48 protein-coding genes, 2 rRNA genes and 1 riboswitch (2 of these 51 cut by a window edge) are annotated in these 57,671 nt (G+C 52.0%); of the genes, 44 read left to right on the forward strand and 6 right to left on the reverse strand.

What is annotated here, in order from left to right; translation table 11 throughout:
* From NST84_RS02940 to NST84_RS02950, 3 genes are all read left to right on the forward strand, one after another.
* Nucleotides 1-1,610 (forward strand): 23S ribosomal RNA (locus tag NST84_RS02940); it begins 1,316 nt to the left of the window's first position.
* Between the two features lie 136 nt (nucleotides 1,611-1,746).
* Nucleotides 1,747-1,863 (forward strand): 5S ribosomal RNA (gene rrf / locus NST84_RS02945).
* A gap of 239 nt (nucleotides 1,864-2,102) precedes the next feature.
* A complete protein-coding gene (locus NST84_RS02950) occupies nucleotides 2,103-2,849 on the forward strand; it encodes an acyl-ACP thioesterase domain-containing protein (RefSeq protein WP_342564173.1) in 747 nt (248 codons plus the stop codon).
* Between the two features lie 70 nt (nucleotides 2,850-2,919).
* Here NST84_RS02950 and NST84_RS02955 read toward each other — a convergent pair whose 3' ends face one another.
* Together NST84_RS02955 and tsaA are read right to left on the reverse strand one after the other, a co-directional pair.
* A complete protein-coding gene (locus tag NST84_RS02955) occupies nucleotides 2,920-3,825 on the reverse strand; it encodes an AraC family transcriptional regulator (protein WP_342564174.1) in 906 nt (301 codons plus the stop codon).
* A 22-nt stretch (nucleotides 3,826-3,847) separates the two neighbouring features.
* A complete protein-coding gene (gene tsaA, locus NST84_RS02960; RefSeq protein WP_342564175.1) occupies nucleotides 3,848-4,291 on the reverse strand; it encodes a tRNA (N6-threonylcarbamoyladenosine(37)-N6)-methyltransferase TrmO in 444 nt (147 codons plus the stop codon).
* Between the two features lie 128 nt (nucleotides 4,292-4,419).
* On the opposite strand from tsaA, the gene NST84_RS02965 reads away from it, so the two are divergent.
* The 22 genes from NST84_RS02965 (at nucleotide 4,420) to ilvA (ending at nucleotide 31,353) form a co-directional block, all read left to right on the forward strand.
* Nucleotides 4,420-6,558, forward strand: a complete 2,139-nt coding sequence (locus tag NST84_RS02965) for a DNA topoisomerase 3 (RefSeq protein WP_342564176.1) — start codon at nucleotides 4,420-4,422, stop codon at nucleotides 6,556-6,558.
* A gap of 265 nt (nucleotides 6,559-6,823) precedes the next feature.
* Nucleotides 6,824-8,074 carry an MFS transporter gene (locus NST84_RS02970; protein ID WP_342564177.1) on the forward strand — a complete coding sequence of 417 codons (1,251 nt, stop codon included), beginning with the start codon at nucleotides 6,824-6,826 and terminating at the stop codon, nucleotides 8,072-8,074.
* A 93-nt stretch (nucleotides 8,075-8,167) separates the two neighbouring features.
* Nucleotides 8,168-8,431, forward strand: coding sequence for a DUF1294 domain-containing protein (locus NST84_RS02975; protein WP_039869616.1), 264 nt, complete (start codon nucleotides 8,168-8,170; stop codon nucleotides 8,429-8,431).
* A gap of 51 nt (nucleotides 8,432-8,482) precedes the next feature.
* Nucleotides 8,483-8,917 carry a universal stress protein gene (locus tag NST84_RS02980; protein ID WP_342564178.1) on the forward strand — a complete coding sequence of 145 codons (435 nt, stop codon included), beginning with the start codon at nucleotides 8,483-8,485 and terminating at the stop codon, nucleotides 8,915-8,917.
* Nucleotides 8,918-9,038: 121 nt separating this feature from the next.
* Nucleotides 9,039-9,140: riboswitch (purine riboswitch) on the forward strand.
* Nucleotides 9,141-9,384: 244 nt separating this feature from the next.
* Nucleotides 9,385-9,870 carry a 5-(carboxyamino)imidazole ribonucleotide mutase gene (purE, locus tag NST84_RS02985; RefSeq protein WP_342564179.1) on the forward strand — a complete coding sequence of 162 codons (486 nt, stop codon included), beginning with the start codon at nucleotides 9,385-9,387 and terminating at the stop codon, nucleotides 9,868-9,870.
* A gap of 20 nt (nucleotides 9,871-9,890) precedes the next feature.
* Complete coding sequence (purK, locus tag NST84_RS02990) at nucleotides 9,891-11,111, forward strand: 5-(carboxyamino)imidazole ribonucleotide synthase (protein ID WP_342566336.1); 1,221 nt, start codon at nucleotides 9,891-9,893, stop codon at nucleotides 11,109-11,111.
* 5 nt (nucleotides 11,112-11,116) lie between these two features.
* A complete protein-coding gene (gene purB / locus NST84_RS02995; RefSeq protein ID WP_342564180.1) occupies nucleotides 11,117-12,412 on the forward strand; it encodes an adenylosuccinate lyase in 1,296 nt (431 codons plus the stop codon).
* A 38-nt stretch (nucleotides 12,413-12,450) separates the two neighbouring features.
* Complete coding sequence (locus tag NST84_RS03000) at nucleotides 12,451-13,341, forward strand: phosphoribosylaminoimidazolesuccinocarboxamide synthase (RefSeq protein WP_342564181.1); 891 nt, start codon at nucleotides 12,451-12,453, stop codon at nucleotides 13,339-13,341.
* A 109-nt stretch (nucleotides 13,342-13,450) separates the two neighbouring features.
* Nucleotides 13,451-13,696 (forward strand): phosphoribosylformylglycinamidine synthase subunit PurS, encoded by a 246-nt coding sequence (gene purS, locus NST84_RS03005; protein ID WP_019913657.1) that lies wholly within the window; start codon nucleotides 13,451-13,453, stop codon nucleotides 13,694-13,696.
* 3 nt (nucleotides 13,697-13,699) lie between these two features.
* On the forward strand, nucleotides 13,700-14,389 hold the full coding sequence (purQ, locus tag NST84_RS03010; protein ID WP_342564182.1) for a phosphoribosylformylglycinamidine synthase subunit PurQ: 690 nt from the start codon (nucleotides 13,700-13,702) through the stop codon (nucleotides 14,387-14,389).
* Nucleotides 14,367-16,613 carry a phosphoribosylformylglycinamidine synthase subunit PurL gene (gene purL, locus NST84_RS03015; protein ID WP_342564183.1) on the forward strand — a complete coding sequence of 749 codons (2,247 nt, stop codon included), beginning with the start codon at nucleotides 14,367-14,369 and terminating at the stop codon, nucleotides 16,611-16,613. Before purQ ends, purL begins: the two co-directional genes overlap by 23 nt.
* Entirely contained in the window at nucleotides 16,598-18,094 is a 1,497-nt protein-coding gene (gene purF, locus NST84_RS03020) for an amidophosphoribosyltransferase (protein ID WP_342564184.1), read from the forward strand. The genes purL and purF overlap by 16 nt, the downstream gene beginning before the upstream one ends.
* 850 nt (nucleotides 18,095-18,944) lie before the next feature.
* Nucleotides 18,945-19,985 carry a phosphoribosylformylglycinamidine cyclo-ligase gene (gene purM / locus NST84_RS03025; RefSeq protein ID WP_342564185.1) on the forward strand — a complete coding sequence of 347 codons (1,041 nt, stop codon included), beginning with the start codon at nucleotides 18,945-18,947 and terminating at the stop codon, nucleotides 19,983-19,985.
* A complete protein-coding gene (purN, locus tag NST84_RS03030) occupies nucleotides 19,985-20,599 on the forward strand; it encodes a phosphoribosylglycinamide formyltransferase (protein ID WP_342564186.1) in 615 nt (204 codons plus the stop codon). The genes purM and purN overlap by 1 nt, the downstream gene beginning before the upstream one ends.
* A gap of 239 nt (nucleotides 20,600-20,838) precedes the next feature.
* Entirely contained in the window at nucleotides 20,839-22,386 is a 1,548-nt protein-coding gene (gene purH, locus NST84_RS03035) for a bifunctional phosphoribosylaminoimidazolecarboxamide formyltransferase/IMP cyclohydrolase (protein WP_342564187.1), read from the forward strand.
* Nucleotides 22,387-22,411: 25 nt separating this feature from the next.
* The gene (purD, locus tag NST84_RS03040) at nucleotides 22,412-23,677 is read left to right on the forward strand and encodes a phosphoribosylamine--glycine ligase (protein ID WP_342564188.1); all 1,266 of its coding nucleotides are present in this window, start codon (nucleotides 22,412-22,414) and stop codon (nucleotides 23,675-23,677) included.
* 279 nt (nucleotides 23,678-23,956) lie between these two features.
* Nucleotides 23,957-25,270, forward strand: a complete 1,314-nt coding sequence (locus NST84_RS03045; protein ID WP_342564189.1) for an SEC-C metal-binding domain-containing protein — start codon at nucleotides 23,957-23,959, stop codon at nucleotides 25,268-25,270.
* Complete coding sequence (locus tag NST84_RS03050) at nucleotides 25,249-25,596, forward strand: hypothetical protein (protein ID WP_342564190.1); 348 nt, start codon at nucleotides 25,249-25,251, stop codon at nucleotides 25,594-25,596. Before NST84_RS03045 ends, NST84_RS03050 begins: the two co-directional genes overlap by 22 nt.
* A gap of 10 nt (nucleotides 25,597-25,606) precedes the next feature.
* A complete protein-coding gene (locus NST84_RS03055) occupies nucleotides 25,607-26,956 on the forward strand; it encodes a transcriptional regulator (protein WP_342564191.1) in 1,350 nt (449 codons plus the stop codon).
* A gap of 222 nt (nucleotides 26,957-27,178) precedes the next feature.
* Nucleotides 27,179-27,418: an aspartyl-phosphate phosphatase Spo0E family protein gene (locus NST84_RS03060; RefSeq protein ID WP_342564192.1), complete on the forward strand. Its 240-nt coding sequence runs from the start codon at nucleotides 27,179-27,181 to the stop codon at nucleotides 27,416-27,418.
* A 444-nt stretch (nucleotides 27,419-27,862) separates the two neighbouring features.
* Complete coding sequence (locus tag NST84_RS03065; protein WP_342564193.1) at nucleotides 27,863-29,920, forward strand: methyl-accepting chemotaxis protein; 2,058 nt, start codon at nucleotides 27,863-27,865, stop codon at nucleotides 29,918-29,920.
* Nucleotides 29,921-30,090: 170 nt separating this feature from the next.
* Nucleotides 30,091-31,353: a threonine ammonia-lyase IlvA gene (gene ilvA, locus NST84_RS03070; RefSeq protein ID WP_342564194.1), complete on the forward strand. Its 1,263-nt coding sequence runs from the start codon at nucleotides 30,091-30,093 to the stop codon at nucleotides 31,351-31,353.
* Nucleotides 31,354-31,441: 88 nt separating this feature from the next.
* Here the strand turns inward: ilvA and NST84_RS03075 are convergent, their stop codons facing one another.
* From NST84_RS03075 to NST84_RS03085, 3 genes are all read right to left on the reverse strand, one after another.
* Entirely contained in the window at nucleotides 31,442-32,986 is a 1,545-nt protein-coding gene (locus NST84_RS03075) for a transposase (protein WP_342564195.1), read from the reverse strand.
* A 380-nt stretch (nucleotides 32,987-33,366) separates the two neighbouring features.
* Nucleotides 33,367-34,290, reverse strand: a complete 924-nt coding sequence (locus NST84_RS03080; protein ID WP_342564196.1) for a hypothetical protein — start codon at nucleotides 34,288-34,290, stop codon at nucleotides 33,367-33,369.
* Between the two features lie 45 nt (nucleotides 34,291-34,335).
* Nucleotides 34,336-34,998: a DUF1129 family protein gene (locus NST84_RS03085; protein WP_342564197.1), complete on the reverse strand. Its 663-nt coding sequence runs from the start codon at nucleotides 34,996-34,998 to the stop codon at nucleotides 34,336-34,338.
* A 185-nt stretch (nucleotides 34,999-35,183) separates the two neighbouring features.
* Between NST84_RS03085 and NST84_RS03090 the strand changes: the two genes are divergently transcribed.
* The 13 genes from NST84_RS03090 to corA all read left to right on the forward strand — a co-directional run bounded on the left by NST84_RS03090 (nucleotide 35,184) and on the right by corA (nucleotide 47,773).
* Nucleotides 35,184-35,384, forward strand: coding sequence for a hypothetical protein (locus NST84_RS03090; RefSeq protein ID WP_342564198.1), 201 nt, complete (start codon nucleotides 35,184-35,186; stop codon nucleotides 35,382-35,384).
* 324 nt (nucleotides 35,385-35,708) lie between these two features.
* Nucleotides 35,709-36,539 (forward strand): alpha/beta fold hydrolase, encoded by an 831-nt coding sequence (locus NST84_RS03095; RefSeq protein WP_342564199.1) that lies wholly within the window; start codon nucleotides 35,709-35,711, stop codon nucleotides 36,537-36,539.
* A 78-nt stretch (nucleotides 36,540-36,617) separates the two neighbouring features.
* Nucleotides 36,618-37,394 (forward strand): class III extradiol ring-cleavage dioxygenase, encoded by a 777-nt coding sequence (locus tag NST84_RS03100; protein ID WP_342564200.1) that lies wholly within the window; start codon nucleotides 36,618-36,620, stop codon nucleotides 37,392-37,394.
* Between the two features lie 194 nt (nucleotides 37,395-37,588).
* Nucleotides 37,589-38,689: a DUF3048 domain-containing protein gene (locus tag NST84_RS03105; protein WP_342564201.1), complete on the forward strand. Its 1,101-nt coding sequence runs from the start codon at nucleotides 37,589-37,591 to the stop codon at nucleotides 38,687-38,689.
* Between the two features lie 204 nt (nucleotides 38,690-38,893).
* On the forward strand, nucleotides 38,894-39,511 hold the full coding sequence (locus tag NST84_RS03110) for a DUF47 family protein (RefSeq protein WP_342564202.1): 618 nt from the start codon (nucleotides 38,894-38,896) through the stop codon (nucleotides 39,509-39,511).
* A 13-nt stretch (nucleotides 39,512-39,524) separates the two neighbouring features.
* Nucleotides 39,525-40,514, forward strand: a complete 990-nt coding sequence (locus tag NST84_RS03115; protein ID WP_342564203.1) for an inorganic phosphate transporter — start codon at nucleotides 39,525-39,527, stop codon at nucleotides 40,512-40,514.
* A gap of 462 nt (nucleotides 40,515-40,976) precedes the next feature.
* Nucleotides 40,977-41,705, forward strand: a complete 729-nt coding sequence (locus NST84_RS03120; protein ID WP_342564204.1) for an amino acid ABC transporter ATP-binding protein — start codon at nucleotides 40,977-40,979, stop codon at nucleotides 41,703-41,705.
* A 31-nt stretch (nucleotides 41,706-41,736) separates the two neighbouring features.
* Nucleotides 41,737-42,591, forward strand: coding sequence for a glutamate ABC transporter substrate-binding protein (locus tag NST84_RS03125; protein ID WP_342564205.1), 855 nt, complete (start codon nucleotides 41,737-41,739; stop codon nucleotides 42,589-42,591).
* Between the two features lie 151 nt (nucleotides 42,592-42,742).
* Nucleotides 42,743-43,396: an amino acid ABC transporter permease gene (locus tag NST84_RS03130; RefSeq protein ID WP_342564206.1), complete on the forward strand. Its 654-nt coding sequence runs from the start codon at nucleotides 42,743-42,745 to the stop codon at nucleotides 43,394-43,396.
* A 26-nt stretch (nucleotides 43,397-43,422) separates the two neighbouring features.
* Nucleotides 43,423-44,073 (forward strand): amino acid ABC transporter permease, encoded by a 651-nt coding sequence (locus NST84_RS03135; RefSeq protein ID WP_342564207.1) that lies wholly within the window; start codon nucleotides 43,423-43,425, stop codon nucleotides 44,071-44,073.
* Between the two features lie 129 nt (nucleotides 44,074-44,202).
* Nucleotides 44,203-45,450: a sensor histidine kinase gene (locus tag NST84_RS03140; RefSeq protein ID WP_342564208.1), complete on the forward strand. Its 1,248-nt coding sequence runs from the start codon at nucleotides 44,203-44,205 to the stop codon at nucleotides 45,448-45,450.
* Nucleotides 45,451-45,453: 3 nt separating this feature from the next.
* A complete protein-coding gene (locus NST84_RS03145; protein WP_342564209.1) occupies nucleotides 45,454-46,356 on the forward strand; it encodes a response regulator in 903 nt (300 codons plus the stop codon).
* 457 nt (nucleotides 46,357-46,813) lie between these two features.
* Nucleotides 46,814-47,773 (forward strand): magnesium/cobalt transporter CorA, encoded by a 960-nt coding sequence (corA, locus tag NST84_RS03150; RefSeq protein WP_342564210.1) that lies wholly within the window; start codon nucleotides 46,814-46,816, stop codon nucleotides 47,771-47,773.
* Nucleotides 47,774-47,802: 29 nt separating this feature from the next.
* Here the strand turns inward: corA and NST84_RS03155 are convergent, their stop codons facing one another.
* Nucleotides 47,803-48,360 carry a tyrosine protein kinase gene (locus tag NST84_RS03155; protein ID WP_342564211.1) on the reverse strand — a complete coding sequence of 186 codons (558 nt, stop codon included), beginning with the start codon at nucleotides 48,358-48,360 and terminating at the stop codon, nucleotides 47,803-47,805.
* Nucleotides 48,361-48,798: 438 nt separating this feature from the next.
* Between NST84_RS03155 and NST84_RS03160 the strand changes: the two genes are divergently transcribed.
* The 6 genes from NST84_RS03160 to NST84_RS03185 all read left to right on the forward strand — a co-directional run.
* Nucleotides 48,799-49,089, forward strand: a complete 291-nt coding sequence (locus NST84_RS03160; protein ID WP_039869680.1) for a YerC/YecD family TrpR-related protein — start codon at nucleotides 48,799-48,801, stop codon at nucleotides 49,087-49,089.
* Between the two features lies 1 nt (nucleotide 49,090).
* Nucleotides 49,091-49,861 (forward strand): CbiX/SirB N-terminal domain-containing protein, encoded by a 771-nt coding sequence (locus tag NST84_RS03165; protein WP_342566337.1) that lies wholly within the window; start codon nucleotides 49,091-49,093, stop codon nucleotides 49,859-49,861.
* A 184-nt stretch (nucleotides 49,862-50,045) separates the two neighbouring features.
* The gene (locus NST84_RS03170; RefSeq protein WP_277472424.1) at nucleotides 50,046-50,939 is read left to right on the forward strand and encodes a diacylglycerol kinase; all 894 of its coding nucleotides are present in this window, start codon (nucleotides 50,046-50,048) and stop codon (nucleotides 50,937-50,939) included.
* Nucleotides 50,940-51,137: 198 nt separating this feature from the next.
* Nucleotides 51,138-52,604 carry a 23S rRNA (uracil(1939)-C(5))-methyltransferase RlmD gene (gene rlmD, locus NST84_RS03175; RefSeq protein WP_342564212.1) on the forward strand — a complete coding sequence of 489 codons (1,467 nt, stop codon included), beginning with the start codon at nucleotides 51,138-51,140 and terminating at the stop codon, nucleotides 52,602-52,604.
* 930 nt (nucleotides 52,605-53,534) lie between these two features.
* A complete protein-coding gene (locus NST84_RS03180) occupies nucleotides 53,535-54,083 on the forward strand; it encodes a cupin domain-containing protein (protein WP_036677840.1) in 549 nt (182 codons plus the stop codon).
* Between the two features lie 152 nt (nucleotides 54,084-54,235).
* On the forward strand, nucleotides 54,236-57,671 hold the 5' portion of the coding sequence (locus NST84_RS03185) for a stalk domain-containing protein (protein ID WP_342564213.1). Its footprint extends 230 nt past the window's final position; only the first 3,436 of its 3,666 coding nucleotides appear in the window; the start codon lies at nucleotides 54,236-54,238; its stop codon lies beyond the right edge, outside the window.

Genomic DNA, 57,671 nt, shown 5'->3' on the forward strand with positions numbered 1-57,671 from the left:
AAAGATCAGTGAGAATCTGATCCGCCGAAAGCCCAAGGTTTCCTGAGGAAGGCTCGTCCGCTCAGGGTAAGTCGGGACCTAAGGCGAGGCCGACAGGCGTAGTCGAAGGACAACAGTTTGAAATTACTGTACCACCGTAATCCGCTATGAGCGATGGGGTGACGCAGGAGGGTAGTGACGCGGACTGATGGATGTCCGTCTAAGCAGTGAGGCTGGTGTGTAGGCAAATCCGCACATCGTAAGGCTGGGCTGTGATGGGGAGCGAAAATTATAGTAGCGAAGGTCATGATCTCACACTGCCAAGAAAAGCCTCTAGCCAGGAGAAGGTGCCCGTACCGCAAACCGACACAGGTAGGCGAGAAGAGAATTCTAAGGCGCGCGGAAGAACTCTCGTTAAGGAACTCGGCAAAATGACCCCGTAACTTCGGGAGAAGGGGTGCCTCGGTAGGGTGAATAGCCCGAGGGGGCCGCAGTGAAAAGGCCCAAGCGACTGTTTAGCAAAAACACAGGTCTGTGCGAAGCCGCAAGGCGAAGTATACGGGCTGACGCCTGCCCGGTGCTGGAAGGTTAAGGGGAGTGGTTAGGGGCAACCCGAAGCTATGAACCGAAGCCCCAGTAAACGGCGGCCGTAACTATAACGGTCCTAAGGTAGCGAAATTCCTTGTCAGGTAAATTCTGACCCGCACGAATGGCGTAACGACTTGGGCGCTGTCTCAACGAGAGATCCGGTGAAATTTTAATACCTGTGAAGATGCAGGTTACCCGCGACAAGACGGAAAGACCCCATGGAGCTTTACTGCAGCTTGATATTGAATTTGGGTACGATCTGTACAGGATAGGTGGGAGCCGTAGAAACAGGAGCGCAAGCTTCTGTGGAGGCGCCGTTGGGATACCACCCTGATCGTATCTAGGTTCTAACCTGGTACCCTAAGCGGGTACGGGGACCGTGTCAGGCGGGCAGTTTGACTGGGGCGGTCGCCTCCTAAAGAGTAACGGAGGCGTTCAAAGGTTCCCTCAGAATGGTTGGAAATCATTCGAAGAGTGCAAAGGCATAAGGGAGCTTGACTGCGAGACCTACAAGTCGAGCAGGGACGAAAGTCGGACTTAGTGATCCGGTGGTACCGCATGGAAGGGCCATCGCTCAACGGATAAAAGCTACCCTGGGGATAACAGGCTTATCTCCCCCAAGAGTCCACATCGACGGGGAGGTTTGGCACCTCGATGTCGGCTCATCGCATCCTGGGGCTGAAGTAGGTCCCAAGGGTTGGGCTGTTCGCCCATTAAAGCGGTACGCGAGCTGGGTTCAGAACGTCGTGAGACAGTTCGGTCCCTATCTGTCGTGGGCGCAGGAAATTTGAGAGGAGCTGTCCTTAGTACGAGAGGACCGGGATGGACGTACCGCTGGTGCACCAGTTGTTCCGCCAGGAGCATGGCTGGGTAGCTACGTACGGACGGGATAAGCGCTGAAAGCATCTAAGCGTGAAGCCCCCCTCAAGATGAGATTTCCCAGTATGTAAGACCCCTTGAAGACGACGAGGTAGATAGGTTGGAGGTGGAAGTGCAGCAATGCATGGAGCTGACCAATACTAATCGGTCGAGGGCTTATCCAATATCTATAAACGCAGATTCGTTTCGGATTCAGTTTTCAGGAATCAAGTTCCTGAACAACCTTAAGCTGCATGTCCTTTCTGAGGACTGATCTTTTCTCGCAGCGATTTCGAGAAGCGGAAGCTTCGAAAAATCATGTTTGGTGGCGATAGCGGAGGGGTTCCACGCGTACCCATCCCGAACACGACCGTTAAGCCCTCCAGCGCCGATGGTACTTGGACCGAAGGGTCCTGGGAGAGTAGGACGCCGCCAAGCACACAAAGCCATTGTTGAGCAATCGACAATGGCTTTTTTGTTGTCTGATGTTATTATGGGATAAGAATGTGGATAGACGGTTAAAACCTATCCAAAAAATAAAACTTATACACATGTGGATAGCTGTGTTATAGGTATGCAGGGTGAGAGAATACTCCCCAGTTTATGTGGATATAGTGTTAACTTTTGTGGATACAGCAGTGAGTAATGTGTATAAAATTGCAAAGGGGCGCGGAAATATGAACGAAATAGGCAATTTATTGTGGATAGAGGATTTTTCTGTACAGGCAAGTGATACAGATTTCCGTTCCAAAGGTAAATCGTCCTTTATTCTTGATATCATGCAGCGGGCTGCGGACACAGCTGTTAATAATTTGGGGTTAAGTATGGATAAAATGCTGGAAGCGGGAATGGGCTGGATGGTCATTACGATGGATCTGGACATCAATCGTTTACCTTTGCCGAATGAGACTCTTACTGTACATACTTGGAGTAAAGGGACTAAAGGGGCCCTCTGGCAGCGGGACTACAGAATTTTTGATCAGAACAAGCTGGAACTCGCCTCAGCACGCTCCATTTGGGCCTTAGTAGATATCGAGAAACGCAGAATTCTCCGCCCGTCGGCGTTACCGGTTGCTGTAGAGCCTTATCTTGAAGATTCAGTAGGGCCCATACCGCAGAAGGTAATGATACCTGCCGACCTGATTTTACAGGAAGCTTATCGTTATCAGGTGAAGTACAGCGGGCTGGATAATAACGGCCATTTGAACAATGCACGCTATGTGGATATCTGCTGTGATGCATTGACACTGGAGGAGTGGACAGAACTAGAGCTCACCGGTCTGCAGATTACTTATGCACAAGAAGCCAAGTATGGTGAGGAGTTCAGTATTTTGAGATCCTCTCACACCGATGAGGGGATTTATGTGCGGGGTCAGGGTGAAGATAAAATATTTTTTGAAGCCTGCCTAAAGTTTGCAAAGTAAATGGTTAGCGTATAGCTATAAGGCCTGAGTCTGCTGTGCAGATGCGGGCTTTTTTTTTATTCTCCATAAATTAGAGCAAGGATATAGGAATATAGACCTCGCTAATGGATAGGGGATTGTCTGGTCCCAGATAGTCTTTTCCGTAATGCTCGAATTCATAGGGGAGTGTAAGCAGGTAATCCGTCTTTGGCAGAAACACACCGTAAATATATTTGTATGTAGCTGAGATTTCAGCAGAGCGCCCCTTGTGCAGAAACTTTAGATAACTTGCAGGAGGCAAGCTATGAATAGGCATGTTCAGAAGTGATTGCGAAGAGCTTGTCAGAAAAGGGGAAACAATGGGCTTTAAAATAGAATCCTTAAGCTCACAACCGCATAAAAAGACGATTCTGTTATCCTCGTAATCATCAGGCCAGTAGGCCAGCTGATAGAATTTCTCCGGAAGCACCCGATCAGGAATAGACATCACGCTACCTTCCAACTGCCTCCAGGCCGTGCTGATAATGGATGGATCATCAATAAGAGTGACTTGTATTCCCTGCAGCTTAATTTCGCCGAGCTCAACTGTCTGCGGCGGGCTGGTATACTGAGTTGTCCATTGCTGCAGGTCATGACTGCACAGACGGTGAAGCAGCAGCGGCAGCTCGGGATTCTTTTTCCGGCGAATCCGGGAGGGTGTGGTGTGCAGCAGTCTTTTGAAGGTGCGGACAAAGGTTTCATAGTCTTTGAATGCGTAATCGAGCGAAATATCGAGCAAGGATCGGCAGGGCTTGCCGAGGATATCCCGCACTGCCTCAGTAAGCTTGCGTCTGGCGATATAGTCGCCTGGTGTAAGGCCGGTAACTCCTTGAAACAACCGGATAAAATGATACATGGAATAGCCTGTGAACAGGGAGAGTGAGCGGACGGATAGCGGCTGATGGAGATTATCCTCGATATGATCAATCGCTGTCATAATTAGCTGACGGTTATCCATTCATTCTCCCCCGGGCCTAATTTTATTCCTTTACCCACTCGCCCCATGAAGATGCCCAAGCTGGAACCTTCACATGACGGACACGGTCTGTAGTTGGAAAATAAGCTTTAATGTCTAATACTGGCGTCCCCGGATAAGCATCCAGCCCATTAACCTCAATAATGCCTTCTGCCACATTAACCGAGATAATCTCTGCTACACTAAGTCCTATGGGATTAGGACGGACGGGGGAACGGGAGGCGAATACACCTGTTACCGGAGCATCGTAAGGTGGCTCGATCTGTGTGGTTGCCCGGAAAACATCATCGGCAAACTCATGAATCCACCAGAGAATCTGACCGTGGCTGAACTCCTCTAATCCCTTGAGTGCTGCTCTGTACTGGGGCTTTATCTCAATCTGCAGGTTACCCTGAGTTCCGGAGACTACACCTACGGGAACTATATTATACATTTCTGAAACAGACATTGGCTGTGACTCCTTTCGGCTGACGGTTATTTTTTAGTTTATATTAGATGAAGGGATTTTAGCCTGACGATATTTGCGGTCTTTTGAATAATGGTATAATGAGTTGTTGAAAGGGAAAGGAGAGAAATATGAAGACACTGGTGCTTGCAGAAAAGCCCTCGGTGGCGCGTGAGATTGCACGTGTACTGGGCTGCGGAAATAAACAGAAGAGCTATATTGAAGGTCCTAAATATGTCGTAACCTGGGCGCTCGGGCATTTGGTCGGCCTGGCGGAGCCGGAGGATTATAATAGCAAGTTTGCGAATTGGGCTTTGGAGGATTTGCCGATTCTGCCGGAGAAGGCAAAACTCAAGGTGCTGCGGGAGACCAGCCAGCAGTATAAGGCGGTACAGCAGCTAATGAAACGCCAGGATATTGATGAGCTGATTGTCGCTACGGATGCTGCGCGTGAGGGGGAGCTTTTGGCACGCTGGATTATGAATATGGCCGGCTGGAAGAAGCCGTTTAAACGGCTGTGGATCTCCTCGCAGACGGATAAAGCAATTAAAGAGGGGTTCGCCTCCCTGCGTCCCGGTCGGGATTTCGACCGGCTCTATGAATCGGCGCGCTGCCGTGCCGAGGCAGACTGGATGATCGGGCTGAATGTGACCCGCGCGCTGACCTGTAAATTCGGTGCGCCGCTGTCGGCGGGACGTGTACAGACACCATCACTTGGTATGATCATGGACCGGGAGAATGAGATCACCGGGTTCCGTTCCCAGGAGTATGAGCTGCTGACGGCTGATTTTGGAAGTTTTCAGGCGGGCTGGCGTGCCCCGGGCGGGGATGGACGGATTTTTGATAAGGAGAAGACGGCTGGACTTAAGGATAAGCTGACCGGACGTTCGGGCCGGATTGCGAAAGTCCAGAAAAGCGAAAAAAGTGAGCCGCATCCGCTGGCCTATGATCTTACAGAGCTGCAGCGGGATGCAAACCGCAAGTTCGGCTTCTCGGCTAAGCAGACCTCAAGTGTGCTGCAGAAGCTGTATGAGCAGCATAAGCTAGTTACTTATCCGCGTACGGACAGCCGTTATCTGACATCTGATATGACGGGTACGTTGAAGGAACGTCTGGACAGTGTTGCTGTGGGACCTTATGCTACTCTGGCACGTCCACTTCTGCGTAAGCCGCTGCCGATCACCAAACGGATTGTGGATGACAGTAAGGTCAGTGATCACCATGCCATTATTCCAACGGAACAGACCGTACTGTTGAACCAGCTTAGTGCGGAGGAGCGGAAGCTCTATGATCTGATTGTCCGCCGGTTCATCAGCCTGTTCTACCCGCCGGCGCGTTATGATGCAGTAGCAGTGACGGTAAGTGTTGAAGGCGAGAGCTTCCATGTCAAAGGCACGACAGTAAAGGATGCCGGCTGGCGTGAGGTTTATGGCGGAGACATGAGTAATGAGGACGAGGAAGAAACGGTTTCAGATGAACCTGCAGCAGGCAGTGTAAAACTGCCGGAGCTGCGTGAAGGGGAAACCGTTAAGATCCAGCGCTGCATTATACGCCCCGGACGGACACAGCCGCCTAAACGTTATAATGAAGCATCCCTGCTGACCCAGATGGAGAAGCATGGGCTCGGTACGCCGGCAACCCGCGCGGATATCATTGAGAAGCTGGTCAGCTCTGATACAATTGAGCGTCAAGGTAATTTACTTCATCCGACAGGTAAAGGCAAGCAATTGATAGAACTGGTATCGGCACAGCTGCGCACGCCAGAGCTGACCGCACGCTGGGAAGGCGAGCTTGAGCGGATCGCCCGCGGCCAGGGCAAGCCGGAGCCGTTCCTGCAAGGGATACGCACCATGGCGCAAGAGCTGGTCTCCGGCGTCAAGAGCAGCGGAGCGGAATACAAGCCGCATAATGTGTCTGCCAGCCATTGTCCGGATTGCGGAACCAGAATGCTGGAGAAAAAGACGAAGCGCGGCAAGCTGCTGGTCTGTCCGGCAGATGACTGCGGCTATACCCGGGCAGGCGAGAAAAGATTGTCGGGCCGCCGCTGTCCGCAGTGCCATAAGAAAATGGAGCTTAAAGAGGGCAAAGCGGGCTTGTATGTGCAGTGTCTGGGCTGCGGGATAACAGAAACGATGGACAAAGACCATAAGCATATCAACAAGCGCGAGCAGCAGAAGCTTGTACAGCAGTACAGCAAGCAGGAAAGTGCAGGTTCAAACCTCGGCGATTTGCTGAAAGCGGCTATGGAGGCTAAGGCGAAGGGGAAATAATATTGTGCGCTGATTATCTGTGTTAGCAGGAGAATTATGACGGAATTGAACAGGACTGCGGAGCTTCTCTGCAGTCCTGTTTTCATTCGGATGAGCATATTTTCATAGCTGCGGGATAATCCTGCTATTTTAGCTTACTTGAGAGCAGAAAAGATTGCATAATGGGACTGTTACACATTCACCAGTTATGTTTTACTGTAAGAATTGAGATTGAATTGTGGGCTGGGGACAGGAAGAAAAGAACAGCTTTCAATATGTGAATGGAGTGGATGATGGAGTGTCATTGACAGAACGACAGCAGGATCGGGTACAAGAAGCAGCACAGTCCTCCGGCGGGAGGGGGAGCAGCCGGTTTTTCTTTTTGGTCATCGTCTTCATGTTCTGGTTCTCATCTTACATCTATGTGCCGGTGCTTTCGCCGTATGTGGAGCATCTCGGTGCATCGTATGTTATGGTCGGCGCAGTACTCGGGGTGTACGGGCTGATGCAGATTCTGTTCCGGCTGCCGATTGGCATCGGGTCGGATTATCTGAACCGGCGGCGGCCGTTCATTTATCTGGGGCTGATCGCCAGCGGAGCGAGCTGCCTGATCTTTATGGCCGGGGCAGAGCCGGTGTGGGCACTGGTGGCGCGCGCGGTTTCGGGAATAGCGGCATCTGCGTGGGTCGTATACTCGGTGATGTTCGCGGGCTATTTTCCTAAAGAGGAAGCCGGAAAAGCGATGGGCATGCTGCAGTTCACTACGGTCATTGCCCAGCTGTCGAGCATGATGATCAGCGGTTATATGGTGGAGCACTGGGGCTGGAATATGCCTTTTATCGTGGGCAGTATTGTAGCGGTACTGGCTATGCTGCTCGTACTGCGTTTGCCGGAACAGCGGCAGGAGAAACGCGAAGGCGGAATCCGGCTGAAAGACCTTGCAGGTGTAATGAAGGAGCCGCTGCTGGTCAAAGTCTCGCTTTTATCGGTGCTGGCGCATTGTGTGCTGTTCATTACGATGTTTGGATACACGCCGAATCAGGCGCTTGATATCGGGGCGAGCAAGGAGAGCCTGGGCTGGCTGACGCTGGCTTTTATGGTGCCGCATGCTGCAGCTACGCTGTACGGATCGCGGCTGTTCGGCAGGCTGCTGGGTGACAGGGGGACATTGCTGCTGGGCTTTGCCGGAAGCGCTGTGTTCACTTTGCTGATCCCGTCTATGCCGACGCTGGCTGCGCTCTGTGCGACCCAGGTGGGGAACGGGTTTATGCAAGGGCTGATTTTTCCGCTGCTGCTGGGCAAATCCGTCTCGGACGTGGCACCGTTTAAGCGGGCAACCGCGATGGGCTTTTATCAGGCGGTCTACGCGGTAGGGATGTCGGGCGGCCCATTTGTAGCGGGCTGGATGAGTGCGGCTTACGGGCTGAAGGGCGGTTTTTGGCTGGGGGGCATTGCTGCTGCGCTGGCGGCGGTATTGTCGTGGGTATGGATCAGAGAAAAGGGTACATCTGCTCAAAAGCTTAACAAAGCAGGTTAGAACACTGGCAGCTTATGTGAGCTTATTGGTTTTTTGCGGCAAAGGGGAATATAATGAGAGATAGGGCAGGATGCAAGGAGAGGGGCCGGAAAGATGGTCAAAGGGGTACTGATATGGTTTGTGCTGATTAATATTATCGCCTATGTGGTGATGTCCGAGGACAAGAATAAAGCCCGGGCAAGACGGGACCGTGTGCCGGAGAAGACGCTGTTTCTGCTGGCATTCATGGGCGGGGCGCTGGGTATACTCATTGCCATGTACCGCAAACGGCATAAGACCAGACATACTTCCTTCCGGATCGGTATTCCGCTGCTGCTGCTGCTTAACATTTTGCTGTACGGGTATTTTTTAAGATAGCGGTTTATACTTGGACTGCTGGTTAATCAAAATGAAAAAGAGGTGGCGTACATGTTATTCTCTAAAATTTTGCTCGCCTATGACGGTTCCAAAGCTTCCAATCAAGCACTTGAGCGGGCGATCGAACTGGCTAAGGTAACTCCCGGATCTTCCATCTACGTCGTACACGCATTCGAATTCCCCCGTTTCTTTATCGGGGAAGCTCTCGCGCCTCTGCCGGCTTCAGTGAACAAGGATTATTATGATTTGGCGGTGCAGACTACGGATGAGGTCAGAGGGCGTCTGGAAGCGGAAGGCCTGAATGCGACGGTTGAGCTGCTGCAGGGTTCGCCGGCTGAAGTGATTCTGAATTATGCTAAAGAGCATGGAATGGACGTCATTATCATCGGCAGCCGCGGACTGGGCGGGATACGTGAATTTGTTCTGGGCAGTGTCAGCCACAATGTGGTGCAGAGTGCGCGGATTCCGGTACTGGTTGTAAAATAATAGATGAAAAGGGCGGGACATTGAGGTGTCTCTCCCTTTTTTTATAGCAAAAAGCGAACGATTTTACTTGTCAATATATTAATGTTCGTGTTTAAGTTGACATGAAGTGTAGGGCATTGTTAAACTGAACCTATGAAGAGCTCGTATAAAACCGGGAATAGGGCCCGGAAGTTTCTACCCGGTAACCGTAAATTGCCGGACTACGAGGGAATAGGATGACTGGGACAGCCCTCAGCACCGCTCCTTAACGGAGTGGCTGTCTTTTGCGGATGAGCTGTTCGCAATACCTCCTTGAGGGAGGATGTCTTCTCCTGCTTCCTTTAGTAGTCTGGGTCCACCCGCAGCAGTATGCGTTTGGAATCCGGGCTTTTTTTTTCGGATTTATGGAAAACGGGGCTGAAATAGGACAAACTTAGAGTGCATACGACAAAAGAGCTTCTAAATCGAGCGGAGGGGAAGGTTGAAATATGTCAGTGCAGGTTGGGGTAATCATGGGCAGCAAGTCAGACTGGGAAACGATGGAACATGCCTGTGCGGTGCTGGAGGAGCTGAACGTACCATATGAGAAAAAGGTAGTCTCTGCGCACCGCACACCGGATCTGATGTTCCGTTATGCGGAAGAGGCGGCCGGCCGCGGACTGAAGGTTATTATTGCAGGAGCAGGCGGAGCGGCACATCTGCCGGGTATGGTTGCTGCGAAGACCATCCTGCCTGTAATCGGTGTGCCGGTGCAGACCAAAGCGCTGAACGGACTCGATTCGCTGCTGTCGATCGTGCAGATGCCGGGCGGCATTCCGGTGGCGACGGTGGCCATCGGCCGGGCCGGAGCGGTCAATGCGGGGCTGCTGGCCGCGCAGATCATCGGCGCGTTTGACCCTGAGGTGCAGAGCCGGGTGCTGGAGCGGCGCCAAAGAATCGAGCGCGAAGTGCTGGAAAGCAGCGAGAGCTTATGAGGCAGGAGTTTGGAGCGGAAATGCCGGGCGGACAGGACGGGCTGGACTCAAAAGCCGTGAAAGCCGCTGCGCCCCGCACGCTGCTGCCGGGGCAGACGACGATCGGCGTGCTTGGCGGCGGCCAGCTCGGCCGGATGATGGCGCTGGACGGCATCGCCATGGGCTACCGCTTTGTGGCGCTGGACCCGGCGGCGGATGCGCCATGCGGGCAGGTAACGCCGCAGATTACCGCGGCTTATAACGACCAGGACGCAGCGCGGGAGCTGGCGCAGCGCGCGGACGTGATCACGTACGAGTTCGAGAATGTCGATGCTGGCGTAGCCGCCTTGCTGACAGAGGAATCGTACGTGCCGCAGGGCAGCGCGCTGCTGTATACGACGCAGCACCGGCTGCGCGAAAAGGCGGCAATCGAGGCGGCGGGCGTACCCGTCGCCCCGTACCGCAAGGTCGGCAGCCTGGCGGAGCTTACCGCCGCGGCTGCCGAGCTGGGCCTGCCCTGTGTGCTGAAGACCGCCACAGGGGGATATGACGGTAAGGGACAAGCCGTCATCCGTCAGCCGGATGAGCTGGAAGCCGCGTTCGGGCAGGTGGCACCAGGTGCTTCGGCCGGCACTGAGGTACCGGAGCTGGTGCTGGAGAAATTCGTGAAATTCCAGTGTGAAATTTCCGTCATTGCTGCACGCAGCACCTCGGGGGAAGTGAAAAGCTTCCCGCCGGCGGAGAATATCCATGTGAATAACATTCTGCACCTGTCCATTGTGCCTGCCAGGGTCTCTGCGGAGCTTCAGCAGCAGGCCTGTGAGCTGGCGGAACGGCTGGTGTCAGGACTGAATGCTGTCGGACTATTGGCGGTAGAGATGTTCGTTACGGAGGACGGGGAAATATTCGTCAACGAGCTGGCGCCGCGGCCGCATAATTCAGGACACTACACAATGGATGCCTGCGCGACCTCACAGTTCGAGCAGCATATCCGGGCAATCTGCAATTTACCGCTTGGTGATACGAGGCTGCTGACCCCTGTGGTCATGGTAAATGTGCTGGGTCAGCATCTGGACGGAGCAATAGAGCGGACAGGACAGGCGGATGAAGCGGCACACAGGCTGGGGGTTGCCCCCAAGCTGCATATATACGGCAAGACCGAGAGCAAAACCGGCCGCAAAATGGGCCATATCAACCTGCTCTGCAAGGATACCGGCGACGGGCTGTCCTGGGTAGAGCAAACTAACCTTTGGAGGAACTAAAAGCTATGATCGAACGTTACAGCAGACCTGAGATGCGGGCCATCTGGACCGAGGAAAATAAATTCAACGCCTGGCTTGAAGTAGAAATTTGTGCTTGTGAAGCCTGGGCCGAGCTGGGAGTCATTCCGCAGGAAGACGCCGCCAAGCTGCGCAAGGATGCGAAATTCGATATTGACCGGATCAATGAAATCGAGCTGGAAACCCGCCATGATGTTATCGCTTTTACCCGTGCAGTGTCCGAGAGCCTGGGCGCAGAACGCAAATGGGTGCACTACGGTCTGACTTCAACAGACGTTGTTGATACAGCGCTGGGTTATCTGCTGCGTCAGGCGAACGAGATTCTGGAGAAGGATATCATTAATTTTATTGAAATTCTCAAAGACAAAGCGGTAGCTTACAAAGACACTCCGATGATGGGACGCACACATGGTGTTCATGCGGAGCCTACAACCTTTGGTCTGAAAATGGCCCTGTGGTACGAGGAAATGAAACGTAACCTGGAGCGCTTCCGTCATGCGGCAAACGGCGTACAATTCGGCAAAATCTCCGGCGCAGTCGGCACCTATGCCAACATCGACCCGTTCGTAGAGGAATTTGTCTGCAAGAAGCTGGGCACCAGCCCGGCTCCAATCTCGACCCAGACCCTGCAGCGTGACCGTCACGCGGAATACATGGCTGCACTGGCACTGGTAGCGACATCGCTCGACAAGTTCGCCACTGAAATCCGCGCGCTGCAAAAGAGCGAAATCCGCGAGGTGGAAGAAGCTTTTGCCAAAGGTCAAAAAGGCTCGTCAGCCATGCCGCACAAGCGTAACCCGATCGGCTGCGAAAATATCTCCGGCCTATCCCGTGTAATCCGCGGTCATATGGTTACCGCTTACGAGAACGTGCCGCTCTGGCATGAGCGCGATATCTCGCACTCCTCGGTGGAACGGATCATCCTGCCGGATGCAACTATGCTGCTGAACTACATGCTGAACCGTTTCGGCAACATCGTGAAGAACCTGACCGTGTTCCCCGAAAATATGAAGCGCAACATGAACCGCACCTTCGGTGTACCGTTCTCCGGCCGCATCCTGACCAAGCTGATCGATAAAGGCTTCAGCCGCGAGCAGGCATACGACACCGTGCAGCCGCGTGCGATGCAGGCCTGGGAAGAGCAGACCCAGTTCCGCGACATCGTCGAGGCTACCCCTGAGATCACTGCCGTGCTTAGCGCGGAAGAGATTGAGGATGCCTTCAATCCTTCCTGGCACCTGAAGCATGTGGACACGATTTTCCGCAAGCTGGAGCTGATTTAGGAGAAGGAAAGCAATAAAAAGTTGAGGGAGGAAAGGTCATGACACACCCTGCCGTATCCACGGCTGTGGAACTCGTAAATGCACCGCTGCTCTACAAAGGAAAGGTTCGCGAATTGTACGATTTGGGGGAACAGGTACTGATCGTCGTTACGGACCGGATCTCCGCATTTGATTATGTGCTTGATCCGGCTGTACCGGACAAGGGCAACGTGCTGAACCGGCTGAGCGCCTTCTGGTTCGGGCTGACAAAGAACCTGATCGAAAACCACGTCGTCCACATTGATGTCGATCAGCTCGGCGGCGTTGTAAAGGACCGTGAAGCGCTCAAAAACCGCATCATGGTCGTGCGCAAGGCCGAGAGAATCGATATTGAATGTGTCGTTCGCGGCTGCATTACCGGCGGAGGCTGGCGGCAGTATCAGGAGACCGGCAAGGTCAACGGCATTGAGCTTCCGCAGGGCCTGCGCAAGAACGCTGTGCTGGCTCAGCCGATCTTTACGCCGGCAGCGAAGAATGATGTCGGTCACGATGAAGACATTCCGTTCGAGCAGATGCAGGAGAGTATCGGTGCCGAGCTGGCGCTGGAGCTGAAGGAGAAAAGCCTGAAGCTGTTCGCTTTTGCCAGAGCGTATTGTGAGGAGCGCGGGATCATTCTCGCAGACTGCAAGTTCGAGTTCGGGCTGCTGGACGGCAAGGTGATTCTGATCGATGAGATTTTTACGCCGGATGCCTCCCGCTTCTGGGCTAAAGATAAATATGCGCTTGATATCGAGATTGACAGCATGGACAAGGAGCCGGTCCGGACGTATCTTTCCGCATCCTCCTGGGACAAAAACAGCACGCCTGACCCGCTGCCGCAGGAAGTGGTGGAAGAAACCAGCCGCCGCTACCGCGATATCTATCACCGGCTTACCGGTAAGGATTTGTAATCAAACTAAGCACAGTTAGCGTTATAGTCAACCGCAATCATAGGTAAGTCTCTCTCTTTTTTTGATCAAAGCTAATCAGCCATTAAAATTTAGGAGGAACTACAAGCGTATGTTAAAAGCGACAGTCTATGTCACCATCAAGAAAAGCGTGCTCGATCCCCAAGGTGTAGCGGTACAAGGAGCTCTTCATTCGGTAGGTTTCCAGGAAGTTGAAAGTCTGCGCATCGGTAAGTACATGGAACTGACTCTCGACACGGACAACCGCGCTGAAGCGGAAGGACGCCTGAAGGAAATGTGTGAAAAGCTGCTGGCCAACACGGTGATCGAGGATTACCGCTACGAATTGGAGGACTAAGTCATGAAATTTGCGGTACTTGTCTTTCCAGGCTCCAATTGCGACATTGACTGCTACAAAGCGGTAGAAGACAGTCTCGGCGAACCAGTAGATTATGTATGGCATACCGCGACAGACCTGTCGGCGTATGATTGCATTCTCGTGCCGGGCGGCTTCTCTTATGGTGACTATCTGCGCTGCGGCGCGATTTCCCGGTTCGCTCCGGTCATGGCTGAAGTGGCCAAGGCGGCGGAGCAGGGCAAATTCGTGCTCGGCATCTGCAACGGATTCCAGATTCTGACCGAGGCGGGACTCCTGCCGGGCGCGCTGCGCCGGAACATGTCGATGAAGTTCCGCTGTCATGACACGGTGCTTAAGGTCGTTAATAACACAACCCCGTTTACTGTTGACTATGCGAAGGATGAAGAGATTGTCATTCCGATCGCACACGGCGAAGGCAACTATTACTGTGATGAAGAGACTTTGGCATCGCTCAAAGCTAATAATCAGATCGTATTCACATACAGCGACAACCCGAACGGCTCAGTAGCCGATATTGCGGGAATCAGCAATGCGGCAGGTAATGTAGTAGGCATGATGCCTCACCCGGAACGTGCGGCGAACAGCCTGCTTGGTTCGGAAGACGGCAAACGGATGTTTACATCCATTCTCAAGACATGGAGGGAACGTTATGACGCAGCAAGTATCCGCTAAGGAGCCGACCGCAGAGCAGATTGCGGAGCAGAAAATCTACAGCCAGTTCGGTGTGTCGGACAGCGAATATGAGCTGATCACCTCTTTTATGGGCCGCAAGCCTAACTATACCGAAATCGGTGTATTCAGCGTAATGTGGTCCGAGCACTGTGCCTACAAAAACTCCAAGCCGCTGCTTGGGAGATTTCCTACAAGCGGGCCGCGTGTCCTGATGGGACCGGGCGAAGGCGCGGGGATTGTAGACATCGGTGACAACCAGGCCGTAGTATTCAAAATCGAAAGCCACAACCATCCGTCAGCAGTTGAGCCTTATCAGGGCGCAGCGACCGGGGTGGGCGGGATTATCCGCGATATTTTCTCCATGGGGGCGAGACCGGTGGCGCTGCTCAACTCCCTGCGTTTCGGAAAGCTTGAGAGTGACCGGGTAAAATATCTGTTCGAGCATGTCGTGTCCGGGATCGCAGGCTACGGTAACTGTATCGGGATTCCGACCGTCGGCGGCGAAATTATGTTTGATAACAGCTATGACGGCAATCCGCTGGTTAACGCAATGTGCGTAGGACTGATTGATCATGACAAAATCCAGCGCGGTGTCGCTAAAGGTGTAGGCAACCCGGTGTTCTACGTAGGTCCTCCTACCGGACGTGACGGTATTCACGGCGCAACCTTTGCTTCCGTTGAGCTGAGCGAAGAGTCCGAAGCCAAGAAGACTGCGGTACAGGTCGGCGATCCGTTCATGGAAAAGCTGGTTATGGAGTCGTGCCTCGAGCTGATCGACAGCGGCATCGTACTCGGTATTCAGGATATGGGCGCAGCAGGCCTCACTTGTTCCAGTGCCGAAATGGCCAGCAAAGCGGGCAACGGCCTGGAGCTGTATCTGGATCAGGTGCCGCAGCGTGAAGAAGGCATGACGCCTTATGAAATGATGCTGTCCGAATCCCAGGAGCGGATGCTGTTCGTAGTGGAGCCTAAGGATGAGGCGCAGGCTCAGGAGATTTTTGACCGTTGGGGCGTGATCTGCCGTAAAGTGGGCAAGGTAACAGATGATGGACGCCTGAAGCTGTACCACCACGGTGAGGTTGTCGGCGACATGCCTGTAACAGCGCTTGTGGACGAGTGTCCAATCTATAAGAAGCCTTCCACAGTTCCGGCTTACTATGAAGAGAATGCAAAGGTAGATACTTTGCGTTATGAAGAGGTTACCGATCTCGGCAGCGCTCTGCGTACGGTATTGGGTTCGCCAACAGTAGCAAGCAAAGCCTGGGTGTATAACCAGTACGATTACATGGTTCGCACCAGCACTGCAGTCCGTCCGGGCTCCGATGCGGCAGTAGTTACCATTCAAGGTACACGCAAAGGCCTGGCCATGACTACAGACTGTAACGGCCGTTATGTCTATCTCGATCCTGAAGTGGGCGGACGCATCGCGGTAAGCGAAGCAGCCCGTAACATTGTCTGTTCCGGCGCAAAGCCGCTGGCAATTACGGACAATCTGAATTTTGGCAGCCCGGAAAAGCCAGAGATTTTTTGGCAGATGGAGCGTGCGGTTGACGGTATGGCTGAAGCCTGCCGTGTGCTGGATACGCCAGTTATCGGCGGTAACGTCAGTCTCTACAACGAAAATGCCTCCGGAGCCATCTACCCGACCCCGGTTGTCGGCATGGTGGGTCTGGTTGAAGATACAGATCACATTACAACTCAAGCCTTCAAGCAAGAAGGCGATGCGATTCTGCTGCTCGGCGTAACAAAAGCTGAGCTTGGCGGCAGCGAGTTCCAGTATGCCGTTCACGGCTTGACCGAAGGCCGTCCGCCGGCGCTTGATCTGGCTACAGAGCAGAAATTGCTGGATGCTGTTCTGTCAGCAATCCGCAGCGGTCTGGTCCGCTCGGCGCATGACCTGTCCGAAGGCGGCTTGGCTGCTGCACTGGCAGAAAGCTGCATCAGCGGCGGCATCGGCGCGAACGTGGACTTGTCTGCTGGCGGACTGCGCCATGATGTGGCACTGTTCAGCGAAACCCAGTCCCGCATTGTGCTGACCTCGGCACCTGACCGTGCAGAGGAGCTCAAAGCAGCTGTTGCTGCTTACGGCGTACCGGTTGAAATCATCGGTACGGTCGGCGGCGACAGACTGCGCGTATCCCTTGACGGTGCATCCGCACTTGATGAGGCTGTATCCGAACTTAAATCCGTGTGGGAGGATGCTATTCCATGTCTTATGAAATAAAGACCGGGAACAAGCAGGAGACCCCCATCCTGTGGACCGGCGACTTTTACAATGAAGGAACGGGCTCGGGAGATATTTTTGATACATTAAAAGAAGAATGCGGCGTCTTCGGGGTCTTCGGACACCCGGAAGCCGCTTCCATGTCTTATTATGGGCTGCATGCCCTGCAGCACCGGGGAGAAGAGAGTGCGGGCATCTGCGTGGCCGACGGCCGTGACTTCAACTACCACCGCGGCATGGGCCTGGTTAAGGAAGTCTTCGACAAGGACAAAATCGCTTCGCTGGTCGGCGATATGTCCATCGGACATGTACGTTATTCGACCAGCGGAGACAGCCGGCTGACTAACGCGCAGCCGCTGGTCTTCAAGTACCGTGACGGCGATCTGGCGATCGCCACTAACGGCAACATCGTCAACGAGCCGCTGATCCGTAAGACGCTTGAGATGAGCGGGTCGATCTTCCAGACGACAAGTGACACTGAGGTGCTGGCGCATCTGATTGCGCGTTCGCCGAAGGATTTTGTCGAGGCGGCCAAGGATGCGCTCCGCCAGCTGGTCGGCGGATTCGCTTTTCTGCTGATGACCAACGACAAGCTGATCGTAGCCTCTGACCCGCACGGGCTGCGCCCGCTGGTGATGGGCCGGCTTGGTGAAGCGTATGTCTTCGCTTCCGAGTCCTGTGCCCTTGAAGTCATCGGCGCCACCCTGGTCCGCGACATCGAGCCGGGTGAGCTGCTGGTGCTGGACAAGAACGGCTTCCTGGAAGACAGATTCACTGAACCGAAACGCAAAGCGCTATGCGCAATGGAGTATATCTATTTCGCCCGTCCGGACAGTGACCTGAACGGCTCCAACCTCCATTCCGCCCGCAAGCGGATGGGCAGCCGGATGGCGCTGGAATCGTTCGTAGATGCCGATATCGTTACCGGCGTACCAGATTCCAGTATCTCGGCAGCTATCGGCTATGCCGAACAGACGGGTATCCCGTATGAGCTTGGACTGATCAAGAACAAGTACACCGGCCGGACCTTCATTCAGCCGAGCCAGGAGCTGCGCGAGCAGGGCGTGAAGATGAAGCTGAGCGCTGTGCGCCGCGTCGTCGAGGGCCAGCGCGTTGTCATGATCGACGACTCGATCGTGCGCGGCACTACCTCGCGCCGGATTGTCAATCTGCTGCGCGAAGCCGGTGCGCTTGAGGTACACGTGCGGATTACTTCGCCGCCGTTCAAGAACCCGTGCTTCTACGGGATTGATACCCCGGACCGCCGCGAGCTGATCGCCTCGTACAAGACAATTCAGGAAATGTGCGAGGAGATCAACGCCGATTCCCTGGCATTCCTTTCGCCGGAAGGACTGATCCAGTCCATCGGCGGCTACAGCAGCAATGAATATAAGGGAGGCCTGTGCCTCTCCTGCTTCGATAATGATTACCCGACGCAGGTGGATTTCGGCGGGGAAGAGAAAGACGGGTGTAGCTGCTAACGTAGCTCATCCCCCTAAGTCGTGGTGTCCATCCCCCTAAGTCCCCCTTGCAAAGGGGGATTCCGGAGGGCTCGGCCCTCCGGCCACCCGAAAGCTCGGTGGTAGGAGTTTGCTCTAAACTTGCTAAGATGGCGTGGGTGCGGGTGCCCGCTTTGTCCTGCGGACACGCTCTACGGCGCTGCGCGCCCTGGCGGCCTGCGGCCCCGCCGGGCCATTGGCTCGTAACCCCGGCTGTTTGCTCCGCAAAAGCGAGGGTTTACTTGCTCTTTGGGGGCGCGGCTTCGCCTCGCGCCCGAGGCTCACGCCCCCGCCTGTTTGCTCCGCAAAAGCGGGATGGCTCTCGCCTTAAGGGTGCGCGCGGCTTCGCCTCGCGCCCGAGGCTCACGCCCCCGCCTGTTTGCTCCGCAAAAGCGGGGCGGCTCTCGCCTTAAGGGTGCGCGCGGCTTCGCCTCGCGCCCGAGGCTCACGCCCCCGCCTGTTTGCTCCGCAAAAGCGGGATGGCTCTCGCTAAGCGAGGCGCTTGGCTTCGCCAAGAGCGCCGAGCCAGTGCCCCTGTGCAAGGCGCAGACTTCGGCTTGCGGCCGGGTTTACCGGGTGGTCTGAGTCATGGAGGGGAAGTTTGGAACTGTAGGAGCGTAGCGTTCGCCTGAAAGCTTTCCGCAGGAAAGCTCGCATCGGAAGCATAAGCTATATTTGGATTTCTACCGCGGCCAGCGGTTTAAATCAGGAAATCCAAATATAACAGCGACCGGAAGTCCAAACATTCCTCGTAATGACGACTATGACCACATGCCTAAACCAGGCCGCCCCGAACCAGCGCTCTAAACTAATTTAAATGAGGTGTCCAAAAGTGTCGGAAGCTTATAAAAACGCCGGAGTGGATATTGCAGCCGGTAATGAAGCGGTAGAACGCATGAAAAAGCATGTGAAGCGCACTTACCGTCCGGAGGTCATGACAGAGCTTGGCGGATTTGGCGCATTGTTTGGTCTCAACAAAGATAAATACGATGAGCCTGTGCTTGTATCCGGTACGGACGGCGTAGGCACGAAGCTCAAGCTCGCATTCGCGGCGGACCGCCACGACACGATTGGCATCGATGCGGTTGCGATGTGTGTGAACGACATCGTGGTACAGGGCGCAGAGCCGCTGTTCTTCCTCGACTACCTCGCATGCGATAAAGTGGTACCGGAGAAAATCGAAGCCATCGTATCCGGAATCGCGGAAGGCTGCCATCAGGCAGGCTGCGCGCTGATCGGCGGCGAAACGGCTGAAATGCCGGGCATGTACGCTGCCGGCGAATATGATATTGCCGGCTTTACAGTGGGTGTGGCCGATAAGGCTAAGCTCGTGACTGGTGCGGATATTGCACCTGGCGACACAGTGATCGGCCTTGCCTCCAGCGGTATCCACAGCAACGGCTTCTCGCTGGTGCGCAAGCTTTTGCTGGAGCAGGCGGGGTATGAGCTGAACGATGTTGTTCCTGAGCTGGGCGCTCCGCTGGTGGACGTGCTGCTGGCTCCGACCAAAATCTACGTAAAACCGCTGCTGGCCCTGCTGGAGCAGCTGACCGTTAAAGGCATGGCGCATATTACTGGCGGAGGCTTTATCGAGAATATTCCGCGGATGCTGCCGGATAATGTGAATGTTGAAATTAACTACGGCTCCTGGCCGATCCAGCCAGTCTTCGGCCTGATGCAGGACAAGGGCAGTGTAACAAACCGTGATATGTTCACTACCTTCAACATGGGCATCGGTCTGGTGCTGGTTGTGTCTGCTGCAGACGGAGAGCGTGCGCTGGAGCTGTTGAAAGCCAGCGGGGAAGAGGCTTATCTGATCGGCACAGTGACTGAAGGGGAGCGCATCGTTACCTTTACAGGAGCTGAGGTGTGATGAGCAGGAGCCGGATCGCTGTATTTGCCTCCGGGCAGGGCAGCAATTTTGCCGCACTCATTGAGGCGCAGAGAGCCGGGCAGCTTGGTGAGGGAAGCATTGAGCTGCTGGTTTCCGACCGGCCGGAAGCACCTGTAGCGCAGCGGGCGGAGGCAGCGGGCGTGCCCGCTCTCCTGCTGCGGCCAAAGGATTTTGCCAGCCGCGAGCTGTATGAGGCGGAGATTGTTGCCGAGTTGAAGCGCAGGGACATCGGTCTGATCGTACTCGCCGGTTACATGCGGCTGATCAGTCCGGTGCTGCTGGAGCCTTTTGACGGAAGGATTATCAACATCCATCCTTCGCTGCTGCCTGCTTTTGCCGGGAAGGATGCTATCGGGCAGGCCATCGGTTACGGTGTGAAGCTGACCGGAGTGACGGTGCATTTTGTCGATGGGGGCATGGATACCGGACCGGTCATTGCCCAGCGCAGCGTTACAGTGGAAGCAGGGGATACAGCAGATTCGCTGGCACAGCGGATTCACGAAGTTGAATATGCGCTGTATCCGGAGGTTGTCCGTGCTTTTGCAGCCGGAAAAGTGGAGCTGAACGGCAGACATGTCATTGTTCACGAGTAGTTTTATTTTAGGTGGCAGAGCAAAATTTGTTAACGACAATTTACATCATCCGCGGATTCTGATATTTCTCGGGAAATATTGCACAAAGTCTATAAAGTGTCGTTTGGCGGCAGCTGTACCGGGCTATTTAAGCTGCGGCATGCGCAAAATGACAGGATTATAACCATTCATAGCGAAGTTCGACGGCAGGCTTTAATAAACAACACTAATCTTGCATCATCCGGAGGGGGACTTTTCAAGTGAGTATCAAAAGAGCGCTGGTCAGCGTATCGGACAAACAGGGCATCGTGGATTTTTGCCGCGAGTTGTCTGCATTGGGTGTAGAAATTATCTCCACAGGCGGCACTAGCACACTTTTGGCTAAAGAAGGCGTACCGGTTATCGGCATCTCTGATGTGACGGGCTTCCCGGAAATTATGGACGGACGTGTCAAAACCCTGCATCCTGCGGTACATAGCGGCCTGCTGGCCGTTCGTGATAATGAGGAGCATACGCGTCAGATGACTGAGCTGGGTCTGGGCTACATCGATCTGGTGGTGGTGAATCTTTATCCCTTCGCGGAGACGATTGCCAAGCCGGATGTGTCCTACGAGGAAGCGATCGAGAACATCGATATCGGCGGACCTACGATGCTGCGTTCTGCGGCGAAGAATCATGCTTTTGTCAGTGTGGTTGTGGATGCTGCAGATTATACCAATGTGCTTGAAGAGGTGCGTGCAGGCGGAGATACGACCCTTGAGACCCGCAAACGTCTTGCGGCAAAAGTGTTCCGCCATACGGCGGCTTACGACGCCCTGATCGCCGATTATCTGGCCAATGTGACCGGTGAACCGCTGCCGGAGCGCTATACTGTTACTTACGAGAAAATCCAGGATCTCCGCTACGGGGAGAATCCGCACCAGAAGGCGGCATTTTACCGCAAGCCGCTGGCGGCGCAGGATACGCTGACAGCAGCCGAGCAGCTGCACGGCAAGGAATTGTCCTACAACAACATCAACGACGCCAACGCGGCGCTGCAGATCGTCAAGGAGTTCGAAGAGCCTGCAGTCGTAGCTGTTAAGCACATGAATCCATGCGGAGTAGGCGTGGGGACCAGTGTATTTGAAGCTTATCAAAAAGCGTACAACGCCGATCCGACCTCCATCTTTGGCGGAATTGTCGCTGCTAACCGGATTATTGATGCAGATACCGCGAATCTGCTGAAGGATATCTTCCTGGAAATCGTATTGGCTCCGGGCTTCACGGAGGAAGCACTGGACATTCTGACACAGAAAAAGAATATCCGCCTGCTCAAAATCGGCAATCTGAGCAGCGGCGCGGCGCGTAAGAGCAGCTTTGTTGTGACTTCAATCGAGGGCGGCATGGTTGTGCAGGAGAGCGATGTGCACTCCGTAAATGAGGATGAGCTGCAGGTTGTTACCGACCGCAAGCCTACCGAGGAAGAGTTGAAGCAGCTGTTGTTCGGCTGGAAAGTCGTTAAGCATGTGAAGTCCAATGCGATCGTGCTGGCAGCGGATGACATGACTGTGGGCGTTGGCGCTGGCCAGATGAACCGTGTCGGAGCCGCGAAGATTGCGATTGAGCAGGCGGCAGACAAGGCCAAAGGTGCTATTCTCGCATCTGACGCGTTCTTCCCGATGGGCGATACGCTGGAACTTGCGGCAAAGGCGGGTATCACCGCAGTTATCCAGCCGGGCGGCTCTATTAAGGACGAGGAATCAATAAAGGTTGCCAATGAATACGGAATCGCTATGGTCTTCACCGGCGTCCGCCATTTCAAACACTAGACTACCCGGGGAGGATTTCAGTTCAATGGATATTTTGGTGGTCGGCGGCGGGGGCCGGGAGCATGCGATTATCTGGAAGCTGTCCCAAAGCCCGTCAGCCGGTAAAATCTACTGTGCACCCGGCAACGCCGGGATTGCCCAGCTGGCCGAATGTGTGCCGATCGGCGTGTTTGAGTTCGATAAGCTGACGGCGTTCGCCAAGGAGAAAGAGGTAGGCCTTGTCGTTATCGGTCCCGATGATCCGCTGGCGGCAGGCATCGTCGATGCTTTTGAAGCACAGGACATTCCGGTATTCGGACCGCGTAAAAATGCGGCGGAAATCGAAGGCAGCAAAACCTTTATGAAGGACCTGCTGCATAAATACAATATTCCGACAGCAGCCTATGAGAAGTTCAGCGATTATGAAGCGGCGCTTGCGTATTTGCGCGGACAGGGATTGCCGATTGTAATTAAGGCTGATGGGCTGGCTGCAGGCAAAGGGGTAACGGTTGCGTATTCGCGAGAGGAAGCCGAGCTGGCGCTGCGTGACATCATGGTCACCAAGGTGTTCGGTGAAGCCGGCGCCCAGGTCGTAATTGAGGAGTTCCTGGCGGGGCAGGAGATGTCAATTCTCGCTTTTGTCGACGGAGAGACGGTACGCCCTATGGCGGCTGCGCAGGATCACAAGCCGGTATTCGACGGAGACAAGGGGCCTAATACCGGCGGGATGGGCACCTATTCCCCTCTGCCGCATATTGACGAGTCTATTATCCATGAGGCGGTAAAGACCATTATTGAGCCTACAGCCAAAGCTATGGTATCTGAAGGCCGTTCCTTCAGCGGCGTACTGTTTGCGGGTCTGATGATCTCGCCGGACGGCAAGCCCAAGACGATCGAATTCAATGCCCGGTTCGGCGATCCGGAGACCCAGGTCGTACTGCCGCGGCTGAAGAGCGATCTGCTGGAGATTTTCCTGGCTGTAGCTGAAGGCAGACTGGCAGATACCTCTATTGAGTGGAGCGATGAGGCAGCAGTGTGTGTAGTGCTGGCTTCAGAGGGTTATCCGGGGAAATATCCGAAGGATGTGCCGATAACAGGACTGGATGAAACGGGAGACGGACTGGTCTTTCATGCGGGAACGGCGCGGGGTGAAGACGGCAGCTGGCTTACCAACGGAGGCCGGGTACTTGGCGTAGTAGGCCTGGGAGCGGATATTGCCGGGGCGCGTGCAGCAGCTTATGCCAGTGCGGAGAAGATCCAGTTTGCCGGCAAGCAAAACCGCAGTGATATTGCTATGAAAGCACTGGTCTAAAAGTAAGAAACAGCTACTTTATTCCTAATTTTCTCGTAAAAAGTCCCAAAAAAGGACTGACAAGTGATAGAAGAAGTGCTATAATACAACTCGTACGGGGGAAAATGTGCGGATATATACAGATAAAGGGTCTTTCCTTTCATGGAAAGGCCTTTTTTAATCTTAAAGAATTTATAAGTTTTCGGGGTCCCCGCAAAGTATCTGAGTCATCATCCATGTAAAGGCCTCACTTTGTGGGGTTATTTGAAATCGCTTTTCAAAGTATAGGAGGAATCACTTTTGAGTAAGGTTGGAAGAAATGACTTGTGCCCATGCGGAAGCGGGAAAAAATATAAGAAATGCTGCCTGGGTAAGGAAACCTCTGCGGTAGAGTCGATCCTGCGGCTCGTTACAACTGAGGAGGCGGCTGCCCGTGAGGCAGCTGCGGTTGCAGCTCAAGCTGCTGCATCTGCTGATGCCGGTGTCCGGCCTGAGGGCAAGCTTACGCTGACCAAGCTGAAAAAAATGGTGACACGGGAACTGAGATGGGAGCATCCGGCCCATGAGCAGCTGGCCATGCAGCTGATCGAAAGCATGCGGGACATGTATGAGCGTGAGCTGATTTTTGAAGCAGTAGTGCTCTGGAACGGTTTCTCCGGCCAGACCAAGCCTGCAGTGAAGAAGGCAGGTTCATTCTGCGCGGCAATTGAGTATATTTTGTCAGAAGAATACGGGTTCAACCTTTCCCAGGCCGGGCTGGCCGATAAATATGAGGTTACTACGGGAACCATTTCACGCAAAGTGAAGGAAATGCTTAATTATATTGAGGAGTACGGCAGGGAAGGTGATTCTGACGAACTATCCGTGCTAAGCGGTAACGGAACTGCCAGAGAGAAGGCTCAGCAGCTCCTGTATAAAGCGATGGAGTCCACCTCCGGTAAGCGCAAGCTGCAGCTGGCGGAAGCAGCTCTGGAGATCTATCCTGACAGCTCAGATGCCTATCTGATTCTTGCTGAGGAATCGGAAAACGAGCAGGAGGCGCGTGCTTTTCTGAAGGCAGGTATTGCTGCCGGTGAACGGGACCTGGGAGAAGCCTTTTTTGCCAAAAATAAAGGTTATTTCTGGGGACTGACGGAAACCCGGCCGTACATCCGGATCTGCAAGAGTTATGCGGAGTCCTGCTGGTTCGGCGGCAAGGCGGAGGAAGCTGCAGGAATTCTGGAGCACATTCTGGAGCTTAATCCGGATGATAATACAGGTGCCCGTTATCTGCTGGCTGCTGTCTATCTGTACAACAACCAGCTGAAGGAAGCAGAGCAGTTCCTGAAGAAGTATGGCGAGGATGATGCGGCTGCAGCGTTTGCTTACGACCGGATTGTCCTGGAATATAAAAAGAACGGAATCACTTCCCAGCTCAAAATGCTGTACCGTGTAGCGCGCGGCGTGAACAAGCATGTGCCGGATTATTTGCTGGGCGTGAAGCGTCTGCCGCATAATCTTCCGGATTTTGTCGGCATGGGGGATTCCAACGAAGCGGTTGAATACGTCATTATGCATTCCCGCCTATGGGCAAGTCTGCCTGAGTTGTTAAAGTGGATGCTGAAGCAACAATAGAAGGCTATACAAATGATAAGCTGCCGGAAAAATTTCCGGCGGCTTTTTCTATTGAAAAAGGATGTCCGGAATATGAAAAACCAGCTGTACGGCGGAAAAAAGCACAAAAATTTCATTATATAATCTTCTGCAAAAAAATGTGGAAATCAAGAAAAAAAAGGGTTGACCGAAAATGGATTGTTGGCTATATTTGTAATATATTAGAAAAAGTTATCAGTTTTCAGCTGGGTTATTGCAGATATTGCCGGCTTTTCCGAGGTTCCTTCAGGAGGTGGTTAGATGATCTACACAACCACGATTCGCAGCGAGCTGGAAGGATTTATTGAACGGGAAGGCTTGAATCTCAGCCAGTTAGGCAGAAGAGCAGGCCTGAATGCCGGGACGGTCAGCTCCTTAGTGAAAGGGAGCCGGGTACTGGCGGTTGACCAGCTGGACAGGATAACCAGAGTTCTGGGTATGCCGGAAGGTTATTACTACGAGCATTACATTCAGGAGTGTATCGTAGAAACCGTGCCGAACTGGCGCAGAATCAGACCGTTTTTGTTCCGGTGTGCGGAACTGGACTGCCTGAATTGTATCCGCCAGTCTGTGCAGCTCTTATTGGACAATCTGACTTATTCACCGCTTTTGTTTGAGGTTGCAGAAGAATTTTTCAATACCGGTAAGTCTAAGGCTGCTGCTATTCTCTATGAGAGCGTTGCCGCAAGTGAACGTAGACAGCATTCGGAACGTCTGGCCTTTTGCCAGTACCGGCTGTTTATGCTCCGGCTGGGTGATAATCAGGAGAATAATCTTCAGGCGGCGATTCAATTTGAACCTTTTGTGGACAGGCTCGATGAACTGGATCAGCTGGATGCCCTGAGGGAGTTAGGTAATACATACAAGTCGTTGCAACGCTGGGATAAGGTTGATGTAATTGCAGCAGAACTGGGTACCAAGGCTAAGATACAGCTTAGATTAGCCTCTCAGCCGGGGGTTAAGAGAGAAGGATATGATAAGAAGCTGAAGCGGCCGCTGTTTGTGTACCTGGCCTTTTCCAATCTGCTGCGAGGCGGTGTCTGTGATGCCAGAGGTGCTTACGAAGAGGCGCTGGAATACGCCTATAAATATGCGGACTTAAGCTGGGTGAGCGCAAGAGACGAAGAAACGCTGAGGTGGGTTAAACTATTCGAAGGTTGGGCCAAAGCTAACATTTTCGTATGTAAGCTTATGATCGGCGATGATAATGTCATTGCTGAATATGCAGAATTCATTGATCAGGATGAAGAAGAAATGCTGATAGGGATTCTGAATATTACAAAGGCTGCAAATAGATTTAACTACAATATAGATGTTATTTTGGAGAAATTTAAGCCCCGGCTCATCCCCTATCTTTCGCTTCAGTCGGAGTCTGTGGGCATGTATACACCTCAGATTATAGATGAAGAATCTACAGAGTGCTGTTATCAGTTAGCTTATTACTATTTATGGAATAGAGGACATTTGGCAGGTTTCAGATATTTGCTCGCTGGATTAGAGAAGTCTGATTTCATCAATAATGAGATCCGTTTATTGTCATTTGTGCGATTGTTTGAACATTTTAGAGAATACGCATCATTTGATATACAGCAGCAATACCAAAATTTGATGAAAAAGGAGTTTGGTCTAAATGAAGAAAAAGGTAGCAGGGTTGTTAGTAGTAGGTAGTTTGTTATTGGCAATAATTGTTCCTGGTATATCTCAAGCAAGTATCATTACTCCAAACAACATCCACGGCTGCGCGTAACTGTACATAATACCTCATTCTTTAAAGGCCAGCCGCCGGCTGGTCTTTTTTTATTTGTTCTGAATTTTTTATAATTTTCCAAAAAAAAAATCCTATAGAGAAACGCATATTATTTTACAATACTATAAAAAGGAGGGATAAAGGTGAATGATTTAGAAGGTATCAAACAAAGCATTGAACAGGCCCGTTACAAGCTGAACAAGCTGGAACGGCAGCTTGAACTTGGACATCCCGCGGTGCTCCATCAATCGATGGTTCTCGATGAACTTATAAATGAATATAACCGGTACTGCTTCAGACGGGCAATGGGAGCCTTGCGCAGCAATACTCATGCCGCCGAAGCCAGCTGGATAGAACAGCCGCGGCAGCTGAGCTTCAGCTAAACGGTATAACACGGAACTATAGAGTTCAACCCATTTTTTTGCGTGGTTGCGGCAAAACGTTTGCACAACTTCTGAATTAGCCCACTGCCGCAGCTGCACCCCCTTTATATACTTCTTCATTCCCCTATCAGATCAATCAAAATGCCCATCAGTACTATAGCCTTATGTGCTTCTGATATTAAACCTGACATGATTTTAACTGCGACATCTGCCTTATCCTTAAATACGCTGCTATAAAACATTTTTTTATACGAAAATGTTTATTTACGTGTGAGTTTTCATGAAAAAACCTGACATAGACACAGTATTTTCACAGCTCAATGTTAAACGTTAAAGGAATAAAGAGTTTTTTTGCAGAAATAAGCAGAAATAAGTCGAAAATAGCTGGACTAGTTCAGAAGAGAGTACTGTCGGCTCATATTGATTAAAGGTGGGGGGCGCCTTATGGCATTAAGAAAAAATAAACCAGTCCGGAATATGGGGATCCGGGGCAAGCTTTTTTTGTCCGTTATTGTATCAGTTGTTGCTATTATTGTTGCGGTAGCCGTAGTTATCTATAGTAATGCCAAACAGATTATTGTAGATGATTTGAGCAGCGCATTGGCGTATGAGAAAGAGGGGATTAATGTAAAGGTTAATGATCTGCTTCAGCCGGCCTCGGACAGTGTTAAGCTGCTGAATGCAAACAGTTATATCCGCGATTTTATTGAAGGTGTGAAATCTGCGGATACCGCCAAAACGACCGGGGGCTATACCGAGCTTATTGAGACTCTTAACCTGATTAAGGACAGTAACCAGAACCTACTGAATGTATATATCGGGCTGGATCAGGTCAATAAGCTGATTACACAGGATGAATTTGAGCCCCCGGCAGACTTTAACATGAAGGAGCGCAGCTGGTATACCTCCACTGCCCGTAACAACCGCGTAACAGTAACCGATCCGTATATTGACGCAGGCTCCGGCAAAATGGTTGTAAGTGTAACGGCGCCGATTCAGAATGAGTCAGGTCTGCTGATCGGGGTTGCAGGGGTGGATATATCGACAGAGCAGATTACGCAGGCGCTGAGCGCTTTTAATTACAACGACAGCGGGTATGCCATTCTGGTTGATAAGACAGGCACGTTCATCTATCACCCGGATTCTGACAATATTCTGCTGAAAAAGATGAGTGATCTGGGTCCGGACTGGGGAACGGTCGGCGACGTAATGGTTCAATGGGGCACTAATGTCATTACAACGGAGATGGACGGGATGGACAGCTATGTCTCTTATGCTCCCGCTGTTCAGAACCAATGGTCGGTTGCGCTGATTGTACCCCGGGCGGATGCGGAAAAGGTTCTGCAGACGTTCAAGCTGATCTTTTTCCTCTCAGTGATTGCGGCGGTTGCTGTGATGTCTGTCCTGCTCTATTTTGTGTCCAATAGCATTCTTAAGCAGATTCCTGTTCTAACAGCGGCGTTCAGGACGGCGATGACCGGTGATATGTCGGTGCGGGCGAGTGTTTCGGCAAAAGGGGAGATTGGTGTGCTGGCGGACGGCTTTAATGAGATGATCTCGTCCCAGCAGAAGCTGATTCAGGATATTAAGCAGAGCTCCGCGAGTATTTCCAATGCGCTTGATAATACGGAGAAAAATATATTTGCGCTCGACGGCAGCATTTCGGATATTTCGGCGATTACCGAGGAGTTGTCCGCTGGTATGCAGCAGACCGCAGCCTCCATGCAGGAGATGAACGCCAGCACCAATGAAATCGGGCATGCGGTGAACGAGATTGCCCGCAAAGCCCGGGAAGGCGCCGGGGCGGCCGGCCGGATTAATGAACGTGCCGACAGGCTGAAGCAGGCTGCTATGACTTCACGGATGCAGGCAGACAGGATATACGGCGAGGGTGAGGAGAAGCTGCGCAGCGCGATCGGGCAGTCCGGGTCTATTCAGCAGATCCGGATCCTGTCGGAAGGGATCCTGGAGATTGCTGCCCAGACCAACCTGTTATCGCTGAATGCCTCGATTGAGGCGGCGAGAGCCGGAGATGCAGGCCGGGGATTCGCCGTTGTCGCTGAAGAAATCCGTAAGCTGGCGGACACCTCGCGTGAGACTGCTTCAGAGATTCAGAGTGTTACAGAATCAGTAGTGGGAGCTGTGGCCAAGCTGATAGAGGGAGCGGAGAGCATGCTGCATTTCATGGACGGACAGGTGCGCAGAGATTACGATTCCATGGAAGAGACCGGCCAGCGGTACAGTGAAGACGCCAGGTATATTGAGGAGCTGGTGACCGATTTTAGCGCAACCTCCGAACAGCTGCTTGCCTCCATACAGAGCATGCTGACTGCAATCGGAGAGACCAGCAGCGCAACGAATGAAGGAGCAGCGGGAGCAGGCAGTATTGCTGTGCAGGCAGAGCAGATTATCGGCAAATCCGGCGGCATAGTCGCCGAGATGGAAGCGATCAAGAACAGCTCTGCACAGCTGCAGCAGGCCGTATCCCGGTTTAAAGCCTAGAACCGGCAATCTTTGAAACCAGTTTTGCCCCAGGGGCGCAAGGCTGGTTTTTTTGCATGCAGCTGTGTTTTGTCCATTGCCCGGGAATGACAGTACTTGATAAAATGGCTTTGGAAGAGTATGTTACAAGAAGCATAAATTTTAGATAGAGACAGTGAGGCGAGGACTTGATGAGAGACGGCGAAGACCGGATCGTAGGAATGGAAGATATTGTACGGGCACACCATGTGCTGCGGGAAGTAATCGTCCGTACGCCGCTTCAGCTGGATGCGGTGCTGTCAGCCAAGTATGGCTGTAATGTATATTTGAAACGCGAGGATTTGCAGATTGTCCGCTCCTTCAAGATTCGCGGGGCCTATAATATGATCCGCAGCCTGTCCGCCGAGGACCGGGCCAAGGGTATCGTCTGTGCGAGCGCAGGGAATCATGCGCAGGGTGTAGCTTATTCGTGTAAAGCGCTGGGCATCAAAGGCAAAATCTTTATGCCAAGCACGACTCCGAATCAGAAAATTAAGCAGGTCCGGCGCTTTGGCGGCGAATTTGTTGAGGTCATTCTCAAAGGGGATACCTTTGATGATGCCTATGATGAAGCGCTGCAGGCCTGCATCGACTATAGTATGACGCTGATTCATCCGTTCGATGAGCCGCGGATTATTGCCGGAAACGGTACGATTGCCATGGAGATTATGGAAAGCCTGGACAAGCCGGCGGATTTCGTGTTTGTCACGATCGGCGGAGGCGGTCTGGCTGCAGGTGTAGCCACTTATGTTAAAACGGTAAGCCCGGCAACCAAGGTTATCGGCGTGGAGCCTTCCGGAGCAGCTTCCATGAGCGAGGCCCTGGAACGCGGTGAGGTGGTTACCCTCAAGGAGATTAATAAATTTGTGGACGGCGCAGCCGTCAAGCGTGTCGGCGGCCTGACCTACGATATCTGCGCCCGTCAGCTGGATGATGTAGTCAAGGTGCCGGAGGGTAAGGCGTGCACGACCATCCTTGCATTGTACAACGAGAACGCCATTGTGGTTGAACCGGCCGGCTCGCTGCCGATTGCAGCGCTCGACATGTACCGTGATCAGATCCGGGGTAAGACAGTTGTATGTATTGTCAGCGGCGGCAACAACGATATCGACCGGATGCAAGAGATTAAGGAGCGGTCGCTGATCTATGAAGGGCTCAAGCATTACTTCATGATCAACTTCCCGCAGCGCGCCGGTGCACTGAAGGAATTCCTGGCTGAGGTGCTCGGTCCGGATGATGATATCACCCGCTTCGAATATACCAAGAAGAATGATAAGGAGAACGGCCCGGCGCTAGTCGGCATTGAGCTGTTCCAGCGGGAGGATTATGATCCGCTGGTCGAGCGGATGAAGCAGAAGGGCGTCGATTACACCGAGATCAACAAGGAACCGAATCTGTTCAATATGCTGATCTAGCATTTAACTGTATTCTGGAGTCAATTTCATAATTCAGTTTGCTGGATAGCAAGACTGGGCCAAAATCTGAGTTTGTTTTTTAAAAAAGTTAGGCCACTTGCTGGGAGTTACTCAACTGCTTGTTCAACTTGTCTAGCGCAAACTTACTCAAATTGTAGGCCAATGTGCTGAGCTGGAAATCGACACTTGCCCGGACGCCGCGGTGACGTGTGCGCTTCATCCCAAAATACTCTTTGAGGTAGGCAAAAACACGTTCTACAGCCGTTCGTTTGTTATACAGTTGCCTAAAGCTCTCGCTCCCTCTTGCTGGGTAAGCGTGCTTCCGCAAATCGGTTTGGATTCGAATCTTAAACACTTTTTGGCAGCCGGATGCAGAAAACGGACAGTCTTTGCAATGGTTGGGCCTGGTGTAACGCAGCGTTTCGTATTTGGTATCGAAACTGTCGTAACGGTAGGCGTGTCCCTGCGAGCACACAGGGGTGTAATCCTGGTTCATCCCCTCGGGCGGTTTTTTGTGGTGAATCATTTTAATAATAGGAAAAGCGCCTAAGGAATGAATCAACTGGTAAATGGCCGAACTGTCATACCCTTTGTCGCCCAAGACATGCTTCACCTTCAGCCCAGGAAACTTCAGGTGTAGCCCCTTTAGAAGCAGGACGGCCATCCGCTGGTCATTCAGATTCGCCGAACTAAAAACACCGCTTAGCACATACTGAGAATCCGCATCGACCAGTACGTTCGCCTTAAATCCGTAATAACTGGTGAGTCTGCCCTTCGTATTTTTCTTGTCAAAGCGTGCAGCGTGCCGGGGGATCGTGTTCAGGAGCTCGTCATAGGTGTAAGGCAGCATCGCTTCAATCGTTTTCTCAAAGGGTGCTAGAGTCTTTTCATAAGCTTCCCGTTCTAGACGCCGGCGCTCTTTTTCTTCCGCAGAAGCCCGCCCACGTCGGTAGACTGGTTTTTTAAGCGGTTCGTTCGCTGGCTGAGGCTCTGGCTCGACATTCTCGAACTCCAGTTGCTGAATTTCTGGCGTTTCACTTGGCTTTTTGGTACGGCGGGCCGCTCGGCGTTTCGACGCAGATTCACTGAATTGGCAATCCCAAGCCTCAACAATGGAGGAATCAACGGCAAGGTGCGTGCCCGTAATAAAGCCTTCTTCCATGGCAGACAGCACCAAGCTATCCTGCAGTTGCTCAAGCATTCCCGTTTGCTCAAGCGCAGAAATTAGACGGGAGTATGAAGCCTTGCTCGGAATAGGGTTCGAGCCGGTAAACCGGCACTGCGCCCGAAATTCCTCGCTGTGCTTAAGGCGTCTAACCAGAGAAGAAACAAACTCAATGCCCTCCATTTTTGAGATGAGCAGCGAGTAGATCATGGCAGGGAGGTTTAGCTCCTGTGGCCGTCCACGATGGTTCTTTTTCCGGAGTACGTGAAGGACCGGAGCCAGGTTTAAGTGTTCAAAGATTTGACTATATTTATCTTCCGGGCGCATTTGGAGCAATTCCTCGAAGGAAAACAGCTCTTCTTGTCGAATAGAGTAGATAGGGATTACCTCCTTTTTTTGTTCTCGGGTGTCGGTTTGGTCGCCTATAACTTCGAGAACTTGGGGAGGTACTCCTTTTTCTATGCTCAAAAAAACCAGGCGTAGCAAGGGTTTTGAATTATGAAATTGTCTCTTCTGTACACTTAAAAGGAGCAGAAACGGGCAGATGACTTGTATAAGTGTAGTCTGTGCAACTAAACCTGCCCGGATCAGCCAATTCTGCTCTTTTAAGGGATTTTAGATGCACGAAATGCAGTTAAAGTGCTGATGTGAGGAAAAAGAGGCATTCTAATTGTATAAAGTGCAGTTAACGGTATAGTAACTAGAACCGCGTGTATGTTATGCACCCAACGAATGTTATGCACCCAAAGAAACAGCTTAAAGGCCCGCCTGCGGAGAGTTCTCCGCTGGCGGGCCTTTTTTAGCCCCCGTAAGGGCCGGGAATTCTAAAAGTCTACCAAAGTTCAAAGTTAACCTGCCGGAACCTCCGCATTCCGGTAGTTCTCGACAGCCTCATCCAGCTTGTAGCCGTTCTCCTTCAGCAGCTTCATGAAGCCTTCCAGCTTCTCCAAAAAAGCGCTGCTGCCGGTATTCCGGGTCAGTATGCTGCTGTATGCCTTCTGGGCCTCCAGATCCATCTCTTTATTGTCGTAATGGAAGAGCGGCGTATTATTCTGGCCGTAGAAGGTGTCGGTTTCGTACATTGTATACAGCTGTCTGACTGTGGCCGTGCGGTTCGACTTGGGATGGCTGCGGATGAACTGCTCCTGGCTCAGCGCCCGCGCGGCGACTTCAGACCAGCCGATAACCAGCCCGTTATCCTTGGAGGAGGGCAGATCGGATTCTACAGCCATAATCGTAATGTAATCCCGGATATCGCTGGTCACGTATAGCTTATATTTGCGGTAGGCGGCATAATCAATCACCGGAAAAAAAGTGCCCTCTGCCGTCTCCAGCTTATACCCGCTCTCCCCGGCACTTTTGAGCAGGGCGCGCAGCGTACTGTCATTCGTGCTTTCAGCAAGCTTAGCCATACTGGCGCCGGCAGTGTATATCGCACCAAGCTTACGCTGCACAGCGCTGTTGTTAAATCTGCTCTCCCAGACCTGCAGGCCGGCCTTGTGCACATTCTCCAGCTTCAGGGTCAGCACGGTTGCCTGATAGGATGTCACCGCGTAGATGTTACTGTTCAGGTACTTGATGGCCTGAGGCAGCTTGGCGGAGTCTCCCAACAACGGCAGGGCAGCCTGATAGACCGCCTGGGCATGGCTGATACCTGTGGCTGCGGGACTGGAAGCGGCGGCTGGTGCAGCTGAAGCCTGTGCGGATAAGGCAGCTCCCTGGAGTCCGATAAGGAAAGCCAGTGCTGTCAGTAGAATGCTATGCTTCTTCATGGAAGTTCCCCCTGTCATAGTCGGAGTGCAATAAGAATAAGAATGCTATGATCTGAAAAATATAAGCTTCAGTCCAAGTCCTCCGGCTGCGCCCAGAGCCAGGCTAACCCAAGGTGAGATGGTGATGACCGGGAACAGGTTATCAAGGAAGACCCCGACAAAAATGACAGCAACGGCAACAGCGATATAAATGCCGAGCGCCCTGATATTAAAGCTGGCGGGCTTTGGTGCATCATTATCAGACAAAGAGGTCATCCAGCGCATCAGCAGCTCCATCAGTACAATGGAACCAAGCCCCACTACAATCAGTGTGAATACACTGACCTTGCTGAACAGATCTGCAGAGCTGCCGCTCCATTGCACAATAAGCCCGCCGATGGCCAGCACGGAGAACATCAGAGTCAGCGCAGTCCAGGTAATCATCAGGTAATAGTTCCATTTACTGCGCTCAGGCCGCGCCGGAACGCTGCCCATAATGTCCTGGAAGTAATCCTCCGGGTTCTCGCCGAAGAGCTGTTTGGCATTTCTGCCTTTGCTCTGGGCCTGCAGCAGCTGCCGGGCTGCCTCGAGCAGGAGCTCCTCCGCCCGGATCCGCTCCACGCGGCTGTCGCGCATAGCCAGAATCATATCCTCAAAATAAGAACGGTTAAACGGTGTCATCTGCTCGCGTAAGGCATTATTTTCCTTCATCATAGCTTTAACTTTCATAGCCGAATTATAAACCTCCAGGGTAGTGGGTAAGCAAAAAAAGCCTTCAACCTAGAGTATACGTTTGCCCGGCTGCTGTGTGCAAGGACAACCCTCTGCCTGTTATGAATAATCTGTTTTGGAAGAGTGAACACTAATCTTGTGATTAGCTTCACAAACAAGCGGAATAGAAAGGGGCAGGTGGTATGGGATTTGACGGAAAGAAACAGGCAGGAGCATTTATCGGTGACGGCTTCGCGCCTGCAGAGAACAGCGGAGTCGGCGATTGGGGAGCCTCTGACGGCTACAGTCTGTGGGATGCTGCAGGTCAGGACGCGGTAACAGGCTTTGAGGATTGGGAAGGACGGCAGGAAACCCACGATATGTTTCACAACAGCTACGACTGAGTATAGCCACGTAATGCTTCAGCCTCTTGTGCTCGGATCGAGCGGAAGAGGTTTTTTTAAGATAAGAAGGATGTGTTTTACCCTATCCTTTATCCTTATCTTTCTCGCAGAAACGGGTACCGTCCTGATTGGGACAGTATCCGTTTCTACTTGTGCTCGCCTTGCAGCTCATACTTCACTGAATGTATGCTTGTCTGAAGGCTGCATTAGTGTAATACTGTTGACAAAAGAATAGCGGAAAGTATAATAAAGATATTAATCATACTAAGTTAATCGGAATAATATAACATTGAGTTGGCTTTACTTTAAGAGGAGGATGCAGCAATGGAGCGGAATATTGTAATCCGGTATGAACAGGAAGAGCTTACAGCGAGCATACATTATCCATCACGGGAAAAGGGAGCTACCGGCCGCTGCAAGGACCGGGCGCCGCTGGCGGTTATCTGCCACGGGTTTGTAGGCAACCGGATCGGTGTTGACCGGATCTTTGTTAAGGCTGCGCGTGAGCTGGCCCGGGACGGATATATGGTTATCCGCTTTGACTATGCAGGCTGCGGCGAGAGCAGCGGGGACTATGGCAGCCAGGACATGGAGTCGCTGATTGCCCAGACCCGGGCGGTGCTGGATTACGGAATCGGCTCCGCAGATATTGATCCGCAGCGCGTCACGCTGATCGGTCATAGCCTGGGAGGGGCAGTAGCGCTGCTGACGGCTGTACGTGACCGCCGGGTAAAGAATCTGGTGCTGTGGGCAGCTGTCGGTTATCCGTTCAATGATATTGTGAAGATCGTTGGCAGGGATGCCTATGACCGCTCTGTCAAGGAAGGCTCTGCCGATTATGCGGGTTATTCGTTTACCCCGGTCTACTTCAACTCCCTGGCCGCGTTCCAGCCGTTCCAGGAGGCAGGTAAATTCAGCGGGGATGTGCTGGTTATCCACGGAACCTCGGATGAGATCATTCCTGTAGACTATGCTTTCCTGTACCAGAAGCTGTTCTGGACCCGTCCGGAGGGGCGCTGCGATAAGGAGATTATTTTCCAGGCGGATCACACCTTCTCGTCCGGGCCTGCGCAGGAGCAGCTGCTGAAGCGGACCAAGGAATGGATGAACCAGCAGGAGCATCTGCAGCAGGAGTGGCAGAACTGGATGATCTAGCAGGCTGCTCGCATTCCCTGCCAATTAGCGGTAAAATAAAGGGGCAGACCATATACTGGGTTATGGAGGTAGGCTCCTATGAAATTACCGGCATTTTTCATCGCACACGGTTCACCGCTCCTGGCACTTGAGGATAACGAATATACCCGTTTTCTGGAGCGCCTTGGCCAGGATTTGGAGAAGCCGCGGGGCATTGTTGTTTTCTCTGCACATTGGGACAGTCCCGAGCAACTGATTACGGTAGATGCACAGCATGAAGCGCAGCATGATTTCTACGGATTTCCGGAAGAGATGTACTCGCTAGCCTATCCGGCTCCGGGTGATCCGGCACTCAGCAGCCGGATTTCCGAGCTGTTCAGTAAAGGGAATCTACCGCACCAGCCGGTGCTGGGCCGGGGGCTGGACCATGGTGTATGGGTTATTCTCAGCAAAATGTTCCCGCAGGCAGATATTCCGGTCGTGGCCTTATCGGTCGACTCCCTGCGTTCGCCCAAGGAGCAGTATAGGATCGGACAGATGCTGGCTCCGCTGCGTGAGGAAGGTATTCTGCTGCTGGGCAGCGGGGGACTCGTCCATAATCTGCGGATGCTGAAGCAGGATGACCAGCCTGAGCCGTGGGCACTCGAGTTCGATGCCTGGCTGGCCGAGAGGATGCAGCATTGGGATCTGCCTTCGCTGTTCGCCTATGAGAAGAAGGCGCCGCATGTGCGGGCAGCCGTTCCATCCTATGGCAAGGAGCATTTCGTGCCGTTATTCTACATTATGGGGACAGCCGATGCCGGCAGGCAGGCGCAGCTGATGATTCAAGCCTATCAGTACGGAACTTTAAGCCTGAACTGCTGGATGGTCGATTGACATTAATACAATAAGCTAAGGATACTGCCGATATAAAGGCTGTATCCTTTTTTTGTGGTCTCCTTCAAGACAAGGGGGACAGACTATGTTTAAATAGAGGAAACGGTTCCATAAATCTCCACCCGTATTCCCCGAGAGATTCCCATATAGCATTTGGAGAAATACAGCTCAAACCTTAGGAGGAACGATAAGAGATGACGCTAAACCTCAATTCTTCCCGGCTGCTGGCCGGGCTTATGGTTGCTTCACTGCTGCTGACTGCCTGCGGAGGCGGAAGCACGGCGCCGGAGGCGTCTCCGACAGCAGTGGCAACAGCAGCTCCGCAGCCGAGTGCACTGCCCGAACCTTCGCCGACCACGGCTCCTCCTGTGCAGCAGCTGTCCGGATTAACCGGGCTGCCTGTGCAGGAGGGGAGTCTGCCGCGGCCGCTGGCGGTCATGATCAACAACGCGCCTGCCGCCCGGCCGCAGTCCGGGATCAGCGAAGCGGATGTGCTGTATGAGGTGCTGGCGGAGGGCGGGATTACGCGGCTGATCGGAATATTCCAAAGCCACACCGGCATTGTCAAAATCGGTCCGGTCCGCAGCATCCGACCGTATCTGATCGATCTTGGCGAAAGCTACGGCGCAGTGACGGTGCATGCCGGAGGCAGTCCCGCGGCGTATGCCATTCTCCAGCGGCAGAAGAAAGCCGATATGGACGAGATCGGAAATGGCGGCGCCTATTTCTGGCGGGACAAGGAGCGTAAAGCGCCGCACAATCTGTACAGTAATTCGGCCAAACTGCAGGAAGGGGCTGAGAAGCTGGGCTACTCGGGTACTATAGAGGTGCCCTCCTATATGTTCACCGATCCGGACTACCTGCCGACGGAGGGAGCGGCGGCCGCAGAGCTGAAGATCAACTATCTGCTGCAGAGCTATACAGTTGGTTATCAATATAATAGTGAGCGCCGGACCTTCGTCCGCTCAGTTAACGGCAAGCCCCATCTTGACCTGAACAATAATAATCCGGTAGAAGCGGCTAATGTGATGGTAATTGGGGCAGACCATAAGGTGTTGGATGATGTCGGACGGCTGCAGATTGATGTCGAGCTGGGCGGGGAGGCGCTGCTGTTCCAGCGAGGTACAGTCCTTACAGGCAAATGGGCGCGCAAGCCGGGAGATATCATCCGTTTTGTGAAAAACGACGGAACCGAAGCGCTGATGTATCCGGGAATCACCCATGTTCTGATCGTGCCGAACAGCCCGTCTTTTTCCAGCCATGTGGAATATGCTGCCGCACCAAGTCCAAGCTGATACGAACGAAAAATGTCGATTCAGAGAATTGTTTTCTAAGTTGCTGGAAATTGTTAAAATAGCGTAAAAAAATTCGACTTTTTTCTTCTATCCCCAGTACGGATATGATAAGATAACAAGGGTTGTCATTCATTTTCATGCTGCTTACATTTTGAATGGCTTTCCAGACTCTCACGGCAATATTATGTAAAGGGGTTTAAAGGAATGAAGTTGAAAAAGAAGGATATTTTCTTTGAGACACTGGAAAATATGGCGGATACAATCGTTCAGTCAGCTGACTACTTCGCTCAGAATATCGGCAATCTCCGGGAAAATATCGACACTTTTGCTGCAGTGATGAAGAAATACGAATCCCAGTGCGATACTTACACGCACACTGTCATCAAGGAGCTGAACAAGACGTTCATCACTCCGCTTGAGCGTGACGACATCATGGATTTGATCACCAGCATGGACGATGTAATGGATGGCCTGGAGGCTTCTGCTTCACGTTTCTATATGTACAACCTGCTGGATGCTGATGAATATATCACGCAATTTGCCGAAATTCTCCGCCAGTCTGCCTATGAGATTCAAAAAGCGGTTCACCTGCTGTCCCAGAAAAAACTTCTTGCGATCCGTGAATATACGATCCGCCTGAATGATCTGGAGAACCAGGGCGATGAAGTGCTGCGTATTTGTACCAAACATCTTTTTGAAACGGTCAAGGACCCTATCGAGCTGATCAAGCGCAAAGAGCTCTATGAGCGGTTGGAGACGACTACGGATAAATGCGAAGACGTAGCCAACATGCTGGAATCGATCATCATGCGCAACTCATAAGGGGTTCTAAGATATGGAAACATCATTATTCATGCTGGGTTTTGTAATTTTTCTTGCACTGGCCTTTGATTTTATCAACGGCTTCCATGATACAGCGAACGCAATCGCAACTTCCGTCTCGACCCGTGCGCTTAAACCGCGTACCGCTATCATCCTTGCAGCACTCATGAACTTTGTCGGGGCGCTGATGTTTACTGGGGTAGCGAAAAAAATCGGCGGCAGTATTACCGATCCGACCCTGCTGGATAACGGGATCAATATAGTAGCTGCGACCCTGATTGCGGCTATTATCTGGAACCTGATTACCTGGTGGCTTGGGATTCCTTCTTCCTCTTCACATGCCCTGATCGGTGCTTTGGCCGGTGCGGTGTATGTTGGAGCAGGCTCTGACCACATTAAGTGGGAAGGCTTCATTGAGATTGTAGAGGGGCTTATTTTCTCCCCGCTGATCGCATTTGTGATTGGTTATATTGTAATGACGATTCTTAAATGGGTATTTGCCAAGCGCAGTCCGCATACCGTCAACAAAGGCTTCCGCTCGATGCAGGTGATTACAGCTGCACTGCAATCCTTTACACACGGTACCAATGATGCCCAGAAGGCGATGGGGATTATTACCTTTGCACTGGTCACCTCGGGACGTCTGGAGACAATGGAAGTTCCGCTGTGGGTTAAAATTGCCGCTGCAACGTCCATGGCCCTCGGGACCTCAATCGGCGGCTGGAAGATCATCAAGACAATGGGTACGAAGATTTTCAAAATTGAGCCGATTAACGGCTTTGCTGCAGATATGTCGGCCGCATCCGTCATTTTCACTGCTACACTGCTGCATCTGCCGGTCAGCTCCACGCATGCCATTACCTCAGCGATTCTCGGGGTAGGTTCGGCCAAGCGTTTCTCTGCCGTCAAATGGGGAGTAGCCGGACGGATTATCGTAACCTGGTTCATCACCATTCCGATCAGCGCAGTGCTGGCTGGAGTAATCTGCAAGCTTTTCTTCTAGAATAGAACGGTATCGAAGATGTCATGGAGGCCAATGCCGGCTGCTGACATCTTTTTTTGTTGTGCAGATTTGCGTACATATGGGATTAGGCCGCAGACACCGGAAGGTGTCTTTTTTGAAATATAAGAATTTATATGTTCTACGCAATCAATACTCCTTATATTTCTCGCAGAAACGGTTGCCGCCTTCTTTGAAGGACGGCAAAGCCGTTTCTACTTGCTTTACAAGAGAAAAGGTCACAAAAATTCACATAAAATTGATGAAAAATATTAATTGGGGCTAAAAGAAAATGAAATATCTCACTTTTAGAAAAGAAAATGACATGAAATTTTACAGTCAATCGTAGGATTTTGTAGGATCGGGTAGTCTGGGCAGTAAGGTGTGTTCTAAGTGTTACCATAGCTGACAAAGAGCGGCTTGCATCAACTGATTACAATAGAAGCTTGCAAAGGAGGACTGTCGTTGATTGATTTTCATCAGGTAGAGAAGCATTACGGGCATTTTCATGTGCTGAAAAATATTGACCTGCATGTCAGGGAAGGGGAAGTGGTTGTAGTAGTTGGCCCTTCCGGGTCCGGTAAAAGCACGATGCTGCGCTGCATCAACCGGCTGGAGACGATAACCAGCGGCGGACTGACTGTTGACGGAATAACGGTAAATGAACGAAAGACAGACATCAACAAGCTGCGCAAGGAGATTGGAATGGTGTTCCAGCATTTCAATCTGTACCCGCACAAAAAGGTGATCGACAACATTACGCTGGCGCCGGTCAAGGTGCTGGGGCTGCCTAAGGCAGAGGCGGAAAAGACCGCGATGTATTATCTGGAGAAGGTCGGTATCGCTGATAAAGCAAACTCGTATCCGTCCCAGCTGTCCGGCGGCCAGCAGCAGCGCGTTGCAATAGCCCGGGGCCTGGCGATGAAGCCGAAGATCATGCTGTTCGACGAGCCGACCTCAGCGCTTGACCCGGAGATGGTCGGTGAAGTGCTTGATGTTATGCGTAACCTGGCCCGTGAAGGAATGACGATGGTGGTTGTGACACATGAGATGGGCTTTGCCAAAGAGGTGGCTGACCGGGTCATTTTTATGGATCAGGGGCAGATTGTGGAGGAAGCGGCACCGGCGGAATTCTTTGCCAATCCGAGGGAAGAGCGGACACGGACGTTTCTCAGCAGGGTGTTAAGTCATTAATCCAATATACAGATTACGGGGAGGAAGAGAAATGATCAAGATTAAGAGTATCAAATGGGTGAGTCTGCTGCTGGTTGCTGCATTATTCGTAATTGCCGGCTGCGGCAATAACAACAACGCCGGAAACACAGCTGCTGGGGGCGGCAATGCTGCCGGAGAAACTACGGATTCCGCTGCCATCGCCAAAATCAAGGAGCGCGGCAAGCTGCTGGTCGGCGTGAAATACGATACCCGGCTGTTTGGTCTGAAGGACCCTGCTTCCGGCGACGTAGAGGGTTTTGATATTGACATCTCCAAGGCAATTGCCAAGCATCTCCTGGGTGATGAAAATGCAATCGAGCTGAAGGAAGTAACCTCCAAGACACGCATTCCAATGCTGAATAACGGTGAAATTGATATGGTTGTTGCTACCATGACTATCACTGAAGAACGAAAGAAGGAAGTCGATTTCTCCGATGTATACTTCCAGGCCGGCCAGTCTCTGCTCGTGAAGAAGGGCAGCCCGATAACCGGACTTGAAAGTGTAACGAAGGATACGAAGATCCTTGGCTCCAAAGGGGCTACTTCAATCAAGAACATCAAAGAAAAGGTACCAGGCGTAACTGTACTGGAATTCGATAACTATCAGGATGCCTTCGCCGCCCTGAAAGCAGGCCAAGGTGATGCCCTGACAACGGACGATGCGATCCTGTACGGGATGGCTGCCCAGGATGAAGGCTACGAGGTTGTAGGCGAGCCGTTCACCGATGAACCATACGGCATTGCTGTACAAAAAGGCAACACCGATGTTGTTCAGGCCATTAATGATACACTGGCTGAACTAAAGGCAAACGGAGAATACGATGCCATTTATACCAAATGGATCGGTAAAGCGCCGGCGAAATAAGTCTGACAGCGTTCTTGCCCTATATGAATCAGTGAAACGGTACCCGGCCTGCATAAGGACGGCTCTGCCGTTTCTTCTTGTAAAAGGGGGAACGGGAGGGAAACGAACAGTTAAGCGCTAGTCATTATTTTGCAGTCAAGGGTAGGTGAGCGTGATGGATTTTTCAATATTAACGGATTATTTCAGCCTGTATCTGGAGGGCTTCTGGGGCACTGTGCTGTCCAGCGTACTTGCGCTAATCGGCAGCTTTGTGCTCGGTGCCATTATCGCCGTCTTCCGTATCACCACGGTCAGAGGGCTGCGCTGGTTCGGAACAGGCTATGTAGAATTTGTTCGCAATATTCCGCTGCTGCTCGTAGTGTACATTTTTTATTATGGTCCCTCGGCACTCGGCTTTACGCTCGACGGCTTCACGGCCGGGACGATTGGTCTCGCTGTATATACCTCGGCCTTCATTGCCGAAGCCATCCGTGCCGGAATTATGGCTGTCCCTAAAGGGCAAATGGAGGCGGCACGTTCGTCCGGTCTGAGCTACATCCAGACGATGACGGATGTGATTCTGCCGCAGGCGATCAAGCTGGTTATTCCGCCGCTCGGCAACCAGTTCATTAACCTGATTAAGAACTCGTCCGTGCTGACGATCGTTGCCGGGTTCGACCTGATGTATTTTGCCGACAGCATTTCTACGGAGACGTACCGTACGTTCGATACCTACATTTTTGTAGCGGTATTCTATCTGGTGCTGACTGTGCCGCTGAGCTATGGTGTACGGGTATGGGAGCGCAGATTACAGCGTAAGTATTAGAACGAAAGTGCCTGAGGAGGGATAGTATGGATTTTGCCGGTGCATTTTCGGCCGCTAATTTAGGTTTTTTGCTGGACGGCTTGTATATCACATTAATTGTGGCTTTTGTGTCGATTATTCTAAGCTTTGTTATTGGTGTTGTGGTAGGTGTGATCCGCTACGCGGAGGTTCCGGTGCTCTCGCCAGTGATGTTCTTTCTGGTTGAGCTGATCCGTAACCTGCCGCTGCTGCTGATTATTTTCTTCGTGCGTTTTGCGCTGCCGGAGGTCGGGATCAAAATGGGGCTCATCTCTGCCGCGATTGCTGCCCTGACGGTGTTCGAAGCAGCGATGATTGCCGAGATTGTGCGCGGGGGCCTGGCTGCTGTGGATAAAGGGCAGATTGAAGCCGCGCGATCCTCCGGTCTTAGCAGCTTTCAGACCCTGTGGCATATCGTGCTTCCGCAGGGACTGCGGCATATGGTGCCGCCGCTGGTCAGCCAGTTTATCTCGCTGCTCAAGGATACGTCGCTGGCAACGATTGTCGCACTGCCGGAGCTGATGCATAATGCGAAGATCGTCATGGGCCAGAAGGAGAGCTATACGATCCCTATTCTGATGATGGTCGCCCTGATGTACTTTGCAGTAAATTATCTGCTCTCGCTGATTTCCAAACGACTGGAGCATAAAACAGCATAATTTTCCGTAAAAAAACGTATCCGTCATATAAAAGAAATCAAGGTTATGGTAGTATAGTTGACAACATCATAAGCAGGAGCCGTGTTTATGGGACAAATTATACTCAAAAACAAAGTATTACAGATATTCATGGCAGCTTTTAGTACAGCGATAGCCGGAGAATTCAAAATCAATCCGTTTGACGGCGATGTTTTCCGGATTGCAATGGGCAGCAGCGCGTTTCTGCTGTTTTTGCTTTTAATGAGGCGTCTGCCGTATATCGTTACAGGGGTTGTCACCGGAGTTGTAGTGCTGCTGTTCCGTACGGGGATGGATGCGGTAGGAAGCAGCGGTGCTTCTCTGGCCGAGAGTCTGTCGAGCCATTTCTCGGCAATGATCTACTATATAGTCTTCGCCCTGCTGATGAGTCTGATCAAAAGCCGGATCGATTACTTCCACCCGCTCGTGCTGGGCGGCGTTACAGCGGTGATTGACCTTTTGTCGAACGAGATGGAGCTGCTTACCCGGCTGATTGTGCTGGACTCGGCCTCCTTCCGGCTGAATGAATGGACGTTTCTGATGGCGATCGCCGTGATCCGCACGTATTTTACGACCGGTGTGTACAGCAGTATCTCCGTCAGCCAGCTGCGGATTACGCAGCGCGAGCAGAACCGGCGGATGGAGCAGATGCTGAGCTTCAGCTCTGGGCTGTATGGTGAAGTCTTTTATCTGGAAAAATCAATCGGTACCCTGGAGCGTGTTACGTTAAACAGCTACGATCTGTACCGCAGCCTCAAAGCAGAGGAAGCATTGCAGCCTTACAGCCGCCAGGTGCTCGACATTACCCAGGAGATCCATGAAGTGAAGAAGGATTCACAGCGCATTCTGGCGGGTCTGGTGAAGCTGGGCGACCGTGAGGTGACCGGTGATCTGCCGCTGTCCGTCATCATGAAATTTACAATGAAGAGCAATGCAAAGTACGCAGAAATGCTTAATAAACAGGTTCAGCTCACGCTGAATATGACCTCCGACTATACCACCGCCAGCTATACTCCCCTGTTGACTTTGCTTGGCAATCTTACAGCTAATGCGGTTGAAGTAATACAAGATAAAGGCAGCATCACCCTGGATGTGCATGAGGATGGGGAATTTACCATCTTTACTGTGGCTGACAGCGGCGGCGGGATTAAGGAACGTGACCGCGGGCTGCTGTTCGAGCCGGGCTTTACGACCAAGTTCGATCAGGAGGGCGTGGCTGCTACGGGAATCGGGCTGTCGCATGTGCAGGATATTGTTAATCTGTTTGCCGGGCATATCACTGTTGAGCCGGTCTCGGCATTAGGCGGGGCCAGATTTCAGATTAAAATACCGACAAAAGGGCTGCGGAAGGAGGAGTAGGGGATGCCATTATCTTTTTGTATTGTGGATGACGATGCAACGGCCAGACGAATGCTGCAGCATATTATCGAGGACAGCGGGCTTGGAGAAGTGACCGGCACAGCGGAAGGCGGGCAGGACGGCGTGCGCCTGATTCTGGAGGAGCGGCCGGATATTGTGCTGATGGATCTGCTGATGCCGGACCAGGACGGCATTGAGACAATCGATTCCCTGCAGGCTCAAGGCTGCCGCTCCAAATTCGTGATGATCTCGCAGATCGAGAACGGGGATATGGTTGGCCGTGCCTACCGCAGCGGCATTGAGTTCTTCATCCGCAAGCCGATTAACAAAATCGAGGTCGAATCCGTGCTGCATAAAGTGAACGAACGTTATGCCATCAACCGCTACCTGGATGAGATCAAATCGAGCCTCGGCAAGCTGGAGGGGCTGCAATTCGGCCTGGTGCAGGCGGCAGCGAGCAAGAGGACCGTGAAGGAGATCATCCAGCCCATTCTGATGAACATGGGTATGATCTCCGAGGGCGGCAGCCGAGACATCATCCTGATGATGGAGCTTGTAGCAGCCAGAGAGGATAACCGCACGCTTCCGCCGCTCAAAGAGCTGTACGAGATGGCCGCAGCCACCTATAAAGCCTCGCCGGCGGAAGCCGCCAAGGAAGTGAAGGCGATCGAGCAGCGGCTGCGCCGCGCCCTGTCTGCCGGACTGACGAACCTCGCTTCGATCGGCCTGACCGATTACGGCAATCCAAAGTTCGAGCATTATGCGCCGCTCTATTTTGACTTCGAGGAGGTACGCCTGAAGATGAAGGAGATCGAGCTGCGCCGGGACTCCGGCAAGGTGAAGGTCAATATCAAGAAGTTCCTGCAGGTACTGCATTTGGAGCTGCTGGAGGGGCTGGGGCGGTAAGGGACGGATGATGTGTGCTGTGATTGGCGGGGATGTAAAGAAGCAGGCTTGTTAGGCAACTGTTTTATGTAACATAGCTGTTTGAGAGCGATTGGTAGGCTCATCCAACGGACTAAGTGGAAATTTGATATCTAATTTCACGTTGAAGCCTGCGAGCGGGACACTAATTGGATAAACGTCACTTATTTCCGCTGAAATCGACCCGAGATCGCTAATTGGCCCGAAATAGGTGTCATTTTTCCAACTAATAGTCTAATATGCCGGGAAATGCTTAAATGAAGTGGCGAAAATCCAACTAGCTGCCCCCTCGGAACCGCTGAACAGCGGGCTGAGGGTTATTTTTTATGCGAAGAAGTCTGCTTTAATCTGTAATTTGGGCGGAGGCCGTCCCATGCTGTACAATAGTAGCATTAGAACGCTGCGGCACTTGGAGGCAGAGTAAACGGAGGTCTCATTCATGATACGTACACTCGCGGTGACCTGGCAGGGGGAGGTGCTGACGGGCCTGCCGCTCCAGAGTATTGTTTTGGCTGATTATGCCTGGATCTGGGCGGATTTTAACGCACCGACGGCGGAAGAGACACGGCTGCTGGACAGCTATTTTCACTTTCATCCCCTGGCGATTGAGGATTGCATGCACACACTGCAGCGGCCCAAGCTGGATTATTATGAGGATGTGCAGTTTTTTGTGCTGCATGCGCTGAATGAGCAGACGCTGGAGGCGGAAGAGGTAGATCTGTTTCTGAGTCCTAGCTTTCTCGTTTCTTATCACCACCAGCAGAAGCCGGAAATGGATGAGGCCTGGGCGCTGGTGCAGGCGGAAATTGACAGCCGCAAGGGCTGGTCGGGCGGTCCGGTGGCTGCAGCCTATACGGTGATGGACAAGCTGGTCGACCGGTATTTCCCGAGCCTGTACAATCTGGAGGACGAGCTGGCGGATCTGGAGGGCATGGGTGAAAAAGAGTCCGTTGAAGAGCTGATGAGCCAGGTCTTCCGGGTGCGCGGACGGCTGCTGAAGCTGCGGCGGACAATTGTGCCGATGCGTGACCTGATGTACCGGATCGTCAACTCGCAGCATGTGCAGAGTAACGGGGAGGAGCGTGTCTACTTTGGCGATATCCACGACCATCTGCTGAAGCTGACCGATATGATTGAGGTCGACCGCGAAATGACCGCCGATCTGCGCGACAGCTACATCTCGCTCAACTCCAACCGGATGAATTCGATTATGAAGACGCTGACGGTGATTACGACCGTATTCATGCCGCTGACGCTGATTGCCGGCATCTACGGGATGAACTTCCGGGTCATGCCGGAGCTGGACTGGACGTACGGGTACCCGGTCATTTTGCTGGTGATGCTGGCGCTTGGAGGAAGCATGTTCCTCTGGTTCCGGCGGAGCGGATGGTTTAAATAGGGCAAACGGGAAAAAGCTAAACGCCACCGCTAAGAGCGGCGGCGTTTAGCAGAGGATGGAGAGGACTTCTTGCGGTTTTTTGGTTTGGCCGGGGATTTGCGGCGCTGCTTGGAAGGGCGTCTTTTTTTGCGTTTCGGCTGATACATGGCGGCGTCCTCTTCGGCGGCTAAGGAGCCTGAGCCTTTCTTTTTACCGAAAGTACCCATAACCAGCTTCACCATCGGCGCCATCTGCTGAAAGCCTTCAACCACCTTCTGCACTTTACCCATGGAGCTGACAATCCCGTCGATTCCGCCCATCCGGTCTACGATTCCCTTGATCTGCTCCAGATTAGCCAGGTTCGCGAGATTGCCGAGATTGCCGAGTCCGCCCAGCAGCCCCCCTGCTTTGGGTGCCACTTCAGCTGCGGCAGCCGGTACGGCGAGTGCTGTATCTACAGGCCCTGCCCCGAGTGCGGGCAGCATGCCGCTTTCAATTGGAGGCGGCGGCTGGACGTAGGAACCGATGCCGGGATAGCCGGAAGGGGCATATGAACCGGCCAGTGAGCGGCCGTCCCGGCGGGAATGATTATAGTAATGATGAGGCATAACATCACATTCCTTTGTTATTGGTTTGCTATACTGTATGTCATGGGCGAACATAAGGTATAGACAAACGCCCGGTTAACCGGGATAAGAGCGGAAAAGGGCAGGTGCCCAGAAAGAAGCGGCGGAAGTGAAAAAACCGTGTCCATGCTTGCTTTTCAGAGGTAATGTAGTACTATAGTTAAGGCGGTAAATCCTATCAGATACAAATAGAGTATAATCCAAATTGAATATAAGATGTACGCCTGGGGTGGACAAATGTCCATCATTTTCGTTCTTTACAGCGTGAAATCGTTAATGCTTGAAAAAACTGCTCCAGTGCAATATAGTAAAGGCAAGATAGTCTTGTTGATTTTACAGCTTTAATGCTTTAAAGCCAGTTTTGGATGATGCTTAATCCGTGAAGATGATGCTGACCAAACTTTTAGGGGATGATCTACGATGCAGCTAAAGAAGCTAAACGATAAAAGTATAGACCAACTATTCGAAGCCATTTTAACACTTAAAAATATGGAAGAATGCTATGTCTTCTTCGATGATCTGTGCACCGTAAACGAGATTCAGTCGCTGTCACAGCGTCTTGAGGTAGCACGCATGCTGGGCAAAGGCTCTACATACAATCAGATCGAAGCGGAGACCGGGGCAAGTACGGCAACGATTTCCCGCGTGAAGCGCTGCCTGAACTATGGCAACGACGGCTACAAAATGACGCTTGAACGTCTGGGGCGCTAATATCATGAAACCGGGCGTTCTTATCATCAGTCACGGCTCCCGGGATACAGCCTGGGTTAAGATTGTCGATGAAGCAGTGAACCATTTATCGCTGGAGGAGGCGCTGCCGGTGGCAGTGTCTTTTCTGGAGCTGGTAGAAGGCCGCCTGATTCAGGACGGAATAGATGAGCTTGAACATGCAGGGGTCACAGAACTTATTGTGGTCCCCTTGTTTGTTTCATCAGGCAGTACGCATATCGATGAAATAGCATATGCAATTGGCGCAAAGCCTGCGCCGGAGCGCGAAACCGATCTTGAGCCGTTCTCTGTGCGGGCTAATGTTCATTTCGGCTATCCGGTCGATGATGATCCGGACATAGCCGTTATGCTATGGGACAAGCTGCGCGGGCTGTCGGTCACCCCCGAGCGGGAGATGATCCTGCTCGTCGGCCACGGCAGCAAGCATGACGGCTTCCGGCAGCGCTGGGAAGCGGGCATCTCCTCCCTGGCAGAGCGGTTGCGCGCTGTCAGCGGCGTAGCGGCGGCGGATTACGGCCTGCTGAGCGTCGGGACGGTACGGGAGCGGGCAGAATATTGGATAGAGCAAGGCTACGAGGTGCTGGTAGCCCCGCTCTTTTTGAGTGAGGGCTATTTCACCAAGGTTGTGCTTCCCGGGCAGCTCCAGGGATTGAAGTATGCTTATACCGGCTGCACGCTGCTGCCGCATCCACTCTTGCCGCACTGGATTGAGCAGCAGGTACGTGTGATGCTGGAGCAGGTACGGGGGCATTGAAGTAAGATTTTTCGAATAAAACCAGGTGCTGCTGCATAGATATATTTAGATAGCCTGCTGATGAAATCTGAATGATATAGCAAAAAAAGTTTTGCTGTTTGGCCTCCGACATTGCTTGTAGGGTGCTGAATTGGGTATAATCAGTAAGGTTATCTATTTTAAATACACAGGTGGCGTTCCGGTAATGAAAACTGCGAGATTGATTTATAATCCCACTTCTGGACGGGAAGAAATGAAAAGACGACTCGCCGACATTTTGGAGCGGCTGGATATTGGCGGCATTGAAGCCTCCTGCCATGCTACAACCGGGGAAGGCGATGCTACAGCTGCAGCAGCAGAGGCGGTTGAACGCGGTACCTATGATCTGATCATAGCGGCTGGCGGCGACGGTACTCTTAACGAGGTCATTAACGGAATGGCGGAGAAGCCTAACCGGCCCCCGCTGGGTGTAATGCCGCTTGGTACGACCAATGATTTTGCCCGGGCGATGGGCATTCCGAAGAACTGGGAGGATTCCTGCGATCTGATTCTGCGCCAGGAGTCGCGCCTGATTGACCTCGGCAAAGCCAACGACCGTTATTTCATTAATATAGCCGGCGGCGGACGCCTGACCGAGCTGACATACGAGGTTCCCAGCAGACTGAAGACCATGATGGGCCAGCTTGCTTACTACCTGAAGGGTATTGAGAAAATGGCCAGCCTGTCGCCGCAGGAGCTCTACATCCGCGCGAACGGCCAGGAGCTGATCCATGATGAATTCATGCTGTTCCTGATCGCCAACACCAACTCCGTCGGCGGCTTTGAGAAGCTTGCTCCGGATGCCCGGATCGACGACGGCCTGTTCGACGTCATTGCGGTCAAGAAATGTAACCTTGCCGAGTTCGTCCGGCTGGTCACCCTGGCCATCCGCGGTGAGCATCTGCAGGACAAGAAAGTCGTGTATTTCCGTACCGATGCAATGGAGGTCACCTCCCCGGGCTACGTTCAGCTTAACCTGGACGGTGAGCTGGGTGGTACCCTGCCGGGCAGATTCGAGATCCTGCCGCAGCATCTGCGGATTTTTGCCCAGAATCACTAAGGCAAGAGATCAGCAAAGTAAGACAAGATAAAGCTCCACTTGATTCGTGCGGTGGCCCGCCGGGTCAGCTGGAGCTTTTGTAGTGTGGAAGATACGGTGCGAACCGATGATGGATAGAGCTTAGACGGGTAGCTGGATACAAGGTTAATTATTAATATCATTAATAGTGAAGATCATGAAAGAAGTGAGTATATAACAATGAGTAAACACCGCAGCGGACGCCGGGGTGGCAGCCGGGAAGCTTCGGCGCCTGCCGCCGATCTGCCAGTGAACAAGAATGACGAGGTTATGCTCGATATCATCGGCATGACCCATGAAGGCGAAGGGGTAGGCCGGGTGGAGGGCTTTACCCTCTTTGTGCAGGGCGCTTTGCCTGGTGAGAAGGTACAGGCCAAGGTGCTCAAGACCAAGAAGCAGTACGGCTACGCCAAGCTGCTGAAGCTTGTTGAGCCAAGCCGAGACCGCATCGCGCCGCCTTGCGACATCTACGACCAATGCGGCGGCTGTCAGCTGCAGCATATGGATTACACCGCCCAGCTGGCGTGGAAACGCCAGCTGGTGGTGGACAACCTGCAGCGGATCGGGAAGCTGCAGGTAGCCGGGGCTGAAGAGCATTCTTCAGCTGACGGGATTATCGTCCGGCCTACGCTGGGCATGGACGAGCCTTGGCGCTACCGCAACAAGGCCCAGGTGCCGATCGGCGTCACCGAAGGCGGTCTGGTCGGCGGCTTCTACGCCCGAGGCAGCCACCGGATCGTCGATATGGAGACGTGCCTGATTCAGCATGAGCATAACGACAGCGTCGTAGCTGCGGTGAAGAGCATCGGCAGAGAGCTCGGCATCTCTGCTTATAATGAAGAAAGCGGCCGCGGCCTGCTCCGCCACGTCGTCGTGAAGAAAGCCTTCCGCACCGGCGAGATGATGCTCGTCCTCGTTACGAGCGGCCGCGACATCCCGCATCTGGACGCCTGGCTCGGAAGTATCCGCGAGCAGCTCCCGGATGTAGTCAGCATCTGCCAAAACGTAAATCCCCAGCGTACGAACGTGATCTTCGGTAACGAAACCCGCGTCTTATGGGGCAGAGACGTAATTTACGATTACATCGGCGATGTACAGTTCGCCATCTCAGCGCGTTCGTTCTATCAGGTCAACCCGGCACAGACCGAAGTGCTGTACGGCAAAACCGTAGAATACGCCGGGCTGACCGGCAACGAAACCGTCATCGATGCTTACTGCGGTATCGGGACGATCTCCCTGTTCCTGGCCCAGCATGCGGCCAAGGTGTACGGGGTAGAAATCGTACCTGAAGCCATTGAAGATGCACGTGGAAACGCGAAGCTTAATAATATGAACAATGTAGTGTTCGAGGTCGGGGCATCTGAGGACGTCATTCCGAACTGGAAAGAACAAGGCGTTACGCCCGACGTGATCGTCGTCGATCCGCCGCGCAAGGGCTGCGATCCGCGGCTGCTGGATACGATCCTGCAGATGAAGCCGGAGCGGGTAGTGTATGTGTCATGTAATCCGTCGACACTGGCACGGGATTTGAGGGTGCTGGAGGATGGCGGGTATAAGACGGTGGAGGTAACGCCGGTGGATATGTTCCCGCATACGGTGCATGTGGAGTCGGTGGCGGTGTTGGTTAAGAGTGGAACAGTGAGTTAAAATCCTCTTATTTACTTGGGTTTTTTAATATGGTACAGATTAAAAACTTTGGTGATACAGATGGCTGAGAACAGACTTGATGTAAAATTGATGTAAAACTTCACCGGATTTCAGCCTAAATGAACAGAAGACACCTAGGAATTGAAGTGATCCCTGTCAGGTAGACATATACAAAGTAAGGTTTAAGCAGTCTGAGTTCGGTATTCATAGTGACTCAGGTTGCTTAGTTCCGTTTGGAAACGTGTATGGTTGTAACGGATGTGTAGATAATAAAAGTATTGAATTGAGATCCAAAGTAGAAAAAGTACGAATAGCTTGTCCTATTTTATTCTTTGCCCCCGTCCCTAAGCATAAAGAATAAGCCTGCTGGATGGCAGTGTTTTTGCCGTCCAGCGGGCTATTAGTGTTAGGAATTTAGTGACCGTGTCATTGACTTCTCATTCCTTAGTTACACCTGTCCAAGGAGGAGGCGGTCTTACTAAGAGGGAGGATAGTGAAGATTAATTAAGGTGAACCGTATCACAAGTAAGGCGAACTTGTATACTTGCAAAAATAACTCCGAAATCCAGCGTTATGCGATTTAGGATTTAAACTATTTCAGAGTGGTCTCAAGAGATGGCGGATGAATTTCAGCTGTGTTAGAACAGACATTAAGGTGTGATATTTAATTCGAATCAAATGCAGATGATGAAGACCTGCGGGAAGAACTTTGTGAGTGCTGCCATTTTTTGATTTGAACTGTGCGCGGTGCTTATCGTTCACCCCCTCCTTTTTACTGTGTACTCCTTTCGTAGGACTTAAACCTTTTATTATTCGACTATGATGTTTAAACAGAGTCGAATGATAGAAGGTTTTTTTGCATGAAGACAATCAATATTGAAGCATCTAAGCATCTAGTTTTGGTAAATAATCAACAAGGAGCGAACATGAATGGAACAAACGGTTAAGAATAAAGTCACAGGAGAACAAATTACTTTTCTAGAAACGGCAAAGGACACGGAGGGAGAGTATTTATTAATCGAAGTTGCACTGCCTCCATTTGGCAAAGGTCCACCTTTGCATATTCATGATCAGCTTGAAGAGCAATTCGAAGTAATTACAGGTAAGCTCACCGTAACTTTAGGTAAAACAGAGCATGTGTTAGAAGCGGGAGACCGCCGTATTGCCCCACTTAAAACGTCACATACCTTTGCGAACGAGCATGAAGAGCCAGTTGTATTCCGCGTCCGGCTAACGCCGCCAAGCAAGTTCGAGCAATCGGTTCGCATTCATTACGGGCTCATGGACGATAGATTAACAGATGAAAAGGGCAAACCCAAGTCACTTGCCCATACCGCTTTCGTTTTAACACTACAAAACACCCTAATCGTGGGTATTCCCTTCTGGTTACAACGTTCTCTCTTTAAATTCATTATTAAACGAGCCCGTAAAAAAGGAGTTTATGAAGTTCTGAAAAAGTATACAGGAGAGGTGCTGTAAGGAGAATTAATCGTTCATTTCTCACACAATCTTATAGAATACTACTTTCGTAGGACTACAAACTATTATATTTCTCACTATAATGTCCAGAGGAAGTCGAATTATAGTTGTTTTTTTGTTGCTTTGATTTTATCGGGTGAAGGGGGATCAATGTGAGGAAAGTATATCGTCGTTTAATAGTTGCTGTTATGAGTTTCACATTAATTGGAGGTACAGCCGCAGGGGCTGCCGGCATTCAAAGTGAGCTGTACCTGGGTGACAGCCATGAGGCTCTTTCAAAAGTAACAGTATTTGCAGGAAGTGGTGAATTTGACGATTGGGATGGAGCGGCATCAGAGGCTTCTTTTCGTATGCCTCAGGGAATCGCTGTCTTGAAGGATGGTTCTGTGCTTGTGGCAGACACCCGGAATCATCTCATCCGTCAAGTGAAGAATGGAGAGGTTTCTACCTATGCGGGCTTAATGCTTGACGGGGAAGACTACGGAACTCCTGAGGGAGCTTGGCACGATGGTGCTAAAGAAGATGCTGTGTTCAACGGTCCTTCGGGCATGGATACGGATTTGGAAGGTAATATATACATAGCAGATACCGAAAATCATCGGATACGAAAAATATCTAAGGATGGGATGGTAACAACGGTTGCCGGTGATGGCATAATCGGCAATGAAGACGGTATAGGTAATGAAGCGGGATTCTATCATCCCCAGGATGTGGCTGTCGCTGCAGATGGAACCTTGTATGTTGCGGATACGTTAAATCATTTAATCCGGCAAATAACAGCGGATGGTCAAGTGACTACACTTAACGCTGCATCTGATCGAGTCGTCGAGGTGATTGGCGGCTATGCTGTTCCTGCAGGTGATTATGCAGATGGAGAGCTTTCAACCGCCAAGTTTAATGATCCTACCAGCATTGCGATCGACCATAAAGGCAACTTATATGTAAGTGATACGGGCAATCGAGTAATTCGCTATATTGATCTGGCCAAGCGTACAGTGACAACCGCGGCGGGTTTGCCTGCGGGGGAGGAGCCTGTGTATGCGAATGGTAGCCTGTATGCCGAAGGTGGTTATGCGGATGGTGCCGCTACACAGGCACGCTTTCAGTCTCCTAGAGGAATCGTCGTAACAAAGGATGGGGGACTAGTCATTGCCGATAGCTTGAACCACACGATTCGTTATCTTGTTGACGGGTATGTGAATACAATTGCTGGTGTACCTGCTCAGTTTGGTCAAGTAGATGGCATTAACGGTCATAATCTGCTCCATAATCCGACAGATGTAGCGGTTCTGCCAAATGGCGGCTTGCTCATTGCGGACAGCTATAACAATAAAATCCGTGAGCTTGAGTATTACCAGCTTCCAACCAATTTGCCCCACAATGATCAGGTGAAGGTTGTGATCAATGATACCGTGATCAGACTTGACGTGCAGCCCGAAATTGTGAAGGGGCGCACAATGGTGCCCGTGAGAGCTTTAAGCGAAATGCTGGGCTATAAGGTTGGATTGTTGGATAACCAGCGTACCATTGAATTGACAAAGGGAGACGTAAGTATCAGGCTGCAAATGGAGAGTAAAGTGATTTCCATTAACAATGCCGAGACGGGTGCAGAAGAGCAGCGAGAGATTGAGACAGCGCCATATAACAAAGATGGCCGTTCCTATGTTCCGATCCGATTTTTCAGTGAGGCATTTGGAGCAGATGTACAATGGGATTCGAACACGAGGACGGTAATTTTACGGGAAATCGCGGAAGCGGTCGAGAAGCTGCCTGCAGCAGATCGCAAGTCGCGTGTGACGGTAATCGAACAGATTAAAGGAACGGTCTGGATCAATCAGGCGGGCGGTTCATTGACTTACCGGGCCTATAATGGCATGAATCTTCATCAAGGTGATCATATTCTTACGGAAAAAAATACGAGCGCGATATTAAGGACGGCCGATCGTGGGGATGAAATTACGATAAGCGAAAACTCGGAGCTGTACATTTCAAACTTAAGTGATGCGTCCCGTGTAAAGCACACGAGCTTTATGTTATGGAGCGGGCTAGCTGCGGCCAATGTGTCCTCACTGGTAAGTGCCAAGGATACCTTCAACATCCTTACGCCGACGGCTGTGACTGATGTTCGAGGCACGAATTTTATGGTGGGTATCAATCCGGTTACGTTGTTTCCGATGATTACTGTAAACAGCGGTCTAGTTCAGGGAAGCGGCAACGGAACTAGTCAGGATCCAGCCCTCCTCGTATATCCTGGGCAGCAACTGAGCTTAAATCCAGGATTAGATTCGCAAACGCCCAATGTGCCTTATGTGGTTGATCTTTCCGGTCTCGTTAATCAAGCTTCACCTGCTGTTATCGAAGCCATATTAAAGGCTAAGCAAAAAATAGAGCAGGAAAATGAGGAGATGCTGGAGAGGTTTAGAAATCAAGCCCCAGGGTCTATCCCTAGCGGAAATCCGGGTGGCTTGTCTCCAGACGATCTGGATCGATACCAAAATAATTTAGATAATCTTCTTCCTAATATTTTAAAGCAGGCTCGTGATCAGAATTTAATAGGACCAGAACAATTGCAGGCACTTATCGATGAGGCCAATAAGCAATCCGGTAAAAAGATCGATTTGAATAATGTCCTGCCGCTTCAATTATCGGATGAGGAAAAGCAGCAGCAGGCAAGGCAGAAGCAATTGGAGGAAGAACAAAAAAGACTGCTGGAGGAGCAAAATAAGCAGCGTCTACTAGACGCACAGAAGCAGGCCCTAATAGATAAGCTTCTAGCTGCAAAAGTACTGCAAGAGCAGGAGAATAAGAAGAAACTTGAAGAAGCCGGTAAACAATCGGAGGAAAAGTTGATGCAACGACTTTTGGATGCTGAGAAGAAAAGATTTGAGGAGCTGAAAAAATTTTTGGAGCAGATGAAGAAGCTGCAAGAACAAGCTCAGCGGCCGCCAACACCGACGACACCATCAGGACTATCGGGATTGACACCGACGCCGACACCGACGCCAACACCGACGCCGACGCCAACACCGACACCGACGCCAACACCGACACCGACGCCAACACCGACGCCGACGCCAACACCGACACCGACGCCAACACCGACACCGACGCCAACACCGACGCCGACGCCAACACCGACACCGACGCCAACACCGACACCGACGCCAACACCGACACCGACGCCAACACCGACGCCGACGCCAACACCGACACCGACGCCAACACCGACGCCAACACCAACACCGACGCCAACACCAACACCAACGAATACTGCTCCTGAGGCGGTTAAACCAATATCTAATCAAATGGTAAATTCTAATGCGCCATTTGAAATCGATATGAGCGAGGTTTTCCATGATGCGGATGGTGATTCGTTAACATTCACAGCCCGTTCGAGTGATACGGCAGTTGTAGAGGTAGATGTGGAAGGAGCTAGCATGCGCATTAGCCCAACTGGTTTCGGTTCAACAGAAATTCATATAACGGCCAATGACGGTAAAGGCGGACTAACTACAGCCTCCTTCCGTTTCGCGTACTATGGGGAGATACAGAATATGAGGTCTGAAGTTCAGCCTCATTTCATTGAGC

This window comes from Paenibacillus sp. FSL R7-0345 (assembly GCF_038595055.1).
In the GTDB taxonomy this organism is placed as follows: Bacteria; Bacillota; Bacilli; order Paenibacillales; family Paenibacillaceae; genus Paenibacillus_AQ.

What these genes read in the sequence shown, in the direction of transcription:
- NST84_RS03000 (WP_342564181.1), top strand. Translation starts at nt 12,451, where the DNA reads ATGACACACCCTGCCGTATCCACGGCTGTGGAACTCGTAAATGCACCG.
- NST84_RS02955 (WP_342564174.1), bottom strand. Translation starts at nt 3,825, where the DNA reads ATGGATAACCGTCAGCTAATTATGACAGCGATTGATCATATCGAGGAT.
- NST84_RS03140 (WP_342564208.1), top strand. Translation starts at nt 44,203, where the DNA reads ATGGCAGCTTTTAGTACAGCGATAGCCGGAGAATTCAAAATCAATCCG.
- purE (WP_342564179.1), top strand. Translation starts at nt 9,385, where the DNA reads ATGTCAGTGCAGGTTGGGGTAATCATGGGCAGCAAGTCAGACTGGGAA.
- NST84_RS03085 (WP_342564197.1), bottom strand. Translation starts at nt 34,998, where the DNA reads ATGAAAGTTAAAGCTATGATGAAGGAAAATAATGCCTTACGCGAGCAG.
- purL (WP_342564183.1), top strand. Translation starts at nt 14,367, where the DNA reads ATGACGCAGCAAGTATCCGCTAAGGAGCCGACCGCAGAGCAGATTGCG.
- purN (WP_342564186.1), top strand. Translation starts at nt 19,985, where the DNA reads ATGAGCAGGAGCCGGATCGCTGTATTTGCCTCCGGGCAGGGCAGCAAT.
- purK (WP_342566336.1), top strand. Translation starts at nt 9,891, where the DNA reads ATGCCGGGCGGACAGGACGGGCTGGACTCAAAAGCCGTGAAAGCCGCT.
- NST84_RS03180 (WP_036677840.1), top strand. Translation starts at nt 53,535, where the DNA reads ATGGAACAAACGGTTAAGAATAAAGTCACAGGAGAACAAATTACTTTT.
- NST84_RS02975 (WP_039869616.1), top strand. Translation starts at nt 8,168, where the DNA reads ATGGTCAAAGGGGTACTGATATGGTTTGTGCTGATTAATATTATCGCC.
- NST84_RS03100 (WP_342564200.1), top strand. Translation starts at nt 36,618, where the DNA reads ATGAAATTACCGGCATTTTTCATCGCACACGGTTCACCGCTCCTGGCA.
- NST84_RS03125 (WP_342564205.1), top strand. Translation starts at nt 41,737, where the DNA reads ATGATCAAGATTAAGAGTATCAAATGGGTGAGTCTGCTGCTGGTTGCT.
- NST84_RS02950 (WP_342564173.1), top strand. Translation starts at nt 2,103, where the DNA reads ATGAACGAAATAGGCAATTTATTGTGGATAGAGGATTTTTCTGTACAG.
- ilvA (WP_342564194.1), top strand. Translation starts at nt 30,091, where the DNA reads ATGAGAGACGGCGAAGACCGGATCGTAGGAATGGAAGATATTGTACGG.
- NST84_RS03145 (WP_342564209.1), top strand. Translation starts at nt 45,454, where the DNA reads ATGCCATTATCTTTTTGTATTGTGGATGACGATGCAACGGCCAGACGA.
- NST84_RS03065 (WP_342564193.1), top strand. Translation starts at nt 27,863, where the DNA reads ATGGCATTAAGAAAAAATAAACCAGTCCGGAATATGGGGATCCGGGGC.
- purQ (WP_342564182.1), top strand. Translation starts at nt 13,700, where the DNA reads ATGAAATTTGCGGTACTTGTCTTTCCAGGCTCCAATTGCGACATTGAC.
- NST84_RS03135 (WP_342564207.1), top strand. Translation starts at nt 43,423, where the DNA reads ATGGATTTTGCCGGTGCATTTTCGGCCGCTAATTTAGGTTTTTTGCTG.
- NST84_RS03090 (WP_342564198.1), top strand. Translation starts at nt 35,184, where the DNA reads ATGGGATTTGACGGAAAGAAACAGGCAGGAGCATTTATCGGTGACGGC.
- NST84_RS03155 (WP_342564211.1), bottom strand. Translation starts at nt 48,360, where the DNA reads ATGCCTCATCATTACTATAATCATTCCCGCCGGGACGGCCGCTCACTG.
- NST84_RS02965 (WP_342564176.1), top strand. Translation starts at nt 4,420, where the DNA reads ATGAAGACACTGGTGCTTGCAGAAAAGCCCTCGGTGGCGCGTGAGATT.
- purD (WP_342564188.1), top strand. Translation starts at nt 22,412, where the DNA reads ATGGATATTTTGGTGGTCGGCGGCGGGGGCCGGGAGCATGCGATTATC.
- NST84_RS02980 (WP_342564178.1), top strand. Translation starts at nt 8,483, where the DNA reads ATGTTATTCTCTAAAATTTTGCTCGCCTATGACGGTTCCAAAGCTTCC.
- NST84_RS03105 (WP_342564201.1), top strand. Translation starts at nt 37,589, where the DNA reads ATGACGCTAAACCTCAATTCTTCCCGGCTGCTGGCCGGGCTTATGGTT.
- purB (WP_342564180.1), top strand. Translation starts at nt 11,117, where the DNA reads ATGATCGAACGTTACAGCAGACCTGAGATGCGGGCCATCTGGACCGAG.
- corA (WP_342564210.1), top strand. Translation starts at nt 46,814, where the DNA reads ATGATACGTACACTCGCGGTGACCTGGCAGGGGGAGGTGCTGACGGGC.
- NST84_RS03080 (WP_342564196.1), bottom strand. Translation starts at nt 34,290, where the DNA reads ATGAAGAAGCATAGCATTCTACTGACAGCACTGGCTTTCCTTATCGGA.
- NST84_RS03115 (WP_342564203.1), top strand. Translation starts at nt 39,525, where the DNA reads ATGGAAACATCATTATTCATGCTGGGTTTTGTAATTTTTCTTGCACTG.
- NST84_RS03170 (WP_277472424.1), top strand. Translation starts at nt 50,046, where the DNA reads ATGAAAACTGCGAGATTGATTTATAATCCCACTTCTGGACGGGAAGAA.
- tsaA (WP_342564175.1), bottom strand. Translation starts at nt 4,291, where the DNA reads ATGTCTGTTTCAGAAATGTATAATATAGTTCCCGTAGGTGTAGTCTCC.
- purF (WP_342564184.1), top strand. Translation starts at nt 16,598, where the DNA reads ATGTCTTATGAAATAAAGACCGGGAACAAGCAGGAGACCCCCATCCTG.
- NST84_RS03160 (WP_039869680.1), top strand. Translation starts at nt 48,799, where the DNA reads ATGCAGCTAAAGAAGCTAAACGATAAAAGTATAGACCAACTATTCGAA.
- NST84_RS03110 (WP_342564202.1), top strand. Translation starts at nt 38,894, where the DNA reads ATGAAGTTGAAAAAGAAGGATATTTTCTTTGAGACACTGGAAAATATG.
- rlmD (WP_342564212.1), top strand. Translation starts at nt 51,138, where the DNA reads ATGAGTAAACACCGCAGCGGACGCCGGGGTGGCAGCCGGGAAGCTTCG.
- purS (WP_019913657.1), top strand. Translation starts at nt 13,451, where the DNA reads ATGTTAAAAGCGACAGTCTATGTCACCATCAAGAAAAGCGTGCTCGAT.
- NST84_RS03095 (WP_342564199.1), top strand. Translation starts at nt 35,709, where the DNA reads ATGGAGCGGAATATTGTAATCCGGTATGAACAGGAAGAGCTTACAGCG.